Raw genomic sequence first — 57,488 nt, 5'->3', positions numbered from 1 at the left:
TGACCCCTTGTTAATTTAACCAGGCTTCTATCAGTCTCAAAAATCCAAAAAGCCTATTTACAGCCAAATTGACTCGGGCCTTTTTAGTCAGCCCCTTGCTATAAAATGCCGATTGTTTGATCGTAGATGTCCACCATCTTTAAGGTAAGTCCGATATGGCCGATTTCGATGCTACCTTCGATCTCGTAGGCTTCGGAGGAAACGAACCAAACGCCATCACTGCCTTTGCGATGCACTCGCGCGCCTACTTCCTGAGAGTCTATCAGGATATACTCGACCAGCGACTGCATACTGCGGTAAAAGTGAAATTTCTTTCCCTGATCATAGCTCGCGGTACTTGGTGACAACACTTCGATAATGACCGAGGGATTGAGCAACGTATCCATATGCTCGTCCAACAAAATTGGCTTCCCGCAAACTATCAACAGATCCGGATAAGTATACAAAGTGTTTTCGGGAATATGCACGCGCATGTCACTTGACAAGCTGCTACATGATTTCCCTCTCAAAAAAAGGCCTACCGCAATGGAAAGATTCTCTTTAACCCGATTGTGATTAAGCCTCGCTCCCGACATCGCAAATATCTCCCCCCGATAGTACTCGCTCTTGTACTCAGCTGCCCGTTCCAGTTCAAGATACTCTTCCTGTGTGTACATTTTGATCGCTACTGCTGTCATGGTTTCTAATCAAAAATAGTTAATAATGTTCAAATCACCTTTTCCAAACTATATGTACCTTACCGTAAAAAGTATCGTTACTCATTTAAAAATCCCGAGATGCGTTTAGTATTGCTGATAGCTCTTTTTCTCTTTTGCACACACGCGTATGCGCAGCCACAAGGGCTTCGCCTGGAAGATTTTATTTATCAGGACAAAATCAAAACTGTGCTGCTGTACCCGGCTCTGGACGATCCTGAGAACCCTACCCGCCTGCTCACACCACCCATTACACCACTGGGTAATCCGGCCCCGCTGGTGCTCGAATTCGATGATATGACCGGCCAGCCAGAGGGTTACCGGGCCAAAATCATTCATTGCAATGCCGATTGGACTAAATCAAACCTGAACGACATCGAATTCACCTACGAGTTCAACGAATATCCACTGAATACCTACGATCAATCGTTCAGCACGAAGGTACCCTACACGCATTATCGTTTTGAATTACCCAAATTGAAACTTCCTGGTAATTATGTAATCTATGTTTTTTCCGACCGTGACAGAAAACTAATGTTCAGCCGGCGGTTTATGCATTATCAACCGCGCGTGAATGTTACCGCGAAGGCGCGTTTCTCCCAGGGAATTGAGCAGCAGTTCTCGGATCAGCAGATCGACTTTTCGGTGGATTACAAAGGCTACCAGCTCAATGCCCCGCAAACAGACCTGAAAGTGGTGATCCGGAAGAACTTCCGGTGGGACCAGGCGAAGACTGACTACAAACCGACCAACGTGCGCCCATTTGACCAACTATTGGAATACACCTTTTTTGACCTTGAAAACACTTTCCAGGGCGGAAATGAATTCAGGTATTTCGACAGCCGATCATTAACTGGTCGTGGTTATGGGGTAAATGAAATCGAGCGGACGGATGAGTTTACCAAGCTGTTCCTCTTTCCCGACAAACCACGGGCACATGTTCCTTACATTCAGATGGACGATTTCAATGGCCAGTACATTGTAGATCAGCGAGAATCGGGACGGGGAAGTGTGGAAGCCGATTATACACCGGTGGTATTCACATTAAAGACCGAGGAAGATCCTGGCGCGACATTTTATGTAAATGGTGCTTTCAACCTCTGGCAGCTTACCGACCACAATAAAATGACGTACGATGCTACCGCGCAGGCATACCAGGTTGAAATGATGGTCAAACAAGGCGTGATCAACTATAACTATACAATGGTGAAAGGCAACCAAAAGCCCGACGAAGCATATATTGAAGGAAATTTCGCAGCAACTGAGAACGATTACGACATATTGATCTATCACCGTCCGCCTGCCAGCCGCGCCGACCTGCTCGTTGGCTACCGCACCGTAGAATGGAACCGGCGGCGTTAACTACTTAACGTTATGAAATCATCAGCAAACAGCGTGTACCTCACATCCAATCTCTCGATCACCAACGACGAGAACTACATTGTCGATTGCCTGGTGGATCATGACGAAATGCCGGCCAATTTCGAGGCGAACCATGTGATCAGTTTTTACGTGCAGACCGACCTATATCTGGTCCTCTATTTCCCGCAGGTGGACGACCGCGGCTTTCAAATGTACATTGTAGAGGATTTTTCGCAGAATATCGACGACCTGGTTTTTCTGCGCGAGATGTTTATGCAGCTGATCAACGAAGGACATAACCCCGAGCTTTTAAAGAAAGCACATTATAAAGTCGATACCATTCTGCACATGGCCAAAACGCTTCGCGCGGTGATCCATAAAGACGCGCCCGACTATTACGAGGATTGATATACAAAGCAAAAGAGCGGCAATGTGCCGCTCTTTTCATATCTGAATCATATTGCAGACGCTATACATTGAATCGGAAGTGCATAATATCGCCGTCTGCGACAACGTACTCTTTGCCTTCCACAGCCATTTTACCGGCTTCTTTCACTGCAGGTTCTGTTTTATATTGTTCATAATCTGCGATTTTGATCACTTCTGCACGAATGAAGCCCTTTTCGAAATCGCTGTGGATTACCCCGGCGGCTTGCGGCGCTTTCCAGCCTTTCACGATCGTCCATGCACGAACTTCCTTCACGCCGGCAGTGAAATAGGTAATGAGGTTCAAAAGCGCGTAAGATGCTTTGATGAGCTTACTCAACCCCGATTCCGCCAATCCGTATTCGCTCAGGAACATTTCGTGCTCTTCCGGGTCTTCTATTTCGGAAATTTGAGATTCAATAGCCGCACAAAGTACGATCACATCCGCACCTTCGTGTTTCACAGCCTCTCTCAGCTTCTCAGAATATTCATTACCGGTCAGCATGGAGCCTTCGTCCACGTTCGCAACGTAAAGTACCGGTTTCGCTGTCAGCAATTGCAGGTCGCCGATCACCGATTCTCTCGTTTCCGGATCGATCTCAACAGCTCTGGCATTCTTGCCTTCTTCCAGCGTTGACTTGTATTTTTTCAGCCATTCGAGTTCAGCTTTCGCTTTGGCATCGCCAGCGCGTGCGCCTTTCTCGGTACGCTGAATTTTCTTTTCGATCGATTCCAAATCTTTAAGCTGTAACTCGGCGTCGATGATCTCTTTATCGAATACCGGGTCAACACGGCCTTCCACGTGCACGACGTTGTCATCGGAGAAGCAGCGTACCACGTGTACGATCGCATCTACCTCACGGATGTTGGCCAAAAACTTGTTACCCAATCCCGCTCCCTGGCTCGCGCCTTTCACAAGACCCGCGATGTCCACGAATTCGATAATGGTAGGGATTACTTTTTGAGGACCAACCAGCTTTGTCAGTACATCCAGACGTTCGTCGGGAACGGTTACAACGCCCACATTGGGCTCTATGGTACAAAAAGGATAATTGGCAGCTTCGGCTTTGCCGGTAGAGATGGCATTAAAAAGGGTGGATTTCCCAACGTTCGGCAATCCGACAATCCCACATTGAAGACTCATATATGAATGGTAAGCAGTGAATGGCGGCCGCATGCCCGATCAGTAATGCAAAGCATGCCCGCCTGCTGAATAATAATTTTCGCAAAATTACTATTTAGCAGGTACAAAAACCAAAAGCCTTCGTAATCAATTGCGAAGGCTTCTACTTAATATCTGAATTTCTTAATCCCACTTAAGGTCCGACTCCCCTACTACGTCTACCTCGTCTCCCTTGGATTCAAATTGCGAGAAGTCAACCTCTGGCATCAGTTCTGTCTTCACATGATCCACCGCTTCCTTCAATGCCTCCACAAACTTGTCGAAGTCCTCCTTGTACAAAAACATCTTGTGTTTTTCGTACGTAAACCCGTCTCCCTGAGGGTGGCGACGGCTTTCTGTGATGGTAAGATAGTAATCGTTAGATCGCGTTGAGCGAACATCGAAGAAGTAAGTCCTTTTTCCCGCCCTGACCCTTTTGGAGTAGATTTGCTCTCTGTCTTCCACTATGTTTAGTTTTAAATAGGTTTCCAAACGCTAAAATATAAAGTTTATTGCTGCTTCCAAAAAAACCGGAACATATTAGCAATTTGTTAGTTGGGGGTTACAAGCTGGCCCGGTAACCGCATTCAAATTAACTGCAACTTTTGCTGGTTTGTTTAGATCTTTTTACTAGTTTTGAAATTCGTGGGTTTTAAAATTGACCTGAAACACCAAAGAAAGATATGAAATAAGGGACTTTTACCTTATTATGTTTCACTTAAATCCAGAAAAATGACTTATCGTCGGATTCTGATTCTCACCATGTTAGCGTTTGTCGCGCTATTACCGGAAGCTATCGCTCAGGTAAAACTCGGCAAAACGGAAACCGGAGCCGCCTCCTATTACTCGGCGCGCTTCCACGGCAGAAAAACCTCTTTCGGAGAGGTACATAAAAGCAGTGAGCTGCTCGCCGCCCATCGGAGCTACCCGCTCAATACCATGCTTGAAGTGACGAATCTGGATAATGATGAGAAAGTGATCGTGAGAGTCAACGACCGTGGCCCGTTTTCAAGGCACCGTGTGATCGACCTCAGTAAGGAAGCAGCCCGCCTGCTGGGCATTCTCGCCAAAGGCGTTGCCAATGTCTCAGTACGAGTTGTAGGAATGGAAGGAATGGTGCTCTTGTCACCCAACGAAGAAATCGACCCGAAATCGGGCAAAGTCATTTCGATGAGAAGTAAGTAAGCCTTGATGCTAACATGAGTGTCCGCCAACTGGATCTGGCCAAAGTCAGAGAATTCGGGAATCTGGAATTTCTTGCAAAACAGTTGGTAGAAGGTTTTATCACCGGTCTTCACAAATCTCCTTTTCACGGCTTCTCAGTCGAGTTTGCCGAACACCAGCTTTACAACACCGGCGAATCCACACGGAATATCGACTGGAAGGTTTTTGCCAAAACCGACCGGCTATATGTCAAGCGCTACGAGGAAGAAACCAACCTCAGGTGCCACATTCTGCTCGATACGTCGTCTTCGATGTATTACCCGGAAGAGAATTTTGGTAAAATGACGTTCAGCGTCATGGCCGCGGCCAGCCTTACCTATTTGCTTCAAAGGCAAAAAGATGCCGTGAGCCTATGCACATTCTCGGAACAAATTGAGGTACAAACCGCTGTAAAATCCACGCCATCGCATGTTCACAAGATCATGCTTGAACTGGAACAGCAGCTGCAAGCCAATCGGCCGCTGCGGAAAACTTCGGTAGCCGACGTGCTGCATCAAATCGCCGAAAAGATCCATAAGCGCTCACTCGTGGTCATTTTCAGTGATATGTTCGATAATATCGAGGAAGCAGATAAGATTTTTTCCGCATTGCAGCATTTACGGCATAACCTGCACGAAGTACTGCTTTTCCACGTCACCGATCGAAAGACTGAGGAGAATTTTGCATTCGAAAACAGGCCTTACGAGTTTGTCGACCTCGAAACGGGTGAAAAAATCAAAGTCCAGCCCGAGCAAGTGCGCGAGTCCTACCAGCAGTTTGTCGGCGATTTCTATCAAAAATTGAAGCTAAAATGCGGGCAATACAAGATTGACTTCATTGAAGCGGATATTGCCAAGGGCTTCGACCCCGTATTGCTCGCCTATTTGGTGAAGCATTCCAAAATGCGGTAATGCATTTGAAATCAACTTATTGATTCAGAAAGAGCGACATAAAGAGCTCGTCCAAATGCGCCACAGGAATCACCTCGATCTTCCCACGCTTCAAATCCAGCCCTTTGCTGTTGTATTTTGAAATATAAATCTTCTTAAAGCCCAGCTTTTCGGATTCCGAAATGCGGCTATCAATCCTATTCACCGCGCGGACCTCGCCTCCCAGTCCTACTTCCGCCGCAAAGCATACCGATGGTGGAATGAATTTATCCTCATAAGAAGAAACCAGCGACGCAATCACCGCAAGGTCAATCGCGGGATCCTCTACTTTCAAGCCACCGGCCACATTCAAAAATACGTCCTGCACACCCAGCCTGAAACCTCCCCGCTTTTCCAGCACTGCCAGCAACATTTGCAAACGTTTTGCATCGAAACCCGTACTGCTCCGCTGCGGTGTGCCATAAGTAGCCACGCTCACAAGCGACTGGATTTCCACCAGCAATGGCCGGTTCCCCTCCATCATCGATCCGATCGCAATGCCGCTCACAGGTTCGTCTCGCTGAGAAATCAGGATTTCCGAGGGATTGCTCACCTGCCGGAGGCCAGTTCCCTGCATTTCATAGATACCCAGCTCGGAAGTACTTCCGAAACGGTTCTTCATCGTCCGCAGAATCCGGTAGGTATTATGGCGGTCGCCTTCGAATTGCAGAACGGTATCCACCATATGTTCCAGCACTTTCGGACCCGCAAGCGAACCATCTTTGGTAATATGACCGATCAGGAACACCGGAACGCCCATTTCCTTAGCATACTTCATGAATTCCGCCGTACATTCACGTACCTGCGACACGCTGCCCGCCCCCGACTCGATATAGGTCGATTGCATGGTTTGAATAGAATCAACGATCAGGATTTCCGGCTGAAAATCTTCTATTTGCCTGAAAATATTCTGGGTTTGCGTATCTGTGAGGATGAAGCAATTATCACTTTTGGCCGCCATCCGCTCCGCCCGCATCTTGATTTGCGCTTCGGATTCTTCGCCAGAAACGTACAATACCTTTTTATTGGAAAGCGTCAATGCGATTTGTAGCATTAATGTCGACTTCCCTATTCCCGGCTCGCCACCGATCAACACCAGAGAACCTGGCACGATCCCTCCGCCAAGTACGCGGTTGAGTTCCTCGTCGAATGTGCGGATACGCGGCTCATTTTCGTAGACAATTTCAGCAATCGCCCGCGGACGGCTGGCCAGATTCACCGATTTCCAGGAAACCGCTGTTTTTTTGTCCTCCTTTTCAATAACTTCCTGAACGAAAGTATTCCATTCTCCGCACGACGGACATCTGCCGACCCATTTTGGCGAATTATACCCACATTCCTGACAAAAATATGCCGTCTTGGCTTTGGCCATAATAGAATAGTCTAATTTATATCCTCTTGGTGACTAACGTAATTCAGACGATATTAATCCAATTTTTGCATGTTTTGGCCATAAAATCAAAAAAAATGTAGGATAGGTATAGTTTTTTGCAAATTGGCGTTATTAACCTGTTTTACTTAAAAAATCATATTATCCATGAACATCCTGACAAAAGTGGCCTGTGCCTGTTTGCTCTGCATTTTCGCATTCTCAAATGTGCAGGCCCAGAAAAAAGGTTTTGCGTTTGGTATCAAGGGAGGGGTAAACTTGTCGCGGCTTACCATGGGCGACGTTTTCACGACACGTTACGATGATCAGGGAAATCCGTACCTCGGATATGACGGTAAAGAAGTTCGCGATAACCTGAAAGAAAGCTTCAACACAAGAACCGGCGCCGTAGGCGGTATCTGGATGCGCTTCGGCAAAACGATATTCATCCAACCCGAAGTACTCGTTTCTACAAAGGGAGGTTCGTTCAAAATAATCCAGAATGACCAGGAAACACCAGTCGAAAAAACGATCAATGTCAAATACAGCAATATCGACGTGCCACTGCTGATTGGGTTGAAAGGCGGCCCGTTCCGCATTCTCGCGGGACCGGTTACTTCATTCCGTATCGGTGACAACCAGCGGCTACGCGATGCATTCAAATACTACACATCCGATTTGAACAACGCCATGTCCGAAGCAACGTTCGGCTACCAGCTTGGAGCCGGGCTCGATTTGGGGAATTTTAGTCTGGATGTAAGAAAAGAAGGTTCATTCACCAACCTTGCGTCATTTCAGGTAAGCGGCCAACCCGTTAACGGCGGCGCCTCGTTGAAACAGAAGGTAAGTTCCTGGCAGGTGACGTTGGGGCTGAAGTTGTTTTGATCGACCGCCGACGGCTGACGACCGACGGCCGCTTTATTATATTTCATAGCAGCGTCGATACGTAAACCAAATCGGCCGTCGGCGGTCCATCGTCGGCGGTCGGGCGGCAACGCCACCCATAAACAAAACGAGCAGCCTTCGATCGAGCGATGGCTGCTGTTTTTATGAATAACCCACTAATTTAATTCACCAAAATTTCTTTATGCGCTGATACGGATGAGGTTGGTGTGATCCAGAAGACCAGATACCTCTTTGATTTTCCGGCGCGATACGACTACCTCTTTACCGCATGAGAGTTTCAGCATGCGATCGTCTTCCAGACGCTCTACCACGTAGTCGGCATTTACAAGATATGATTTGTGAACGCGAAGGAACTTTGCGCTCAACTGCTCTGCAAGAGATTTCAAAGTCTTCGAAACGAGGTATTTCTTACCGTTGTTCGTATATATAAATGTGTAGTTTCCTTCACCTTCGAGGAAGGTGATTACATCGGGTGTCAAAAAGATCGTTCTACCCATCGATTGTACCGAAATATAAGAGCGGCTGTCGTTGTAAGATCTGTCTGACAGGTTGGGGCGAGTAAAGCTGGGGAAATTTTTCATGGTAACTACGCTAATATTGTTGTGATTTCTTGTTTCAAAATTAGCACATCGCGTAGTGTTCAGAAAATACGTAAAAGTACGTATCAGCACACAAACAGCTAATAATCAATCATTTAACAATTAGGTAATATGTAAAATGACGTAAGCGAACTTAGTAAAATGCGTAATTTTACGTAGTCTCAAAAACATGGACTTTTCCAATAAACCAACCCAATAAACGCAAGTAAGCCATTTCACTTCCGCCTGCGAGCTAACTTTCGTTATCTTTGCAGGAATTTCGGGGCACTCGAAAAGGGCCTCCTGCCGCAACGAACGCGGCGTAAGTCACCAATAACAACAAGCTTTTATGATTACCGAGCGGGTAAAGGAGTTAGTTTCTGAAATCGAACAGGCAACAGTCAGCACCAAGGAGCAACTGGAAGCTTTCAGGTTGAAATATATCAGTAAAAAAGGCGCAGTAACCGAGCTTTTTGATAATCTCAAAAATATTCCTCAGGAAGACCGCCGGGCCGTTGGCCAGGAATTGAATACACTCAAAAACCTGGCACAAACACGTTTTCAGGATTTTCAGACAGCACTGGAAAATTCGGCGGACAGCAATCCTGAAATGCTGATCGACCTGACCTTGCCTGTTACGCCCAACTTGCAGGGAAGCCTCCACCCGCTAACGATCGTTCGTCGGAGGATCATCGAGATTTTCGAACGCATGGGCTTCAACGTGTCATACGGGCCGGAAATCGAGAAGGACTGGTACAACTTCAGTGCATTGAACTTCGCCGACAACCACCCGGCGCGTGAAATGCAGGACACATTCTTCATTTCCAAAAGTGAAGGCGATGTGAAGGACGACGTCCTCCTGCGTACGCACACTTCCAACGTGCAGGTGCGCCTGATGGAACGCCAGAAGCCGCCGATCCGCTCCATTATGCCGGGCCGCGTGTTCCGGAACGAAGCTATCTCGGCCCGCGCACATTGCGTTTTCCACCAGGTAGAAGGCCTTTATGTGGATAAGAATGTGAGCTTCAAAGATCTGAAAGATACATTATACCACTTCGCGAAGGAGATGTTCGGCAAGGATTCTACGATCCGCCTCCGTCCATCCTACTTCCCGTTTACCGAGCCAAGCGCGGAAATCGACGTCTCCTGCTTCATATGTAAAGGAAAAGGCTGCAATGTGTGTAAGCACACCGGCTGGGTTGAAATCGCAGGATCAGGGATGGTAGATCCGAACGTTCTTGAAAACTGCGGAATCGACAGTGAAGAATACACCGGTTTCGCATTCGGAATGGGTATCGAGCGGATCACGATGCTCCGTTACGGCATCAACGACCTCCGCTTGTTTACAGAAAACGACGTAAGGTTCCTGCGACAGTTCGAAGGAGCCTGATGGACTATATCTAAAAAGCGAAAGCCCTGGAATGTGATCATTTCAGGGCTTTCGCTTTTTTGCGGTATCAGAATCTCGTTTCGAGGTAATAAGGCAGCATTTTTTTCCAGGCCCACCATTCATGAGGAATATCACTCCCCCAGATATCCAGCTCGTGAGGCACATTCTTTGAAGTCAGGATGGACGATATATGCCTCGAATAATCCGGCACTTCGTACGCGCCCGAGCCTGTGACGAAATGAATGTGCCTGCTATCGCGATACATTTGCAGGTGCCACTCTGCTTTCAGGTTCTGCAGGTAATGTATCGGCGAGTTGAAATACACATTGTCATCGTAATAGCCGTCGGTATACACACTCAGGTCATAACAGCCGCTCATTGCAATCACCCCGTGAATGTAATCGGGGTGCTTGAAAAACAGGTTGGCAGCGTGCAACGCACCGAAGGAAGCACCCGCAGCGATAATCTCATTCGTAGGGCTGGAATCTTCTTTGATAAACGGCACCACCTCCTTGATCACATAATCGTTGAATGCCTGGTGACGCACGGCTTTGTCGTAGCCATGCATGTAGGGATTTAGCCAGCTTTCTCCATTGATGCTTTTGATACAATAAACTTTGACCTTTCCGGAATAGATGTACGGCTCAATAGCGTCGATCAACCCATTTCGTTCGTATTCCAGGTAATCGGATGCCGCGGTAGGGATCATCAGAAGCGCAACTCCGTAATGTCCATAAACGGCAATTTCCATGTCTTTGTTAAGCGCCGGACTGAACCATCCGGTTATTTGGCGTTGCATTGTTGAATCATTTAAGTTACTGATTGTTGATGTTCAGGCAGTTCAAACAAGGTTTATCAAAAAAATACGTAAACCGTTATCATGAACAGACTGCCAGTAACTGTTAATGATAACTTAATACAATACCCAGGTGTCTTTCCCCCCACCACCTTGCGACGAGTTCACCACAAGCGATCCTTTTCGCAATGCTACGCGGGTAAGGCCGCCGGGGATTACGTTGATATCGTCGCCATATAATATGTAAGGCCGGAGATCAACATGCCGCCCTTCGGCGTGTCCGTCAACCATACAAGGCACCCTTGATAGAGAAATCGTCGGTTGGGCAATATAATTCCGCGGATTGTCCTTTATTTTCTGACGGAAAAGTTCATGTTCTTCTTCCGTAGCCTTAGGCCCGATGAGCATTCCGTAACCACCTGCCTCATTGGCTTCTTTTACAACCAATTGTGAGATATTCTCAAGAACATAGTTCATATCATCCTCTTCCCCGCAGATGTAGGTCTTCACGTTCGGAATAATCGCTTCCTCACCCAGGTAATACTTGATAATGCGCGGCACATAGGCATACACTACCTTGTCATCGGCCACACCCGTCCCCGGCGCATTGGCCAATGCCACGCGGCCCTTTTTGTATACTTCAAAAATGCCCGGAATGCCGATCAGCGAATCCTCCCGGAATGATTCCGGGTCCATGAACGTGTCGTCGATCCGGCGGTAGATCACATCAACGATCTGCAAACCATTGGTTGTCCGCATTTTGACATAACCATCCGAAACTACGAGGTCGCGCGCATCCACGAGCTCCACGCCCATTTGCTGTGCCAGATACGAGTGCTCGAAATAGGCCGAGTTATAAATACCGGGGGTAAGCACGGCCACAGTCGGGTTAGGACGGTCGGCGAGGTGTTGCAGCATTTGCAGCAGGCGCGTCGGGTAGTCGGATACAGGTCGCACGCCGGTACGCGCGAGCACGTCCGGGAATATCTGTTTCGACAACTCCCTGTTTTCCAACATATAAGACACTCCAGACGGGCAACGCAGGTTATCCTCCAGCACCATAAATGTGCCGTCATCACCCTTAATGAGGTCGGTACCGGTAATGTGGCACCAGATTCCCTTTGGTGGTTTCAGGCCGATACAAGGTTTAAGGAAGCATTTGCTCGACTCAATCAGCTCACGCGGAACCACGCCGTCGTTCAATATATTCTGCTCGTTGTAAACATCGTCGATAAACATATTTAATGCCTTGATCCGCTGTTTCAGCCCTTTTTCAAGCCATTCCCACTCTGCGTTGGAAAGCACCCGCGGAATAATGTCGATCGGCATGATGCGTTCGGTACCCTCGCCCTCGGAATACACATTAAATGTAATGCCCATCGATAGCAGTGCACGTTCAGTAGCAAGCTGGCGGTTGGTAAGATCCTCGTGCGTCAGGTTTTCAAATTTATTCTTCAAATGTTCATAGCCCTGACGTATTTCGCCATCAGGAGTAAACATCTCATCGAAGAAATTTTCTATTTGATAATTAGAAAATGAAAAATTCATACAATTCAAAATTTGAATAAGTCAATACCGATAGTTCACAGAACAATATATGGTCAATGTATGAATTAACAAAACAAATACCAACACGCACCCTCACCCGGCTTCATCTTTGATTTCCCGGAAAAAGCCAAATGCGATCTAAACCACTGACGGTGACAAGTTACCAAAGAGCAACCGTTTGCGGATTTCCTTCGTATTAAAATCATGCCGCCCAACGTTATGGAATATTCTTTACCCATTCAGTAAACATTGTTGCAAGTCAGTGCCGTTAGCGTTTTCTTTGTAACCAGATTAAATGTCGGCTACCCCACCGAATCACGTTCCCTATGCAAAGAAGTTGGTTATCCATATTAGGACTGGTCTGCGGATTAACCATCAACGCCCAAGCCCAGCATTTGCCTGGCACAGCCATGAGCAATTTTGCTGGAACGAATGCATTGTATCATAATCCGGCATTCGTGGCCGACAGCCGTTACAGCGCATATGTAAACCTGGTCGGCACACAATTTTACACCGCCAACAACCACGTCAAATACGAGGCTCCCTATTCGTTCCTGAGCCTGCTCACCGGAACCGTGCCCGCCAAATACTATAATGAAAGAGGCATGCTGCTGTTTCCGCGCTCCTACCTGGGCGAAAAACTGAACGGCAATAAAAAATACCTGAACGCGGGCGGCGATACACGCTTGCCGTCGATCATGTTCAATATGTTCAAAGGCAGGGTCGGTGTTGGAATATCATCGCGTGCGCGCTACATCCTCAACACCACCCAGGTAACCGAGCCATTGGCGCGATTGATCAGCAAGACCACGCAGTTCAAAGATTTGCAGGAGCAGGTGTATGAGCACCAGTCAGGTCAGTTGCATTTGAACGGCCTTGGCGAGATTGCATTTACCCTGGGTGGCACTGTTTTTGATGATGAAACGGATTATCTCAAAGTAGGCTTCACGGTCAAAAGACTGATCGGCCTTTACAATGCCCACGCCATTATCGAGAATTCGTCATACGATATTCAGCCTGACGCTGCCTGGGAAAACAAACGGCAGTATATCAATGTCAATGAAATCAACGTACGCTACGCGCTCACGCGCGACGAAGGTTTTCAAAACGTCAAGCCATCACCGGCCTGGCTATTCGGCGGCGCGCCTCCGGGAAGTGGCTGGGGTTTCGACCTCGGGGCTGTTTACGAATACCGGCCCGACGTTCATAAAGCCACTTATCGCGAAAGAGGTGTACGCAAACGCGACGCATCGAAAAACAAATACCTGTATCGCATAGCCGTCTCGCTGACGGATATCGGTCGTGTCCATTTCAAGAACCCGGCTTACATTCTGCAACAGGAAACCCATACGACCAACAAGGAATTCAGGTACGACACATTCCAGAAACTCAAAGGCTCCGAAGGTATTTTTAATGCGATCAACTCTTCGCTGGATGGCGGGCAGCCTATTGCTCCCAACTTCAAATCGGTACTACCGATGGCATTCCAGGCGAGCGTGGATTATAATTTAAAGCCGAATGTGTATGTCAATGGCCTCTGGGTGCAGAACCTCATTCCACAGGGCGCATTTGGCATGAAGGCGGAATCTTATATAGGTGTTACGCCCCGATACGAACACAAATGGTATGAAATATCGGTGCCACTGTCGCTCATGAACCGCTATCGCTCGCCGGCGATCGGGCTTGCAGGACGCATTGGCCCGCTGTGGATCGGCACCGACCACCTTACCGGGCTGCTGAACATCGGCAACCCGAGGTCGTTCAACCTATATTTCGGCATTTCCGGCGGCCTTTTCCGCAGACCTCCCGAATCCCAAAACCAGTGCTGGCCGCCACAGGATTCGTGGATTCGCCGCATTTTTTCTAAACGATAAATTCCGCTTCAACGTTACCTAAGGATATGGTACGATTTTTCTGACCATTCCTAAAAAACAAATCCATGAGAGAAGTACAAAAGACCAGGGAAGAATGGCAGCAGGAGCTTACGGGCCAGCAATGCTTCGTTCTGTTCGACAAAGGTACCGAGCGGCCATTTTCGCATCCTTATAACGACAATAAAGAAGAAGGCACCTACGTGTGCGCGGCGTGCGGGACGCCCCTTTTCAGTTCCGAAACAAAATACGATTCAGGTTCGGGATGGCCGAGCTTTTTTATGCCGGTAACCAAAGAAAGTGTGGAAGAAATTGTGGATAAAAGCCATGGCATGATCCGCACGGAAGTGGTTTGCAGAACCTGCGGCGGACACCTCGGACATGTCTTCAACGACGGCCCCAAACCAACCGGACTTCGTTACTGCATGAACGGAGCCGCATTGAAATTTCACAAAGCTGAATAGAATAAATCTTAGAAAAAGCCGGATTGAATCATATCTATCCGGCTTTTCTTATCTTTGACACATTACGAACCAAAACGTTTGATGGAAGTTATCCGATCGTTTTTTAACACAATCAGAACGCTTTTCCGGACACTCCGGTCGCGTCTCGCCACACTCATCAACAGGATTGCTTATAAAATCACTTCGCTTGTAACCGGCAAACCCAAAGCCGACGAGCTCTTTCATTCCTACCGGCAGAATAAGAAGTCGGTGCGCAGCTGGTGGGAGGATAATGTGGACGTCAATTCGAAGTATTACCGTCCCATTGTAACAGTCTGGAAAACCATCGTTTATGGGGTCGTTGCATTTGCATTGTACATTTTTTGCGTTGAAACGAACTTCCTCTGGCTAATGGGCAGCATGCCGAGCGTGGAAGACCTGCAAAACCCGAAAGTGGCGCAATCATCCGAAATCTATACCGCCGACGGCATCATGATCGGCAAATTTTATACCGAAAACCGCACCCCCGTTCCCTATAAACAGATTTCTCCAAACCTTGTAAAAGCATTGATCGCCACCGAGGACGCACGTTTCTACCGGCACTCGGGTATCGATTACAAAGCCATGGCGAGCGTAGCCTGGGGCATTGTTACCGGCGCCACCGATCGCGGGGGCGGCAGTACCATCACCCAACAGCTCGCGAAAAAGCTCTTCAAAACACGTAAATCAGGTGCTCGCGGATTGCTGGGTTATGTTCCGGGCTTAGGTACATTGATTTACAAAACCAAAGAATGGCTCACGGCTATTAAACTGGAAAGGAATTTTACCAAAGAAGAAATCCTGACCATGTATTTCAACACGGTCGATTACGGGAATAATACTTATGGTATCAATACGGCGGCCAAATCGTATTTCAGCAAATCGCCCGATAGCCTGAACGTACAGGAATCGGCGGTACTGGTAGGTCTGCAAAAAGCGACGACCACCTACAATCCGATCCGCAACATGAAACGCTCGCTCGAACGCCGCAATGTGGTGATCGACCAGATGCGCAAATACGGGTATTTGAGTGCCAAACAGGCCGATTCGATCAGCGCGCTGCCGATTGAACTGAAAACCAAATTCGAAACGCCTTATGATGGTAATGCCAACTATTTCAAAAATGCGGTAGTTGATTTTGTCAAAAAATGGGGCGATGAGAATGGTTATGACCTGTATACCGATGGCTTGAAAATCTACACTACCATCGACTCCCGCATGCAGGAAGACGCCGAAGAAGCCATGACTCAGAAAATGAAGCAGCTCCAACGCGTTTTCGAAGATCACTGGCGTAACCAGAACCCATGGCGCGATGAGGACGGTAACGAAATCACCGATTTCCTTCCGACTGTTGTGAAGCGCACCAGCAAATACCGTGCATTGGCCGCCAAATTCCCGAATAATCCCGACAGCGTGGCCTATTACCTCAACAAAAAGGACACGATGACGGTCTATGACTGGAAAAACAGCGGGGAAATGAAGAAGTATTGGAGTTCCATGGACTCGCTCGATTACTACAAGCGCATCCTTCGCGCCGGTATGATGGCTATGAACCCGCAAACCGGCCAGATTAAGGCCTGGGTGGGTGGTCTGGACTACAACTATTTCAAATATGATGCAGTGAAGCAGGGAAAAAGACAACCCGGCTCCACCTTCAAGCCGTTTGTTTACACGACTGCCATCGACGATTCGTCATTCAATATGAACCCGTGCGACGAAATCATGGACAAACCTTTTGAAAAAACTTACGAGGAAGACGGTGAAGAGAAAATCTGGAAACCGAGAAATGCGACCGGAACTTACACTTACGCCCCTATGACGCTCCGCCGCGCACTGGCACAGTCGATCAACTCGGTCACCGCGGAGCTTACCGATCAGGTAGGTGCCGCAAATGTGGTCCGTTATGCGAAAAAGATGGGTATTACCACACCGTTAAAGGCGGTTCCGTCGATCGGCCTGGGGCCATTCGACGTGTCGCTTTATGACATGGTGGCGGCTTATGGCGTTTTTGCGAACAATGGTACTTACACGCAGCCTATTCTTGTGACAAAGATCGAGGATAGCAATGGCAAGGTGATCGAAGAGTTCCAACCCGAGCACCGCCAGGCAATCAGCGAGGAGTCGGCATTTCTGATGCTGCAAATGCTGCGTGCAGGTGTGGAAGAAGGTGGCGGTACCTCCGGAAGTATTCGCTGGCGGTTCAATGTAACGTTGAATGGTAATGAGCTCGGCGGAAAAACCGGAACGACCTCCAACAACTCCGACGGCTGGTTCATGTGCGTCACGCGCGACCTCGTAGTGGGCGCCTGGGTGGGCGGAGACGACCGCAGTATCCACTTCCGGACTACCAACCTCGGTGAAGGTGCCAAAACCGCATTGCCGCTTGTGGGCGCATTCCTGGAAAAGGTCTATAAAGATAAGTCCATAGAGCCCGGGCCGTTCCCCAAACCGAGCTTCAAAATATCCAAAACATATAACTGCCCTACACGATGGGCGCCAGCCGAAAGCGACTCTCTGGGCGTCGAGGGCGACAGCACGCCGGTAAAACGGAACGAAGAAGACGAGTTCCTGATCGGCCCGCCGCCGATTCCTTTGGATACCAGCAAGAAGAACTAGAAAAAGCCCTGACATTCTGCAATGTCAGGGCTTTTGATTAATTGTATTCTGAAATTCCTATAACGTTCCGATTTTATGCACCTCTTTATACTGAATACGATAAAGATTCGCATAAGCGCCGTCTTTTTCCAGCAATTGTTCGTGATTCCCTTCCTCCACGATGCGCCCTTTGTCGACGACAATGATCTTATCGGCCTCCTGAATCGTCGATAACCGGTGCGCGATCACGATCGCCGTGCGGCCGTGCATTAAGTTCTCTATGGCATGCTGAATAAGCTCTTCCGTTTCGCTATCCACGGACGAGGTAGCCTCATCGAGCACGATAATCTTAGGCTCGTGCACCATCGCGCGCACGAAGGAAATGAGCTGCCGCTGCCCTACCGAGAGCGTCGCACCGCGTTCCATTACATTATAAGTATAGCCGCCGGGCAACCGTTCGATGAAATCGTGTACCCCCACAAGTTTCGCCGCCTCGACGATTTTTTCATGCGTAATGCTTTCGTCACCGAGCCTGATGTTGTTTTCGATAGTGTCCGAGAAAAGGAAAACATCCTGCAATACCACGCCGATATGTTTACGCAATGCATTCAGTTCATAATCATGCACCTCAATGCCGTCCACGTAGATATTCCCTTTATTAATATCGTAAAAACGGGTGAGCAGGTTGATGATCGAGGATTTCCCGGCCCCAGTGGCGCCCACAAAGGCAATCGTCTCCCCTTCTTTTACTTTAAAATTAATATCCCTTAAAACGTACTCCTCATCATTATAGGCAAACCAAACATCCTTGAATTCGACATTACCTTTGATCGACTCCGGCGCAAATGTGCCCTCATTGGCTGTGTATTCGTCGCTATCAAGCAGTTTTAAAATACGGTCGGTGCTGACGATCCCCATTTGCAGCGTATTGAAACGGTCGGCCAGCTGGCGGATCGGGCGGAAGAACAGGTTAATAAACATCACGAATGCCGTAACCGTACCAAATGTGATCTCGGCCCCGAGAATCTGCTTAGAACCATACCATACCACCAGGCCGGTACCCGCTGCGGCAATCACATCCGCCACCGGATAATACACGGAATAATAAAGGATCGACCGGATGTTCGCATTGCGGTGCACCTTATTGATCTCCCTGAATTTCTTGTATTCAATATCCTCGCTGCTGAAAATCTGCACGATACCCATTCCCGTAATGTGCTCCTGGACGAATGCATTGAGATTGGAAACGGCCGCACGTACTTCGTTGAATGAGTCCTTGATCTTTTCCTTAAAAACATAAGTACAGAAAAGCATCAGGGGGATCATCGAAAGGCTGATGATCGAGAGTTTCCAGTCGGTGTAGAACATCACGGCAATAATCAGCACCAGTTGCAGAATATCTCCGGCAATGGCCGCCATACCGTCGCTGAATACGTTGGAAAGGGTTTCCACATCGGAAATAGTGCGGGTCACAAGGCGACCGATAGGTGTATTATCAAAGAATTTCAGCCGTAAACCGATGATTTTCTGGTACAACTGCACGCGAATATCGCGGATAATATACTGCCCCAGCCAGCCCGACATATAGGTGTTCCAGAATTGCGCCAATCCCTGAAAAACGGTTACGACCAGCATCACAACGAGCATGACAGTGAGCTGCGAATAATCCCCATTTGCAATCGGCGTATCGATAGTATACCGGATCAGCAGGGGCGTCAGCGGCGCAAGTACCGCATTGAGCAATATAATGGCAATAAGCAGGTAAAACTGCTTCTGGTAAGGTCGAACGAATGTGTATAGACGCCTTAGGGTAGGAAGATCGAATATCTGGCCGCTTTTGGTTTCCTGGTTCACCGGGTAGCTATTAGGTAATACAGTGGTTGTCTTGGATCAACAATGCAAAGGTAGAAAATGTCACAGAGGGCATAAAAAATCTACCAATCGGCGCATATCTTTTTCAAATACACTACATTAACGTTTTTAAGCCTCGATATCGTCAAAATGGAGCTGTTTCTAAGTTTATGCCTGGGAATTGGACTCAGTGCGAGCTGCGGTTTCAGGATATTCCTGCCCATGCTGGTCGCGAATATCGCCGCTATGAACGGCTGGATTACGCCAGGAGAACAGTTTGGGTGGCTGAGCACCTGGACGGCCTTCTTCGCGTTGGGTACGGCTACAATGCTTGAAATAGCCGGGTACTACATTCCATTTGTAGATAACCTGCTCGACACCGTCGCTACGCCGGCTGCCGTAGTCGCCGGTACGTTACTCACAACATCTTTCATCGAAATCGACAATCCGATGCTTCATTGGGGTCTCGGGCTTATCCTTGGTGGCGGCACGGCCGGATTGGTGCAGGCAGGTACGGGTATTTTACGGCTTCTTTCGTCCAAAACAACGGCTGGCCTGGGCAATCCGGTGGTTTCGACGGCCGAGAATGTCGCGTCGTTCGGCTTGTCGGGCCTGGCGGTATTTCTGCCGGTCATCGCGCTGGTGCTGGTAGTTTTGCTGGCTGCGTGGCTTTTGAAACGGTTAATGAATTTGAAAAAGTCTTGATGCATGGTTTTCGTGTCTGATGCAATCCCGGTCCATTCGCTACCCAAAACACCCAGCCAGGTACCTGCATTAAAGATTTTCAGGTTCAAAAACAGTACTGATATTCAGCACGATGGACCTGTTTCTCTACCCATTACCCCGCTCCCGACCGATGCTCCGCACCGGCATACCTATTACGAGATCCTGTTCATCGAAGAAGGACAAGGCTTTCACGAAATCGACTTCCATTCATATAATATACAAGGTGCCGGGCTGCATTTCCTGACGCCCGGACAAGTGCATTTACTTACTTTTTCGAGTTCTTTCCAGGGTTACATCGTTGCTTTTTCGGAGGATTTTTACACATTTTATAATCCGATGAACCCTTCGCTTTCACAGCTGCCGTTCTTCCAGCCCGCACGCAGGCAGCCGATCATCACGCTGTCCGGAAGCGACAAGCATTACTTCCACAATATCCTCGAAAACATGGTCGCCGACCATTTGAGCACTGAAACCGACCAGGCACTTATCGGACGCTACCTGGGGTTGTTACTACAAAAATGCGCTTTCCTAACCCAGCACAATGCGCAAACCGTGGAGTCCTCTGCGCTTTCCGTACCCGAGCTCGCAGGGCGTTTTCAGGAATTGGTTGAAAAGAACTTCAGGCAAATGCATGAAGTGCAACAATATGCCAGCCGGCTAGCTGTAACGCCCGATTATCTGAGTAAAATCATCAAAAAATCCCTCGGCATTTCCTGCCAGGAATACATCCTCGACAAGCTGCTCCTCGAAGCCAAACGGCTCCTGGTTTTCTCCAACCTGAGCAGCAAGGAAATCGCCTATCACATCCACATGGACGACCCGTCCTATTTCAGCCGCATCTTCAAAAAGAAAACAGGTCTCACCCCGAACGAGTACCGCGAACATGTTCGGAAAAGTACCATTTAATAGCAGATTTGTACCTTGCTATCGCTTTTTACTGTAAATATCTTTGTATTATCCAAAATTAAAATGGCTAAATAATACTATTGAACCAAGTTATGCAGATAAAAAACGAACTGACGGCCGCTTCGCTCCAATCCAAAATCGACCGCTTCTGGGAAGTCTCCGGTGAAAAAATCAAGCTCATCAATAAAGAGTACGACAATTCAAAAGGCACCCCGGTTTTCACTGTGAATGGGAAGTACACCCTTCGCGGATGGACCGAGTGGACGCAGGGTTTCCAGTATGGGGCCGAAGTGTTGCAATTCGACGCTACCCGTGATGAAAGCTACCTTGCAAGTGCCCGTAAGAACACGGTTGATTTCATGGCCTCGCATGTAGGACATTTCGGGGTGCACGATCATGGTTTCAACAATGTGAGCACGTACGGTAACCTGCTCCGTCTGATGAACGAGGGGGTGATTGCGGAAAACGAATGGGAGCGCAACTTTTACGAGATCGCGTTGAAAGTGTCGGGGGCTGTGCAGGCACGCCGCTGGACAAACATCAAAAATGGCCAGGGTTTTATTCACTCATTCAACGGGCCGCACTCGTTGTTTGTGGATACGATCCGTTCAGTACGCGCTTTGATGGTTTCGCATTTGCTCGGCCATAGCTACATGGGCGAAAATGACCTGAAAACCAGCCTGCTCGAACGCGGAACACTGCATTCCATTGCCACTGCGAATTATTCGGTTTACTACGGCGAAGGCCGCGACAGCTACGATCTTTGGGGACGCACCGCGCATGAAAGTGTGTTCAATACCAACGACGGCAACTACCGCTGCCCCAACTCCCAGCAGGGCTTCTCTGGCTTCACCACCTGGACGCGCGGACTCGCGTGGGCGATGGTAGGTTTCGCCGAACAGCTCGAATCGCTGTCGAGCTTCTCCGACGAAGAACTGGCACCACTGGGCGGCCGTGCCGAAATCGAGCGCATTTACCTCAAAGCTGCGCAGGCTACCTGCGATTTCTACATTGAAAACACTGCATCGGACGGTGTTCCTTACTGGGATACGGGCGCTCCGCAAATCCATAAACTGGGTGATTACACTTCCCGGGTTTCCGATCCTTACAACGCGTTCGAACCAATCGACAGCTCAGCGGCGGCCATTGGTGCGCAAGGGCTGCTCCGCTTGGGCAAATACCTGAACGACAAAGGGCAAACCGAAGCTGGAAACCGTTACTGGCAAGCAGGGCTTACCGCAGTGGATTCACTTTTTGCCGAGCCTTACCTGTCTACGGACCCTACGCACCAGGGATTGATTCTCCACTCGATTTACCACCGCCCGAACGGTTGGGACAATGTACCTGCCGGACAAAAAATTCCAAATGGCGAGTCAAGTATGTGGGGCGATTACCATGCAAGAGAAGTAGCGCTTTACCTCCACCGGATCAATAAGGGGCTGCCTTATTACTCGTATTTGGGCGCTGTGAGATAACTGCTTGTCACCCTGAGCGCAGTCGAAGGGGAATTGCGACTCCGCCTTGACCCTTCGACTTCGCTCAGGGCGACAATAGCCGTTTTGCATTAATTAAGTTATCATCCTAATAACCATTTCTCCGAATTGGAAAACATAACACTCGACCGGTGCTGTATCCACACCATTACTACCAAGCCCTGGGGCCTTTCGGAAGCGGTGGAAAACTATGCCGCTGCCGGTGTAAAAGGCATTAGTGTCTGGCAGAATGCCACGGAAGGGATCGGGCCGCACCGTGCGGGCGAAATCATCCGGGCGGCCGGGCTGGAAATTGTCTCTTACGTCCGCGGCGGATTTTTTCCGCACACAAGCAGCGCGGGGCGCGCACAGGCAATCGATCATAACCGCAAGCTCCTCGAAGAAGCCGCAGCTTTGGGGGCGCCCATGATTGTGCTGGTATGCGGCGCTTCACCGGATCAGCCCCTGGAAACCTCCCGTAACCAGATCCGCGAGGGCATTGCCGCCATTCTGCCGCTGGCTGAAAAACTGGGCGTAAAACTCGCGATCGAGCCGCTGCATCCAATGTACGCCGCCGACCGATCCGCCATTAACACCATGGCTCAGGCCAATGATATGGCTGAATATTTCAAATCACCTTTCGTAGGTGTAGCGGTGGATGTGTACCATTTGTGGTGGGATGGCGACCTCGAAAAAGAGATCGCGCGCTGCGGAGCGAATGGTAATCTGCTGGCGTATCACGTCTGCGACTGGAAGGTGAACACCATCGACCTTCTGAATGACCGCGGCTTAATGGGTGAAGGGTGTATTGACCTGAAAAAGATCAGGGGCTGGGTGGAAGCTACGGGCTTCAATGGCTTCTGCGAGGTGGAAATCTTCTCGAACATCCATTGGGCGAAGGATCAGCATTTGTTTTTAAATGAAATTACTGAGGCTTTTCTTAAAACTGTATAAACCAAAATGACAACACATACCATTGGCATTATCATGAACGGCGTAACCGGCCGTATGGGTACCAACCAGCATTTGCTGCGTTCGATCAAAGCTATTATCGAGCAGGGCGGCGTGAAGATTTCTTCCGATGAGGTGATCATGCCCGACCCGATCCTGGTAGGCCGTAACGAGGCGAAGCTGCAAGCGCTTTGCAAGCAATCGGGTGTGCAGAAATATACTACTGATCTGGATTCGGTCATGTCCGATCCGCATTACCAGATCTATTTCGATGCGCAGGTAACCGGTCGCCGTGCAGCGGCTGTAAAGAAGGCCATTAAAGCCGGAAAGCATATTTATTGTGAAAAACCAACCGGCACTACCACCGAGGAGGCATTGGAACTATATGAACTGGCTACCAAAGCCGGTTTAAAAAACGGTGTGGTGCAGGACAAACTCTGGCTGCCGGGTATGGTCAAGTTGAAAAGACTCATGGAAGCCGGCTTCTTCGGCAAGATTCTTTCGGTAAGAGGCGAGTTTGGTTACTGGGTTTTTGAAGGCACGAGCATTCCTGCTCAGCGTCCTTCCTGGAACTACCGCAAGGAAGACGACGGCGGCATCATTGTAGATATGCTCTGCCACTGGCGTTACGTACTCGATAACCTGTTCGGAAACGTAAAGGCAGTTTCGTGCCTGGGCGCGACGCACATTCCCGAGCGCGTGGACGAGAATGGCAACACCTATAAATGTACCGCCGACGACGCTTGTTACGCGACATTTGAACTGGAAGGCGATGTAATCGCGCATTTCAACTCTTCGTGGACGGTACGCGTACGCCGCGACGACCTGCTCACGCTGCAAGTGGACGGTACGCATGGCTCGGCCGTTGCCGGCTTGCGCGACTGCTACGTACAGCATTACGGCAACACGCCAAAGCCGGTTTGGAACCCCGATATCGCACAGCCAATCCCGTTCTTCGATGGATGGTCCAAAGTGCCTGAGCAGGAAATTTACGACAATGCATTCAAGGCGCAGTGGGAGCTTTTCCTGAAACATATTGTAAAAGACGAGCCATTTCCATGGGATTTGAAAGCCGGTGCACGTGGCGTGCAGCTCGCTGAAAAAGGCCTCGAAAGCTGGGAGAAACGCCAATGGGTTGACGTGCAGGAACTATGAAAAAGACCGCGTTAATCACCGGCGGAAGTCGCGGCATCGGCTTTGGCATTGCCAAAGCCCTTGCCAAAGAAGGGTATAACCTGGCCATCAACGGCGTCCGCGATGAAGCGGGCGCTGCCGATGCCCTCAACGAATTGCGCGAACTGGGTGCAGAAGTAGCCTATTGCCAGGGAAGCATCGCCAGCGCGGCCGATCGCGAGGCTATTATCGAAAAGGCCTATTCTGTTTTCGGGCAGATCAACCTGCTCGTCAACAATGCCGGGATAGCACCGCGCGTGCGGCTCGATATTCTCGAAACGACCGTTGAGAATTACCAGGAAGTGATGACGACGAACCTCGAAGGCCCGTTCTTTTTCACCCAGGCCATCGGCAAGCGCATGGCGGCTGCGAAGCAGGATAACCATGCATTTGAAGCGGCGATCATTTTCGTGACGTCCATTTCGGCCACAGTCGCATCCATTAACCGTGGCGAGTATTGTATTTCAAAAGCCGGACTTGCCATGACCAACCTGCTTTTCGCGGTGAGAATGGCCGAATACAACATTCCGGTTTACGAAATCCGTCCGGGTATCATTTCCACCGACATGACTTCCAAAGTACAGGAGAAATACGACAACCTCTTCCAGAGCGGCATTGCATTGCAGCCCCGCTGGGGCACGCCCGAGGACGTGGGCAAGGCGGTTGCGTCATTAACGAGAGGCGATTTCCCCTACTCCACCGGCCAGGTAATCGGTGTGGACGGCGGCATGCTGATCGACAGATTGTAATGTAGTCAGGAATTGTCATGGATTGTCAAGTGTAGTCAGTTATTGTGGTTTATAGTCAATGTTAGTAGTCTTCACGTACGAAATGACAATCCCTGACTACACCTGACAACCTAGTGACTACCCTTGACTACGCCTGACCATTTCTGACTCGAAAACTCAGCGGCAAAAAGATTTGATTGACATTTACACCACACAGGCCGAGGGCGGAAAGCCGACAGCCGAAGTAACACCTTAACCCTATGTCAACAACAACCAATAATCCTCAACCTTCGCTGCTTTCGCAGTTATTGCAAGTACCTGTAATAGTGGCTGCATTGGGCTACCTGGTCGATATGTACGACCTGTTTTTGTTCAGTGTGGTGCGGGTGCCTAGTCTGAAAGCGTTGAACGTCGCCGACGATCAGCTGCTGAATGAGGGCATCAGTTTGTTAAATTACCAAATGGCCGGAATGCTGATCGGCGGTGTGTTGTGGGGGGTGATTGCGGATAAAAGGGGCCGGCTTTCCGTTCTTTTCGGGTCTATTATCATGTATTCGCTGGCCAATATCGGCAATGGTTTCGTGACATCGCTTGATCAGTATGCGATTCTCCGCTTTATTGCGGGCGTCGGGCTGGCTGGTGAGCTTGGAGCCGGGATTACGCTGGTTACAGAGGTTTTACCCAAAGAAATTCGGGGTTATGGCACCACACTGGTAGCCACCCTCGGGGTTTTAGGAGCAATTTTAGCTTACTTCGTAGCCGATTTATTTGCATGGCGCATCTCCTATTTTGTAGGAGGTGGAATGGGTTTGCTGCTTTTGGTATTACGTTTCAATGTTTTTGAATCGGGTATGTTCAAGCATGCCAAGGAGCGTTCGGTGGATCGCGGCAATATTTTCATGATCCTGACCAACGGGAAACGCCTCGGCAAATATCTGATGGCGATCCTTGTAGGCTTGCCGATCTGGTTTGTCGTCGGAATTCTCATTACCTTTTCACCCGAATTCGGTGCTGCGAAGGGCATTGTGGGAATCAACGCGGGAAAAGCGGTAATGCTGGCTTTTTCGGGGCAGGTCGGCGGAGATATCGTCAGTGGATTACTTAGCCAGTACATGCGTAGCAGGAAAAAAGTGATCAGGCTGTTTATCATGCTTTCGCTTGCCATGGTGATAGGCTATTTGCTTATTCCGATGCAAGATTTGTTCTCCTTCTACTTGCTTTGTACCTTGCTCGGGTTCTGCAATGGTTACTGGACTTTATTTATTACCATTGCGGCGGAATTGTTCGGGACGAACCTTCGCGCAACGGTTGCAACAACGGTACCTAATTTTGTGCGCGGCGCGACTATTCCGCTGGCTGCATTGTTTGTGAGTTTCAGACCCGACCTCGGCGTCGTCCAGAGTGGGTTGGTAATAGGTATAGCGACGGCCGTAGTGGCTTTGCTGGCCTTATATTTCCTGGAAGAGACATTTACAAAGGATATGGACTTTGTAGAAAAAGAATAGTTTCGGTTTTAGTTTTAGTTAAAAGCGGCCCCCACAGATGGAGGGCCGTTTTTTTTAACAGTTATTAACACTTTTCCAAGCAACACTCCTCCCCGACCTTACGTCTCTTGGTTACATTTTTGAAAAATAGCCATGAGATACCGTTCAATTGCTTATGCTGGGAATCAACCACTTGTCCCACCCGAAATTCCGCTCGTGTACTTTGATTCAGATCGTACACAAGCATGCTCTTACCTTTGTCGTGTTCTTGAAATAGAACAAAATTTATAGCCATAAAAATAAAATAGCCATGAAAACATCAGTTAAAACCTTCATTTGCGCATTTGCGCTTGCAGCCGCTTCTTTCACCGCCCAGGCAGGAGATAAAGAAGCCAAAAAAGCTTCCACTTTCGGAACCGGCATTTACGCCACCAAAACCGGTAAAATCAACGTTCTCGTAGACAAGGGCAGCACCGACTCCAAAACAACCCTGCTGCTGAAAGACGCGGAAGGGGTAGTGGTATACCGCGAAACGATTTCAAGAGATCACAAGAAATTCGGACGTACCCTGAACCTCGACGCGATGGAGCCCGGTAAATACAAACTGGACATCATCAGCGGCAACGAAATTCAAACCAAAACTTTCGAGCTGGCCGACCAAAAAGTCGAACGTATTCTGACAGTTAAATAAGGTTCAAATACATAGTATCCGGGCGGCACCTCTCCATTGCGGGAGGTGCCGCTTTTTTTATTCCCCAGAATAATTTTCCTGTTACCTTTTTCCGAACCGGCGTATCAATAGAAAGTCCAACTCAGAAAGTTCACTTTTTAGTAGAACTTTTTATAAATTGTACTGCCGACTGATGGTTATTCATGATAAAAAGAAGCTCATAGAGCTTAAAAGGAAAAATCTGGGAAATAAACGTTTGATACAGGCTGTTAACCAGCTCATCAAAGACCTTGAAGATGGCTCGATAACGACTATCGACGAACTGATCAAAATCAGAAGAGATGCAAACCGGGTCCACAGCCGAGGATTTTATTTTTTCGACCTGCACGTTCACAGAGCCCTGATTCTCATACAATTAACAACAGACAAAGCAACCATTATGTGGACCGGGACGCATCAAGAATATGCAAAGACCTTCAAGAACAATACAAACACAATTGAAAAATGGCTCAGAACAAAAAGGTTGCTGAATTAGGCGAACCCAACATTAAGAAAATATTGGATGCCGGAAGAATCGAAACCGAGCTTGACCACGAGCGGGTTCTGCTCGCCGACCGGCATTTAATGCTCCAAGAAGAAGTCCAACCGGATCTCGGTCCAACCCGAAAATCGATAAGTGACCTAATCGTAGAATTTGAGGCAAGATGCTGGTCCGATGAAAACCTGGTCACAGATGCACAAATGGAAGAGAGCGAAGCCGCAGAAATTCAGGCTGAAAAAGAGTATGCATTCCTATGGAAACGGCAAAAGCTGATTCTCGATAAGTTGCAAGAGCTTTCATTAAAACAAAAGGATCTCGCGCTTCTTTTGAACCACAGCAAATCCTACACCTCCGAATTGCTGAATGGCATCAGGCCATTTTCGACCAATGATCTGAAATTGATTCATTTACTATTCCAAATCCCACTTACAGATCTCATTATCACCATTCCTTCACAAGAAACATTAAACCGGTTGGAAACCGCAATAGGCAAAATTTCGTCCTCGAATCCAAAGGCCAGATTGCTGCACACAACGCTGGCGAATCGTCCGGTGACAAACGGCCTGTTGACAGAAAACTGGGATGAGGACGAAATTGAACCGGAAGAGAACATTGATGAGCTAACACTTTCAAATAAATGAGTTACAAAATTCCAAGGAGATCAACGACATAGCCCACTTTTTGCCTTTTGAATATTCAACTGAAAATCACTCATCTATATGGATACCCGTCGAGATTTCCTGCAAAAACTATCATTAGGCATCGGCGCAACGGCATTGAGCGACCTCCCCGCATCGGCGCGTGAGCTGTATTCAGGCCCAAAGGCAGATAAGCAACTACGCGTGGCGCTAATGGGATTGGGCAGCTATGCAACCCGTGTGGCAGAGGCCATGAAAGACTGCAAAATGGCAACGCTCGTAGGCGCGGTTTCGGGTACGCCTTCTAAGCTGGAAACCTGGAAACAGAAGTATAATATCCCCGAGAAAAATACCTACAATTACGAAACGGTCAGTAAAATCAAGGATAATCCGGATATCGACATTGTTTACGTTACCACACCGAACTCCCTGCACCATAAGCACGTCCTGCAAATTGCCGCGGCCGGAAAGCATGTGATCTGTGAAAAACCCGTTGCCGACAATGCGAAGCAAACACGGGAGATGATCGCTGCTTGCAAAAAGGCTGGTGTGAAGTTCTATATCGGCTACCGGATGCATTTCGAGCCGCATACGCGCGAGCTGATACGTATGCGCGAGGCGGGGGAGTTGGGCAAGATCATGCATGTGAACAACTATATGGGTTTCAAATCCGGCGACCCGAACCAATGGCGCCTGAAAAAAGCCCTCGCGGGCGGAGGTGCAATGATGGACGTGGGCATTTACGCGCTCAACGGCGCCCGTTACGCCACGGGCGAAGAGCCGATTTGGGTAACCGCACAAGAAACAAAAACAGACCCTGTCAAATTCAAGGAAGTCGATGAGACGATAATGTTCCAACTGGGCTTCCCCAGCGGCATTGTGGCCAGCTGTGGTACTACTTACGCATTCAATAATTATGAGCGGCTCTATGTAGTCGGAGAAAAGGGATTTGTGGAATTGAGCCCCGCATTCGGCTATGGTCCTATCAAAGGCCGCACGCACCTTGGCCCGATGAATCAGCCAGTAATTACGCACCAGACACTCCAAATGGACGGCATTGCCGATATTATCCTCAACAACAACCCGGATCCGAATGTACGCGGTGAGGAAGGTTTAAAGGATATGATTGTCGTAGATGCCGTCTATGAATCCATTCGTAAAGGTGGAGCTAAGATTATGCTGGCGGGGAAATAGCACTTCCCGATAGAGGCTATTCCGATTGGACTTCCAACAAAAGGCAACTGGTAAGAACCGGTTGCCTTTTGTTCCATTTTAAGTTAACTTTACATATCACACTATACACAATGGAGAAAGTCAGAGAATTAATTTTCTACAAACACTATTTCAATGATTTCTTTAAAAGTTTATCGCCACTTGCGAAGAGCAAAGTTGACTACGTTCTATTCCTATTAACTCATATCGACCGGATTCCGGAAAAATTCCTGAAACATATCGAAGGACGGAAAGGCCTTTATGAATTGCGGATCGAAACTGGGAACAACATTTTCAGAATATTTTGCTGTTTTGATAAGGAAAAAATCGTAGTGCTGTTTAACGCATTTCAAAAGAAAACTCAAAAAGCGCCTTCCAAAGAAACTGCACTTGCGGAAAAGTTGATGAACGAATACTTCAAGACCAGTAAATATGACTGATAATAAAGACATTACAACAATCGAGGATCATTTCACAGAACGCTACGGCGAGCCTGGTAGTCCCACCCGAGTTGATTTCGAAATAAAGGCAAAAGCATTTTTGATCGGTGAAATTATCCGCGAGGAACGCAGACTTGCCAAAATGACACAGGAGCAACTGGCAGACCGAATTGGCGCGAAAAAGAGTTTTATTTCTAGAATAGAAAATGGCCAATCCGATATTCAACTATCTACCCTGTATAGGCTTCTTGAAATCGGGTTGGGAAAGAAACTGGAACTCATTGTGAGCTAAAAACCCTTGTAAGTACAAAGCCAGAGAACCTTACGCTAGCCGAGATCTCTCCATCAGTAAAGCCACCCCCTATCCCGACTTTAATACACTAACCCCGTTCGAATCAATATCGGGTCCGATTTTATTATGCAAAAATCCAAGCTCATCATTCCAATGCTGGCCGGCCTTGCCGCGCTGCTTACTCCCGTATTACTTTCCGCACAAATTATGGATTCCAAATCAATCGTCGCGCCCGGAGCACAGGTCGAAAAACTGGGCGATGGATATAAATTCACCGAAGGGCCCGTTCCCGACAAGGACGGTAATGTATTTTTTACCGATCAGCCTAATAACAAAATTATCCGCTGGGATGCCGAAACGGGTGCATTCAGCACGTTTTCCGACAAAGCAGGACGTGCGAACGGCATGTATTTTGATAAAAAAGGAAACCTGATCGCGTGCTCCGACGAAGAGAACCAGGTTTGGTCGTTCGATAAGAAAAGCAACCCGACGGTGCTGGTGAAAGATTACGAAGGTAAGCTCCTCAATGGACCCAATGATCTCTGGATCGACCCGAAAGGCGGCATTTACCTCACCGATCCGCTCTACAAACGCGACTACTGGAAACGCGACCCCGCCATGCAGCAGGATGGTCAGCACGTCTATTACCTCAGCCCCGATCGCAAGAAGTTTATCCGGGTGGATGAAAAGTTGAAAAAGCCCAACGGCATTATCGGCACCGCCGACGGTAAGAAACTCTACGTAGCCGACATTGGTGACAGTAAAACCTATGTTTATGATATTCAGAAAGACGGTACGTTAGCCAACCGGCAGCTGTTCGCGCCCAAAGGCTCCGACGGCATGATCCTCGACGAGGATGGTAACCTTTATATTACCGGCGACGGCGTGACCGTTTTTGACAAAACCGGCACACAAATCGCCCATTTTCCGGTGCACAAAGGATGGACGGCGAATGTATGCTTTGGCGGTAAAAATCGTGATATGCTGTTTATCACAGCCGAAACAGCAGTGTACGGGTTAAAAATGAAGGTTAAGGGCGTAAAATAGCCGATCCGGCTTCTGTAATGGCGGAGTTTCCCGTTTAGCGGGGAGTTCCGCCATTCTTTTTGTACCGGGTGCAACGGTTTTGATCTCTATATCGTCATGGTCAAATACAACTGCTCCATACTAGATCACCAACCGACTCGTTACTCAAACTAACCGCAATTCCGTCTATGCGTCTGATTTTTACGGTCTTTCTTTTTCTTTTCCACATTATTGCTGTTGCTCAAAACCGCGTTACGATCAGCGGTTTTGTACGGGAAAAAGGCAGCCAGGAACAGCTTCCGGGTGTAAACGTGTACATCGACAACACCCCCTACGGCGCAGTAACGAACACCTATGGCTTCTACTCACTCACATTACCCGCATCCGATTCTGCGACGGTTTCTTTCTCGTTTGTCGGTTATGAAAAGCAGCAAAAACGAGTGGCGCTCCGGACAGACACCGAACTGAACATTTTTCTTCCTACGATCACACAACTTGAAGAAGTAGTCGTGTCCGCGCGCAAGCAGGAGGATTACGTCAGCCGGACGGTGCAAATGAGTAAAGTCGAAATCCCGATCCAACAGTTGAAAAAAATACCGGCATTCTTTGGTGAAAAGGATGTTTTGCGCGTGCTGCAACTCATGCCGGGCGTTCAAAAAGGGACCGAGGGACAAACGGGCTTATATGTTCGCGGCGGCGGGCCCGATCAAAACCTCATTATCCTCGACGACGCGGTGGTTTACAATGCCAACCACCTTTTCGGCTTTTTCTCGATCTTCAATTCCGATGCACTCCGGAGCGTAGAGCTGACTAAGGGCGGTTTTCCGGCGCGTTATGGCGGCAGGCTGTCGTCGGTATTGGAAATGAATATGAAGGAAGGAAGCAAGGAGAAACTCCATGGCGAAGGCGGAATAGGCCTTATTTCCTCGCGGCTAACCCTGGAAGGACCTATTTCGAAGGGCAAATCCTCCTTCCTGATCTCCGGCCGCCGGACCTACATCGACTTTCTGGCCGCGCCGCTAATCGCGCGGGAGCAGCGGGGGGAAGACAGCCAGGTGAAGCCCGGTTATTATTTTTATGATTTGAATGCCAAGATGAACTACGATCTCGGCAGTAAGGACAAACTGTATATCAGCGGTTATTTCGGTCGTGACAAGTTCCATGCGAATGAGAAGAGCAGCACTTCCGAAACCAGGGCCGGTCTCGATTGGGGCAATGCTACGGCGACCATGCGCTGGAACCACGTTTTGAACCAGAAACTGTTTGTCAATACATCCTTCATTTTCAGCAATTTTAAATTTGGGGTTTCCAGTTATTCCAAAGAATTGAATAGTGATGGCTCTCTCGACGACGAGTTCAGTCTTGAATACGATTCGCGCATCCGCGACCTCGGTGTAAAAACGGATTTTGATTTTTACCCTTCTTCGAAGCACGCGGTGAAGTTCGGAGGCCAGGCCACTTTTCACAAGTTCATTCCCTCGGCGCTCGCGATTGCGGGCACATTTACCGATAACCCTATCGAGCGATCGGTCAAACCGGTCTATTCCCTCGAAGCAGGACTTTACATTGAAGATACCTGGCAGGCATTGGACGCGCTGAAAGTGAATGCCGGGCTGCGGCTTAGCACGTTTCAGACCGAGGTTAAAACCTACGTTCGTCCCGAACCACGCATTTCGGCGGCATTGCGCCTCGCCGAGAACCTTTCTTTCAAAGCCTCGTATGCGCGCATGAACCAATATGTGCATTTGCTTTCCAACACGGGCCTTGGCCTCCCAACAGACCTTTGGGTACCTACCACCGCCCGTGTTGCGCCCCAGCAGTCCGAACAAATAGCCGCGGGCCTCGCCAAAGACTTCGAACGCCCCGCGCTCACGGTTACGCTCGAAGGATACTACAAAAAAATGAACAACATCCTCAACTACAAGGAAGGCTCATCGTTTCTGAGCATCAATGGCGAGAATGCCAACGAGCTGAGTTGGGAGGATAATGTTACCTCGGGCAAGGGCTGGTCGTACGGCGGAGAGTTTCTTGTTCAAAAGAAAACCGGCAGATTCTCCGGCTGGATCGGTTACACGTTGTCGTGGACCTATTGGAAATTCCCTGAACTGAATTTTGGTAAAACATTTTTCCCTCGCTACGACCGCCGCCACGATCTTTCGGTGGTAGGAATATATGAATTGAGCAAAAGAATCACGCTGTCGGCCACCTGGGTGTACGGAACTGGCAATGCATTGACGCTCCCCGTGTCGAGCTACCGGGCAGCGACGGACAACTTTGTGACGCGCATTACTTCCGAAGGCAAGCCTGCGATCAACTGGTTTGGCCCGACCGTCAGCGAATACGGGCAGAAAAACAGCTACCGTGCAGAGCCGTTCCACCGCATGGACATTGCCATTCAATTCCACAAAAAGAAAAAGCGGCACGAGCGCACGTGGGAGTTTGGCGTTTACAATGCTTACAACCGAAGGAACCCGTTCTTCTATAATATCGACGAGGAAATGGTAATTCTTCCCAATGTGATGCCGGCTACACCGGTGCCGAAATACACGCTGAAACGCTATTCATTGTTTCCGATACTGCCCTATTTCAGCTACAACTTTAAATTCTAACAGCAGCCATGTTTCCCAGATATATCATTTTCATCTTCCTTACATTGTTCCTTGTGGGATGCGAGTCCCTGGTGACAGACGTTGATAAGGGTGATCTTCCACAGGTGGAATCGAAGCTGGTCGTGCAATGCTTCATTTCGCCGCAATCTGCGCGCATTAATGTGGTGGTAACGGAGTCGATACCGCTCTTTGCAGAGCCCGATCTGAAAGGCGGTGTTATTCCAAATGCGGTCGTGAAACTATCCGACGGCACCCGGGAGGCTGTGATCCCGTTCGACACTGCCAACCAGCTCTACTCCGCCGACAAATCGGTTCTCGCCATTCTACCCGGAAAAACCTATTTCCTCTCGGTCGTCAACGGTATACGCTCAGTAAAGGCAACCTGTACCGTGCCGGCGACTGCCGTCGTACCGACTACCTATAAGATTGACACCTCCTTTTCCGGCAGCATATCGGCAAGGGATACTTTGTTGACAGTAAAATACAACTGGAACGATATCTCCGGGCAAACCAATTACTACCGGGTGCGTGCGGCGCTCGATCTCGAATACAGTGTTCCCGAGGAAGTCTCGGCCGGTGGCGAGTTCAAAGAGAGGCGTGTAAGAAACCGCTTCAATTTCAACTGGGACGATACCATCGGCCGGAACGATTTCCGCAGCGATGTGAATCTGGACGGCACCGAATTCAGTTCGCCGATCGGCCGCGTAAACTTGCCCGACCCGCTCAGTTACAGCTCGAATGGCGCCGTGTATACCTCTTATCCCAAAAGCAAGATCATATCCATCACCATGGAGGTGTACAATACCGACGAGCATTATTTCAAATACCATCGCTCCGTGCAAACGCGCGGCGACTCGGACAATCCATTTGTGGAGCCATCGCTGATTTACACCAATATCGAAGGGGGCCTGGGATGTTTTGCAGCGTACAATTCGGGACAATTGGTGTATCGTCCCAAATAATCCGGTTTATATACCATTCACGTTCTACAAAATCTGGCAAACTGAGGTCAAAGTACCTCAATATGTACATCGCCTCAATGGCATTTTCTCGCCGGAAAACGGCTGTTCAGCAAGGCATACTTTTTTCCCGGATGATGTTCAAAATCGCTATCAGTTGTTGATTCAAGCAGATCATCCATCTTAAAAAATAAACACTATGGACTTGCAAGGAACAGACCAGGATAAGGTTAAGAAACCGCATCCTTCCAACAAAAACATGAGCGAGCCCGATACGCTCATCGAAACGCTTGAAGATTTGCAGGAGCAAGGCTATACCTATGATTTTAACCTCACGGCCCACGCTCTGGAAGTACATAAGGACGATGGCATCTGCCTGACGCTGTCTCCCGAAGATTTCGATATTGTGCAGGTTTATCGATTCGAAGGCATGACCAACCCTTCCGATATGTCGATTTTGTACGCCATCGAATCAAAAGACGGACTGAAAGGGACCTTGGTGAGCAGCTACGGCGTGTATGCCGACGCGATGTCCAACGAAATGATCAAGAAACTGGATACGCGCAGCTCGCTGATCGTCCACCCCGAAGACGACGACATGGCCCATTAAAGTAAACTGATATGGAAATTATTGAATTGACCGAAGAACTTATTGAATCAGCCGAGCAACGGTCTGCCGGCCAGCCCTACCCGCTATTTGTCAAAAACCTGAAAGCCATCGGAGTCGACAATTATGAAGTGAAGGTTAAAAATCACAAACGTACCTATACGTCCGTTAACGGCGATAGGCTGATCATAGCGGGTGATTTGCCGGAATTTGAATGCGCCGAAACATTCGAACTGGAAGAAGTGAAGGCGGCTATCAAACGTACCCAAGACGGTCTTACCGACTACCCGACTTTCCTGCGCGAGATCGGGGCCGCAGGCATACATACCTACGTAGCCGATCTCACGGGCATGAAAGTGATTTACCAGGGGCCCAATTCAGAATATGAATATGAAGAAATGATCCCCGAGGCTTAGAATGTCAGGAGCCTGGCCCGCATGGTTTCCAGCAAGTCGTCGGTGAAATCGAGGTGCGTTACAAACCGGACGAGCCCCTTCCCGAACGTCACGGCCAGGATTCCGGCGTCAGCCAGGCGATTTACATATTCCTTTTCAGAAATATGGTCGTTGAGACGAATGATAACAATATTTGTATCGACAGGAAACACCTCGGCTACCTCAGCCCGGGCCGCAAACAGCTCCCCTATGGTTCTGGCCCGGCTGTGGTCTTCTTTCAACCGGCTGACGTGGTGATCGAGCGCATAAATACCCGCCGCTGCCAGGAAACCCGCCTGGCGCCAGCCGCCGCCCATTACTTTTCGGAAACGGCGCGCTTCGCGTATCATTTCGCGAGTTCCGAGCAACAACGATCCTACCGGGCAGCCAAGCCCTTTGGAAAGGCAAATACTGATGCTGTCGAAGACCTTACCGTACTGTGCGGGCGTTTCGCCGGTTTCGACTAATGCATTGAAAAGCCGCGCACCATCGAGGTGCAAGGGAATGTTCCGTTCGCGGCACACGCCGCGGATCGCTTCGATCTCTTTAAAATCATAGTAGCAGCCGCCACCCTTGTTCATGGTATTTTCGAGTGAAACGAGCCTGGTTACGGTCGAATGCACATCATTCTCGGGGCTGATCGCTTCGCTTACCTGCTGAGCCGACAGCCTTCCACGATCGCCATCAAGTAGTTTTACCGACGAAAACGAGTTGAGCATAATGCCCCCACCTTCATACAGATAAATGTGCGAATGCTTGTCGCAGATTACGTCGCTGCCCGGGCGCGTATGCACGCGGATCGCCAACTGGTTGGTCATCGTGCCGGAAGGGCAAAAGAGCGCATCCTCCATCCCGAACAGCCGGGCCGCTTTTTCCTGCAATGCATTCACCGTCGGGTCGTCCCCGAAGACATCGTCACCCACTTCGGCGCTCCACATGGCCTCCTGCATTTCGCGGGTGGGCTTGGTAATGGTGTCGCTGCGGAGGTCTATTCTCATTTCAAAAACATTCATGGGGTATTCGTTGCAATTTCGCGCCAAATTAATGCTTAAAGCTGATTTCCGGGCAGGTATTGCTTAGTTTAAACGGGTATATTGCAAGCAAATTCAAGCAACATGGAATTCGAAGAATATCTGAAATCAAAAAAAATAGACGCAGGAGCATTCAAAAAAGGCGATGTATTACGCTACCAGGAATGGAGCGGCCTTTTTGAAACCATGCATCCGGAGAGCTTCACAGCCCATAAAAAGTTTCTGATCAACGAGATCCGCCGGCGTTATCTGCTCAAAGAGGATTAACCCCGCATTTCTTCCATCAGCTTCATCAATATCCCAACGGTTTTCTCAGTCTGCTCTTTGCTCGGCGTCGTGTCCCAGTTGCCTACAATGCCATTACTGCCAATGTAAATACCGTCCTTACGTGCAATGAAGTTGGCACCCTGCGTGTACAACTTATAGTTAATATCTCCCTGCGGAATAAGGCACGAAAGCTGGCCGGATACCGGCGTGAGCTCCTGGTCGTTGAAAACCGGTTTCGCGCCCAGGCCCATACAGTTCACTACCACCTTCTCGGGCAATGCGTCGATGTCTTCCAGCTTTTTGATCTCATGGATTTTTACCTTCCCTCCGAACATCGTAAAGTCCTGCAACTGATGCCGCAGATACGTGGGGATATTGAACATAATATTGGTCCGGCGCGTGACATAATCTGCCTTAAAAGGATGCTCCTTCCTATCCAGGCGGACGCGCTCAGGCAGCAGACCCTCAATTTCAAAATCTTCCCCTCCTGCGCCTGGCGAGTACACTGGTACTTGCTTGAAAACGCTGTATTCCTCTGCCCAGGTGGCGATATCGTTCATTCCTAATAAAAACTGAAACCTGCGGAACGAGAACCGCGTCGCCTCTTCCCATATGGCCTGAAACTCGGGCCTGGCAATCTTTTTATCACACACTCTTGACGCCGGAGACCAGGTTCCGGTTGCCAGGTTACTCGTCACATTAGGCGGCACATCCTTGGTGTAAATGGTTACCTCGCAGCCGCTTTCCTGCAACAGGCGTGAGGTCGCTATACCTACCGTTCCGCAGCCCAGTACCGCTATTTTCTTCTCACCGGTTGCCAGCACGTTTTTCCGGGCAATGTTTCCCGTGCCCCACGATAGCGACCACCCACTGCCGCCGTGGCCATAGTTATGGACGATCGTCTTGTTGCCCAGTTGCTCCACGTCCAACCGCGGGCCGGAGGCACGGAAAGGCCGCAAACCGACCGTTTCCTTCACAATGCGGTCCATTGAAAGACGTAATTTGGGAATCTGGTGGTAACCCCGGCTGATGTGGAAATGCTTGTCGGGATACCTCAACTCGGTTCTCGGCGCACAGGACGACGCCACAGCGCCTAACGCGAAGCTTGCCGGAATGGCTTTTTCAAAGAAATTTCTGCGGTTCATTGGGTTGGGAGTGAATAGTAATGGGAATTGTGGAATTTAGCCACCAACCGCTATGAATGCAAATTTTATATGGTAGTCTTGAAAAATACCAAAACATTCTTTCTTGAAATACAATTTTCACAATCCCGTAACCACTCCTGATTCGATCAATTTTTAGTCAGTGAAAACGGCATATCAGCCGCCTGCCCACCCCATTCCTTGTTCGGCTTATCCCCCATTTGCAGCACCAGGGAGCCGCCTTTCAGAAGCTCGCCATGGGTGATGTACGTCCGGGTGAAAGGCTTGCCGTTCAGCGTCGCCGACTGAATATAGCGGGCATTGTCGGAAACCCCTTTCGCCTTCACGGTAAACTTGCGGTTTTTGCCGGTCTCGATGGAAATTTCTTCAAAAACGGGGCTCCCGAGCACATATTGATCCGTTCCCGGTGCTACCGGGTAAAAGCCCATCATACTGAACGCCAGCCAGGCCGACATTTGCCCGCCGTCCTCATTACCGCTCAGGCCACCTACGCTGGTATCGTATTCGCTTCGGATAATGGTCCGCGTCCATTGCTGCGTCTTCCACGGCTGCCCGGCGAATGCGTAGAGGTAAGCAATCTGGTGATTCGGCTCGTTACCATGCCAGTAATGGCCCTGATCGAACAACGTGTCTAGTTTCGCAATGAAACGGTTCTTTCCGCCCATGATCTTTTGTAACCCCGCGATATCCTGCGGTACAAACCACGTGTATTGCGCCGGCGAACCTTCGGTAATGAAGCTGGCCCGTTTCGCAAAAGGATCAAAATGGGCAATCCAGCGCCCGTCGGCGTATCGTCCGCGTGCATAACCTGTCGACGGGTCTATCACATGCCGGTAATTGAGCGCACGGCTGCGAAGCTGGTCGGCATCTTCCTTTTTACCTAAACCAGTTGCCAGTGTGGATAAACAAAAATCGTCGTACGCATATTCGAGCGTGCGCGATACCTGCTCGCGCTTGTGGAACGCCTGCCAGACGCTATCTTCCAGCGGCACATAGCCATATTGCAAATAGGATTTCAATGCCCGACGTCCCTGCCCGGCCTCGTAGCTTTTGGCATTAGCGTTCACCTCGAATGCGTTTTTATGCAAAAACTGATAGGCGCTGTTCACATCGAAATTCCGCACATTCTTGGCATAGGCATCCGCAATTACGGATAATGCGTGGTCGCCCACCATAGCTGCGGTGTAATGGTTCCAGCAGGGAAAAATCGGCATCCAACCGCCCTGTTCCGCTTTTTTCACCAGCGACTGTACCATATCCCCCGCCCGTTTGGGTTCGAGCATGATTTCCAAAGGCATTGCCGCGCGAAATGTATCCCACATGCTGAAATCGCAATAGTAATCGAAACCCTCCGCTTTTTGCAGCGGCGTGCCGCCTCCAAACGAAGGATAGCTGCCGTCTACATCGGAGAAGAGCCTTGGTGAAAGTTTGGTCCTGTACAAGGCACTATAAAAAAGCACCTTATCATGATCGCTTCCCGTTACCTTCACCTTACCCAATGCTTCATTCCACGCTTCACGCGCCGATTTCCGGACTGCTTCCAATGGTTTGGTCCCCAATTCTTTTTCGAGATTTGCCCTGGCTCCCTCAATGCTCGTGAAAGAAGTGCCAATGCGCACGGTAATCACCTGTTTTTCATCTCCAAAACCTACGTAGGCACCGAGTTTTTCCCGGTTCCCCTTCCCGGTGAGTATCCTGCCCATGGGCGTAATGGTGTCACCCAACCAGACGCCCGACTGCATGAATTTCTTATCAAACTTGATCACAAAATATCCGCTGATGCCCGCCGGCTGCCCTGATCCCTGATAAATGCGGTGAACTGGATTGTAGCCCACAATTTCCCCCCGCTCGCGCAATACCTCCACGAAGCCTTCCCCTTCGTCGCTGTTGGGTTCGATGATGATAAAAGATTCCTCACCGCTCTCAAACTTAAACCGCATCAGGGCTGTACGCGCCAACGCGGTGACCTCGGCATTAATCTGGTGATCCTGCAACCATACACTGTAATAGTCCGGCGTGCTTTGCTCCTTTTCGTGGCTGAACAGGCTGGCCCGCTTTTCCGGATTGGTTGTGAGCTCACCCGAGAGCGGCATGACCGTCACCGAACCATAGTCCTGCACACACGAGCCATTCAGCCAATGCGTACCGCGGAAACCCTGAAATTTGTTATCGTTATAGTAAAACGGCGCAATGCACTTGGTTTCGGTGGAGCGCGTCTGCGGCGTCCATTGCGTCATCCCATTCGGAACGCCCACCGCGGGTATAGTCTGCCCTTTCAATTCGCTGCCCGCCTCGCTATGCGCTTTCGCGCTCTCCGTGGCCGATGGCGCAGTACCGATCATTGTTGCCACGTAGTCGACAGGCATTTTTTGTGCATAGGATTGATTATCAACAAAAAAAGTCGACAATAACAGGAAACTGACTGAGAGGAACGGTACGCGCATGGTTAGGCTTGTTATTAATTCAGGTCGGAAGATCGAAAAAATTATGGTATGTTAGGTCGATAGAATGTTGATATTCCACTGAAAAGGACGATTTAAATCCAAGAAACCCTATGAAAATCCATATCATCGACACCGGTTTTTTCAAGCTCGATGGCGGGGCCATGTTCGGCGTGGTTCCGAAAGTACTTTGGAACAAACAAAACCCGGCCGATGAAAAGAACCTCTGCTCCTGGGCTATGCGATGCTTGCTCATCGAGGATGGTGCGAAACTGATATTGGTCGATACCGGCATGGGCAACAAGCAAGACGATAAGTTTTTCGGGCATTATGATCTCCACGGCGAGGCCACTTTGCATTCATCCCTCGGCGAAAAAGGTTTCAGCCCCGCCGACGTTACCGATGTGCTCCTTACCCACCTCCATTTCGACCACGTGGGTGGTGCTGTGCAGTTCAGCCGCGACGGCTCCCGCCTCGAACCGACCTTCCCTAATGCCACATACTGGTCGAACGAAGCCCATTGGCAATGGGCCATCCACCCCAATCCGCGTGAGAAGGCCTCTTTTTTGAAAGAAAATATACTTCCGTTGCAGGAATCGGGGCAATTGCGGTTTATCGAAAATGGCCAGTCGCCTTTTAATGGTATCGGCCTCATGAACGTCGACGGCCATACCGAGCAAATGATGCTGCCCGTAATCCAGCATAAGAACCAGAAGATTATCTACTGCGCCGATCTTTTTCCATCGTCCTATCACATCCCCATTCCCTGGCTCATGAGCTATGACATGCGCCCGCTCCAAACCATGGAAGAAAAACAAAGCGTCCTTCAACAAGCCGTCACCGGGCAATGGATATTGCTTTTCGAGCATGACCCTGTGTATGAGGCTGCATTGGTGGAGCAAACCGAGAAGGGTGTAAGGGTTCGCGAACGCGGGACGTTGCGTGAATTCCTGGTTGAGTAAATGCGGCTATTTCGCTATATTTGGATATGCAAGCGCAGGAAAATATATCATTCGATCGGTTGGTCAGCCTTGTCAGAGGTCTGTCGAACACTCAGCGAGCCCAGTTAAGAGCTGAGATTGACCGCTTGGAAAAAGAAACTGCCGACGACTCATTAGAAGAATTCCTGCTGTCAGCCCCAACGTTCTCTAAAAATCAAATTAAAAAGATTGAAGAAACCAGAAAGGCAATTGACCAATGGCAAAAGAACTAGTGCTTGTTGATACCTCTATTCTCATCGATTTTTTCCGCAAGTCCGACAAAGCAGAGTCCCGGCTAATCAAGCTCGTACGAGGAAACTTCACGTATTGTATTTCTGCTATTACGGAATTCGAAATTTACACCGGTACCACGCCAAATCAGACAGCTTATTGGGAGGATTTTTTGTTCAGAACGCAGGTCCTGGCATTCGACGTCGATGAGTTAATACTTATCCCCTACTTATGAAAACGGCACTAATTCTCTCAGGCGGGGGTGCGCGGGGGATTGCGCATGTGGGCGTGGCGCAGGCGCTATGGGAGCGTGGAATGCGGCCGGACGTGCTCAGCGCAACGAGCTCGGGGGCGTTTGTGGGGGCTTTACTAGGCTATGGTTATGAGCCGGGAGCTATTCTGAAAATTATCCGTGATACGAGTTTTTATCCTTATCTGAGATTTGGGATCGGCGCGAACGGACTGCTGCATATGCGAAAGATGGAGGACATCTTCCGAAAATTCATTCCCGAAAATACATTTGAATCGCTCAAAACACCGCTTATAGTCACGGCTACCGACATTGTTTCGGGCGAAGAAGTGCGTTTCCGCAGCGGAGAACTGGCATTACCTGTCCTCGCCTCATGCTGCATTCCCGGGCTTTTCAGTCCGATGCATTACAATGGTCGTGACCTCGTCGATGGTGGCGTTTTGAACAACCTGCCCGTCGAGCCGGTACTCGACGACGCAGATTATATTATCGGGAGCCATTGCAATCCTTTTAATCTTGACAAACCGCTGAAGCGGACGACCGAGATCGTCTACCGGAGCCTCATTCTGGCGATGCACACGAAAACAAGGGCCCGTTGCGCTCAATGCGACCTGCTCATCGAGCCGCCTGCATTGAGCCGTTTCAGCATTTTCGATTTCCGGAAGGCAGATCAGCTTTTTGAAACCGGATATTCATTCGCTAAAATGCTTTTGAACGAACGCAAGGTCTCATTTCCCTGATGCCGCCACGGCTTTGTTATCCAGCGTGTTGATCACCCATTCCCCCACTTGCCTTCCTTGCTTCTGACCATTCTCGATGGCGTCCATGAAGTGAATGCCCCCGTAGAACCGCGAAATACCGGATTCCTCCGAGGCATGAAGAAACGACTTAAATGAGCGTGCTTTCAGGTTGAAACGCTCCTCCACGGTATCGGTATAGGCAAAATTGTCGCCGAAATAGTGGGTAAGGATAAAAGCCGCCGCCGTCGATATCACCGAATGCCCGCTCAGGTACTCCGGAAATGGCGGTGTTTGGAGAAATGGCTTCCAGGCTGGATCGATGTATTTGCGGATAGCCGTTTCGGGGCGGATGCGGTTGCTGCGGTATTTCTCATCCCAGCAAGCCATGAAGCCATCCATGAGTCCTATCGCTACCGAAGTATTGATGAGCATCGTTTTAGAGAAATCCGTTTTTGCTTTCCGGCAGGCGATATCGGTAATGCCCATCCAGTGCGCACCCGGGGAGATCTTCTTCATTCCCACCAGTAAATGCCCCTTGTTTTCCAATGCAAACGGGTTACAATCCCAAAACGCGGCGATAACCCGGTGCTCCTGCTCTTTGGTATCGTCGTAATTAAGCTTCATCAGTTTAAAAAACTCCGAATCCTTCGCTTCCGAGAATGCGACAGGCGGCGCAGGCTTGAACTGCGATGCCGAATCCAGTGTAAAGGGCCGTACAGTTTTAAAATAAGGCTCTACCGGCGGGAAATAGCCCGGAGGCGTCGGGTACCAGGTCCCCGGGCCGCCATGCGGCTCATAGCGCGGGAAGTTGCTGATCTTATTGTAACGGTCGGCTTTGGCATATTTGAGGATCTGCTTGCTGATAGCCAGCGCATATTCCTGCGAACCAGCCAGCACCTCATCGGTAAACCCGACTTTCTTGCAGGAGTCGACCAGGCTTTGCTGGTATTTTTTCAGCAGCAAACCGCCCGAGGGCTGCATTTTCTTCGCCGTTTCGAGCATTGCGAGCGCAGCGGCAAGCTGGTAGGAGTACTCCGCTACTTTCGGCTTCTCGATTTCCGGAAAGTCATTCAACACCCCATGCATCGAGGGATAAGCCTTATCGTTCGCAGCCACCACCTCGTAGCCTGCCAGACAGGCGTAGGAGTAGAACCTCGCACCGAGCGGCGGGTTGGTGACGTCGTGCACCATTACGTCCGTCATCTGCTGCGTCACCTGACCGATTACCGTCGGATCGATCTCCTTTTTTGATTCATTCTTTTTGCAGGCTGTCCACGTTACAGCCAGCAGCACTCCCAGAAGAAGGTTACTGAACTTTACCAATTTGATATGCTTTTATTTCCTGTTGATTAATCCCGAATAGCAGTTTATTACCGAGCGGCAGCACGCTGCGCACATCGCCTTTCAAGCCAAAACCCGATTTATCCTGATTGACGTATTCGAATTGCCCTTTGCCATTGCCCTGCAAAAGGATCCCGTAGTTGGCGTCGTACTTTCCGAAACGGAGCCGCGCCTTGCTGATATTGCCGCAAAGCAGCAGGTCCTTCTTGCCGTCGCCATTGTAATCGAGCGTAGTAATGGTGTAAACAGGCGATACCTGCGTTTGTAAGGGCAATGCTTTTTCAACGAATTTGCCATCCGCAGCCCGTTCGAACAAAGCGGTTTTCAGATAAGTGGCTTTCAATTCCTTCGCTCCTTCCAGTTCTTCTTTGGTAAAAATCTCCTTCACAGTCAAATCCGCGTAGCTTTTGTAATCCTGGTAACGAGTACGCATAATGCTCATCTGATCAAGCATTTCGTCGCGGGTTACATAGGGGTAGCTCTTACCCTGAATGTAAAAACTCATAATGGGGTCGACGGAGCCATTGTCGTCAAAATCCTTGTACACCATCTCCACCGGCTCGCTATCGCTGGCTTTGCACTGGGTGTTGGTACCCATATTGCCGATCACGAGGTCGTCCTTGCCATCTCCGTTCAGGTCTTCCACGAGGATTTTGTTCCACCAGCCATTGTAGGGTTTGTCAAAGTATTCAGCGGTTTTGTTTTCGAGCTTGCCATTGTTGTTGATCAAAACAGTAACCGGCATCCACTCTCCTACCACGATCAGGTCGGCCTTTTTATCGCCGTTCAGGTCCGCCCAGGCCGCATCCGTAACCAGACCGATGTGCTCCAACTCCTTGGCAACAGCGGCTGTCTGATCGGTGAATTTGCCTTTACCATCATTAATCAGGATATAGCTGCGGGGTGTTTCAGGGTACCTACCAGGAATGACGCGCCCACCTACAAAAAGATCAGGTTTCCCGTCCCCGTTGATATCCGCCGTACGTACGCAGCTCGTACTCGTAAGCATGGCAGGCAATGCGCCCGACGCTTTGGTAAAATTGCCTTTACCATCATTGATATACAACCGGCTTTGCAGCAATGGATCCTCGGGCATAAAGCTCGCATACCCCCCGCTGGCTACGAATATATCCTGTGCGCCATCGCCGTTCGCATCGAAAAACAGAGCATCGGTATCTTCGCTTCGCTTGTCGGCTTCAAACGCTGCAACAGGCTTCGCAGTAAATGCACCGCCCTTTTGCTGAATATACAACTTAGCCGCCTCACCCGAGGTACCTCCAATAAACACATCATCCAGGCCGTCACCATTCACGTCGCCTTTCCGCATACATGGATTAGTGAAAGAAATCGGGTTGATCAGCAACGGCTGACGTTTGAAGTCGTTCATTTTCACAGCCGGGCTCTTGAATGCGATCGGCGAAGCAACCGGCACAAACATAGGCGCAGCCACTTTTACAGCCTTCACTTTTTCTTTGGCATTCACCTCCGACAGCGCCAGCGTGGTATTTGTTTTAGGATTAATCACCCTTTCCTGCTTGCCATTCAGCCAGGTTACCACCAGCGAATCAACCGCCCCTTCCTTGCCCAATCCGAAATGCAGCGTCGGTGAAACGCTCGATTGGTACCCGCGGGTCGGCATTTGTTCGAGGTATTGCTGCTGGCCTTTCTGGTAAATCGTCACTTTCGCCCCCAGCCCCAGCGTGTTCTGCCCGGCTCCGGTCAGTTTTACTTTGAGGTAGTTGTTTTTTAAGTGCTTATCCCCGTCATTCTGATAAATGAATGCAGGCTTGTTGATATTGTTCACAACCAGGTCGAGGTCACCGTCGTTATCGAGGTCGGCATAGGCTGCGCCGCCGGAGTTGGATATTTCCCCCAGGCCCCAGTTATCGGCTACGTTGGTAAATGTCAGATCTTTCCGGTTTTGGAAGAGATAGTTCTTCATATTCGAAGACGGCATCTGGTACACCAGTTGCAGTACGTCCTCCCGCTTCACCTGGCCTTCAATACGCTTCAAATGATCGCCCATGAACTTCACAAAATCCATATTGGTGAAGTCGCGCAGGTTGCCGTTCGTAATGAAAAGGTCTTTCCAGCCGTCGTTGTCGTAATCCGCGAAGAGCGATGCCCAGCTCCAGTCGGTATTGGAAACGCCTGAAAGCTGGCCAATTTCCGAAAAAACAGGATGCTTAGTACCCTTGCCAAGGCCCTCATTCAGTTGCAGCATATTGCGCATATACTGATGATGGAAGCCCATTTTGACATTGAAATCAAACAACTCGTAGTTATCGAGACCCGTCAACAGCTTCTGCCGGCGGTTATCCTCGGGAAGCATATCGAGCGTAAAAATGTCGGGCAAGCCGTCGTTATTGAAGTCGGCAATGTCGTTACCCATCGACGAGTGCGACGTGTGACCGATACTGGCGTCGAGCGCATCGGTGAAAGTGCCGTTACCATTATTGATGTATAAAAAATCCGGAACGGAGTAGTCGTTAGAAATGTACATATCCTGCCAGCCGTCCTGGTTAATGTCGGCAATGCCGATGCCCAGGCCGTAGGTCAGTTGCGAGCTATGGATACCCGCCTTTTTAGTAATGTCTGTAAAATGTGGTGTGCCGTTTTGCGGATCGTTCCGGAACAACCTTACGCCGGTTACCGGGTCTTCCTTTCTGAGGATATCAGCCGTGCTCGCCTCGTCGAGGATCGGCAGGGCTTTCGGATTATGGTTGAGCAGGAACATATCGAGGTCCCCGTCTTTATCGAAATCAAAAAATGCAGCTTGCGTACTGTTGCTCATTACACCGAGGCCATATTGCTCCGCCATTTCTTCAAACTGCGGAATGCCTTGTGCATTGTTGCCTTTGTTGATGAACAGCTGGTCTTTCAAGCTCTCGGGCGAAACGGCGCCTGAATAGCATACGTAAATATCCAGTTTACTATCCCCATTTACATCGGCCATCGTGACGCCCGTCTTCCACGGACGCTCGCGGCCTCCTACCTGTGCAATAGCCGTGATGTCCTCGAATACCATCTTGCCCTTGTTCAGATACAACTTATTGGGCACCATGTTACCGGTGAAGTAAATGTCGTCGAGCCCGTCGCCATTGAGGTCGCCCACAGCCACTCCGCCCCCGTTATAGAAGTATTCATACATCAGCACATTGGTATTCAACCCCTCGGTGAGTGTATTGGAGAAATCCACTTTTGTCTGTTCGGGACTGAGGAGCGTGAAGAGCCTGGGACCGTCGGGGCCTTTCTTTTCTTCTTTGGAATCGGAGGATTTGTCACATCCGGAAAGAACCAGTCCAGCGATCAGAACAATGCTGCCTGCTTTCCAGGGCCATATTTGCTTCATGACAGGAATGAAGAGTTTTGAAGGAGTAAAAAAAGAAACTATGCCTTGTAAGCCAAGGCATAGTTTCAGTAAAATTAGTCAATAAAATATAACTATTTATCGTAACCTGGGTTTTGTACCAGTTTTGCATTACGGTTGATTTCGTCGCGGCTGAACGGACGGAAGTACATTTTATCTACCCACGTACGGTTTTCGTGCGATTTCTCTTCTACCGGAGTATAAGTGTAATCGTAAACCGTTGGATCGTAGTGATATGGCTCCTTCATCGACTTACCAGCCTTGAACTTACCGATTACGTTGATATACTGCAAAGAGCGTCCCAAAGTAGTCGGAGCAACCATCCAGCGGCGTGCATCGTGGTAACGCTGCTCTTCGTAGGCCATCTCAATACGTTTCTCATGACGGTAAGCTTCTTTCAAAGCAGCACCCGACACTTTCAATGCAGGCATACCAGCGCGGAAACGGATCTTGTTCAGCCATTCCAATGCAACGGCTTCTTCACCTAATTCAATGCTTGCCTCGATGTAGTTGAACACGTTTTCAGTTGCACGGAAGAAAGGCCATGGAATGTTCTGACGATCCGTGTTGTCATACAATGTAGGGTTTGGATCGATGAACTTACGCATGTAATAGCCGGTGCGGCTTCCGTTCCAGTCTTCGATTGAGCTGCTGCGGGTATCCAATCCTTTACGGTTGATCAACGCTCCTTTGTCGTCCAGAAGGTCATATGCACCTGTCTGGATCTGGTTAGCAGGGTCTTTCGCATCGGAAGGGCGTGGTTTCCAGTTGGCACCGTCATACATCACAGTTGCATAGAAACGTGGGTCACGGTTCACGTACGGGCTCGCCTTGTGCGTAGGGTTAGTCCATGAGAATGGGGTACCATCCATCATTTCATAGTCATCCACCAGCGTTCCGATCGGCGTATTACCAGCCCAGTTGTGGTAGCCGTTAGGACCGTTGTTCAAACCCGTCTGGCGCGCACCTTCGTTTTGGCTTGGTGTGAAATAGCGTCCGAAAATGATATCGTTCGCAGAAGCATCCAGGGATTTGTCGGCACTGGCGCCGGCCATGGCCAACGAGATGTAGTTAAGACGACCTTGTTCCGCAGTTACAGGCGCAGTCAGGTTCAGCTTATAACCGCTTCCGCTTGCGTCCAAAGCAGCTTTCGCAGCAGCTTGTGCTGCTGCCCAGCGAGCTTTACGGTCACCCGAAGTGTATCCGAGGAATTCGGGATTCGGGAAATCGGCGATCACCGAAGATTTTGCCTTGGCAGTCGGAATGTCGTGTAAGTCGCTGGCAGCGTACAACAATACACGGGCCTTCAATGCGAGCGCAGCAGTTTTAGTAGCGCGGCCCTTCGCAGGGTTTTTGCCGTCCAGCAACAAAGCCGCACTGTCGGCATCGCTTACAATCTGCTTCACACACTCGTCGAAAGTGCCGCGCGCTACGGAATAATCTTCGTTCAGGGCATACACTTTCTTGATCACAGGCACACTACCGTAGTAGCGTACCAACTGCTGATAGTAGTAAGCGCGCATGAAATAAGCTTCTCCCTTGAGGCGTGCCTTCAATGTTTCATCCGTAAATGTCGCAGTAGCCAGTTTAGAAATGGCGAGGTTTGAAGCACGAATGTATTGGTACATCTGGCTCCAACCGTAGGTAGCATCCACCCAACCGAGGTTGGAGGGGCTCAAACTACCTTCGTTTACAGTGTTAATGTTACGGCCCGTGTGGGTAAATACTGCTTCGTCGGTCAGGGAAGCAAGCATTTGCTCGCTGAAACCACCCTGCTGCAAACCGGCGTAGATACCTGTCACAAAACCTTCTGACAATGCACCGTCGCCCCACACGGCATCACCCGGGATCTCGGTTGGCGGCGTTACATCCAGGAAATCAGTGTCGCATGATGACAAGCCTCCCGTCATCAGTGCAGCAACCAATAAAAACTTATATGTCAATTTCATATTTCTGATTCGTTAAAATGCTAGACGTACACCTGCGCTGACAACTCTTGATTGCGGATAGTACTGACCACTGTTGGTAGTCGCTTCCGGATCCCAGACTTTGATTTTGTCGAAAGTCAGCAGGTTCAATCCGTTTACATAGACTCTCAGGTTGCTCAAACCGATTTTCGAACCGATTTCTGATGGCAGGTTATACCCGATTTCGATGTTTTTCAAACGCAGGTAGTTGTTGCTTTTCAGGAAGTAGTTGTTGATACCTGCCTGACCTGTGTTGGTGTAGTAACGGTTGTTACGGTTGGTCAAACGTGGGTATTTGTCGGTTGGGTTATCGATTGTCCAACGGTGGTCGAAGTCATATTTCAGGTAGTTACCGATATCACCCGATTCTGTCAGACCTACGATCTGAAGACCTCCCAGTGCTCCCTGGAACAACATCGCCAAATCGAATTGTTTGTAACCGAGGTTGATCGAAGCACCGCCTGTGAACCATGGACGAGATACTTTCTCGGTACGGATACGGTCGTCAGCACTGATTTTGCCGTCGCCGTTCACATCTTTGAACTTCATGTCGCCTGGGCGCAGGTTACCTGTGATAGGGCCGTAATCGAGCGTTTTAGCGTCGATTTCCTCTTGGCTCTTGAACACACCATCGAATTGGTATACCAGGAATGATCCGTAAGGCATGCCGGTTGAGCGCTGATAAGAAGGAGCTCCCGGAACTTCATCCCAGTACTTGATTTTGTTTTTGGCATAACCACCATTCACACTCACAGAGTAAGTGAAGTCGCCTGCATTGCCGTCGTAGCTCAGCTTGAACTCCCATCCTTTGTTTTGCAGTTTACCCAGGTTTTGGGGAGGAAGCTTGCCGTCGATACCCGCCGATGATGGTGTAGAACCTGTTTTTGGAATCAGGATCTTCGAACGATTGTTCACGAAGTAATCGAATTCAAATGCTAGCTTGTCGTTAAACAATGTACCCTCGATACCAATGTTCGAGTTATTTGCAACTTCCCATGTGAAGGTCGGGTTAGCAACACGGCTTTCAAGCAATGTTTTGGAAACCTGGTCACCGATAATATAGCTACCAAAGCCCATGGTAGAAAGATATTGATATTCTGCCAAAGTCTCAGTTCCAAGGAAGTAAGGTTCAGCACCCATTTGTCCCCATGAACCGCGCAGTTTCACGTTGTTCACGTAGCGCGAAATGTTGTTTTTCCAGAAGCCTTCTTCCGAAATACGCCATCCGGCAGATACCCCAGGGAAGAATCCGGAGCGGCCTTCCGGAGGGAATACCCATGAGTAATCCTTACGCCACAGAAATTCTGCGAGGTATTTCTCCTTGTAGTTGTAACCGGCACGGCCATAGTAACTGAAACGGGCTCTTTTGAAAAGGTCGAAGTTGCTAATGTCCTGCTCGGCAGTCCCACCAGCGAACAACTGATCAACAACAGGCGAAATAAAGTAGCGACGGAACGCATAGAAACCATCTCCGTCTACTTTCTCACGCTGCATACCTGCCATTACGTTGAAGTTATGGCCGTCAATTGATTTTTCGTAAGATACCTGGCCAGTCAGCTGAATGGATAATTCTTGTGAGGAGCTTTCTCTCAAACGCGGGTCTTTGAACGTCGAACGCACAGTTCCAGTCAGGAATGGCGTTTTGCCATCTGCTTCGTAAGTCTTTTTGTCCCAGAAATATAGCGTCCAGGGAGTTTCAAAGTTTTTCTGACGACGCATTTGCTTATCGATCGCAGCCATCGCGTTGACTTTCAATCCCGGAACGCCCGGAATCAGGATTTCCAGACCACCGTTGGTTTGGATATAATCTCTCTTGTCGTTGTTATAACCTGTTGTGTTGGTGGTGATAACCGCCGGGTTCTGACCGTTTTCGATATCGGGACCTGGACGTCCGTCCGGCCAGATTGCGATTTCGGTAGGCTTACCACGCATCAACATCCGGAAAATAGCACCAGCGCTGTTACCACCGCTTGGGAAGTGGCGGAACTCTTCGCGAAGCGTAAGGCCCAAGTTTGCGGTAACATACTTATTGATTTTCGTATCGAGGTTGATACGCATATCATATTGCTTGTAACCGGTCGCTGAATTCACGTAGTAACCATCCTGATTGATGTGGCCGATCGAAGCAAGGTATTTCACATTCTCGCTACCACCTGTCAATTGCAGGTTATGGCGCTGCTGTGGAGCCCATTTACGAATTACCGAACCATACCAGTCTGTATTCGGGTGCAGGAAAGGATCAGAACCGTCACGGAATTTCTTCATATCGTCCGGTGTAAACACAGCATTGACCACGTTTCCGTTGTCAGTTCTGGTATAAGATCCGTTGGTGTTGAAACCTTGCAATGCACCTTGCCACTGTCCTACGGGCAGGTTATCATAGATCTGCAATTCGTTACGGATTGTTGCGTATTCAGCTGCATTCGACATTTCAGGCGTACGCGTAGGCTGCGACACACCCAGGTTCATGTCATAAGAAAGTTGTGGCTTACCCGATTTACCGCGTTTGGTGGTAATCAGGATAACCCCGTTACCTGCACGCGAACCATAAATAGCCGCAGCCGCATCTTTCAGTACTGAAATACTTTCGATGTCGGCAGGGTTGATACGGTCGAGACCACCGGAACGGTTAGGAACACCGTCCACAACGATCAGTGCGTTGCTGTTACCCAATGAGTTGGTACCACGGATACGGATCGCGGAGCCGTCATAACCAGGCTCACCGCTGGATTGTACCGCGGAAATACCGGGCAAACGACCGCCCAGCGTGTTGGATAAGTTGGCAGCAGGTGCTTTCTGAAGTTCTGCACCTTTTACAGCAGTAACCGAGCCGGTAAGGGTCGCCTTTTTGGCGGTACCATAACCTACCACGACTACTTCTTCCAGTGCTTTTGTATCAGCCAGCAGGATCACATCGAGAATGCTTTTGCCGCCTACGGGGATCTCCTGCGTGAGGTAACCGATGAATGAGAACACGAGCGTGCCGTTTTTCTCGGCATTCACGGTGTAAAGCCCTTCATTGTCGGTCACTGTACCCGCGGTGGTTCCCTTCACGACAACGCTCACACCAGGCAGCGGCTGTCCCTGTTCATCTTTGATCTTACCCTTGATGGTATTCTGGGCGAATGCACCCATGACCGTCACCAGGGCCAGACAAAGAGAAAAAACACTTCGTGATACAGCACGAGGCGTCCATCCAGTAGAAAATCTCATAGATTAATAGTTAGATTAAAAAATGTTGTAGTAAGAATGTTTGCTTAACCGTATAAGCACGGAACGTAGCGTCAGACGGTGATTTCCATTCCGAAAATCTGCCGTAGCGAGTCAGAAAAAGTGTAGACAGGAAAATTTTTTACATACAGCAATTTTAGTGATAAGGGTGAGTACTTTCATCGAACAGAGTTCAGGATATCAAACAGTGTATATCATACACAATCTTATATGGATACTCCTGTTGTTTGTAGAAGAAGTACCATCAGATTTTATATACTCGTTTGATTGTACAAAAAGATATCAATTTTTTAACAAAAAAAAGGTTTCCCGATTAATGAATATGCATTCTTAAAAAATAACAATAAATATTAGCATCAATCGAACAATTTTTATGAATTAGTGATATATAAGTTACAATAAATCACTCTTTTGTACATTATTATCGCCAAATTCTCATTTCTTGCTATATTCGTAGACGTTTCCAGTTACAAATTTCCCATCAAAATCGAATGAAGTTTCCTTTACTCTCCCTCCTGCTTGTTTGCTTCTTATATGGGTGTAAAAAAGAGTCTTCGCCCAACGAGTACAATGCGAAAGCAGCCGATCCCCAGCTTTTCCATGAGACCGCGACGCATCTTACGGACGTGATCATTCACGACATATTTAAGCCGCCAGTCGCCAGCCGCATATATGGCTATTCGTTTCTTGCAGCCTACGAGGCACTTTCGCCCGGCAACAAGGAATACCAATCACTTGGTAACCAGCTAGTTAAATTCAAAACACCGCCAAGGCCGGATACCACGCTCGCCTATTGCTTTCCCCTTGCGAGCATCAAGGCGTTTACGGTCGTCGGCAGGACACTCACCTTCTCGGGCAATATGTGGGATGACTATGAAAAGGGGCTTTTCAAGAAATTCCAGGAAATGGGCATTCCCGAAGACGTATATGAACGCTCCATCGCATACGGTGATACGGTAGCGAAAGCGGTACTGGCATATTCGGCCAAAGACCATTATAAAGAGATACGCGGATATCGCTATACGGTAACCAATAAACCCGGCACGTGGGTACCTACGCCGCCTGCATATGCCGACGCTTGCGAGCCCATGTGGAACACCGTCAGAACGTTCGCGCTCGACTCAGTGACCCAGTTCCGCTGTCCGCCGCCGGCAGCTTACGACCTTGCCAAAAACAGCAAGTTCATGCAGCTCGCGATGGAAGTTTACAACACCGGCAACAACCTCACCGAAGAGCAGAAAGCGACGGCCTATTTCTGGGATGATAACGCATTTGTGACCAACGTGGTGGGACACGCCATGTTTGCCAATAAAAAAATGACGCCAGCCGGCCACTGGATGGCGATCGTGCGAACCGTTGCTACGGACAAAAAGCTGGACCTGATGCAATCGGTAGAAGCATATACGCTGGGAGCGCTCTCTATTTACGACGCATTCATTGCCTGCTGGGATGAGAAATACCGCACGGTTCGTATCCGTCCCGAAACGGTGATCAACGCCAACTGGGACCCTAACTGGCGGCCATTCCTTGAAACGCCCGCATTCCCCGAATACGTGAGCGGTCACAGCTCCATTTCAGCAGCCTGCGGGACAGTACTCACCCACCTCATCGGAAGTAATGTGGCATTCACGGATACCACGGAGAAAAAATACGGGCACGGCATCAAATCCTTCAAATCGTTTGAAGAAGCCTATTGGGATGCGTCCATCAGCCGGGTTTACGGCGGTATCCACTACCGCGACGGCGTGGAAGAAGGGACGCACCTGGGCCAGAAAGTAGGGGAAAACGTATGGCAAAGAGCCGTAACACGCCGTAGCCGGAATATGCTCGCACAAAGCTCTAAGCGCTAAGCATGCACATGATCGGCATTGTAATGCAGCCCGATGTTCTCGCGTCGGGCCATTGCCATTTTAATGATCAGGTACGAAACCGAGATCATATTCCGCAGCTCACATATCGCCACCGACACTTTTGATTCGCGGTACAGTTCCTCGTGTTCCTGGTGCAGAAGTTCCAGGCGATCATAGGCACGCTTCAAACGGCGGTCGGTACGTACGATACCGACGTAGTTGGACATGATACTATTCAACTCGCGGGTCATTTCAGTCACCAAAACCTGCTCTTCCGGATGCGTGGTACCAGAGTCGTCCCATTCAGGAATGTTAACAGGTGTGACTGCATTTTCGAAATGCTCGATGGTGCTTTCGAAGGCGCGATGCCCGAAAACAACGGCTTCGAGCAGGGAATTGGAAGCGAGGCGGTTGGAGCCATGTAATCCCGTGCAGGAGCACTCCCCTACCGCGTACAGAAATTCGATGTTGGTCTTGCCCCACTCATTCACGCGCACCCCCCCGCACATATAATGCTGCGCCGGCACGACGGGAATCATATCCTTCCGCACATCCACACCCTGTTGCAGACAGTATTCGGTGATGTTCGGGAAATGCTCTACAAACTTTTCATAGTCGCAATGGCGGACGTCGAGATACACGTGATCGACCCCGTTTTTCTTCATTTCGGAGTCAATAGCACGGGCTACGATGTCGCGGGGTGCAAGCGAGAGGCGGCTGTCATAGTTTTCCATGAATGTGCTGCCATCCGCTCTTTTTAATATACCTCCAAAACCGCGAACTGCCTCTGAAATCAGGAATGACGGCTTCTGGCCCGGCTGGTAAAAGCTTGTGGGATGGAATTGGATGAATTCCATATTATCGCAAATACCCTTCGCGCGGTAAGCCATCGCAATGCCGTCACCAGTTGCGATTGTCGGGTTGGTAGTGCTTTGGTAAATATTACCGATGCCGCCGGTTGCGAGCAGCGTCGTTTTAGCCAGAAACTTCTCCACTTCACCCGTCTGGCGGTTCAGCACGTATGCGCCGAAGCATTTGATATCCTCCCGGTAGCGGTACACCGTTTCGCCCAAATGGTGCTGGGTGATCAGTTCGACCGCGTAATAATGCGTAAAAATCTGAATGCTTTTATGCCGGTTCACCTCTTCAAGTAATGCCCGCTCAATTTCCGCTCCAGTAATGTCTTTGAAATGCAGAATCCGGTGATCGGAATGCCCGCCCTCTTTGGCTAAATCATATTCACCCCCCTTTTCCTTATCAAAACGGGTACCATAGTCGATCAGCTCCTGGATGCGCTCCGGCGCTTCACGCACAACGATTTCAACAATATTCCTTTTATTGACCTCATCCCCCGCATCCATCGTGTCCTGAATATGCTTTTCAAACGAATCGGACTCCGCCCAGACTACCGCAATGCCTCCCTGGGCATATTTGGTGTTGGTTTCATCGGCCTGGACCTTGGTGATCACGGCGATGGATACTTCCTGTTTCAATTCATCGAAATGGCGGGCTAATTTGGCTGCATAGCTAAGTCCGGCAATTCCCGAACCGATAATCAGAAAATCAAATTGGGGCATAATTTCAGGAATAGGGTTTTATATCGGGTGTCAGATGCCTTTGCTCAGTTCCAGCATGCGTGCTACGGAATCATAAGCTTTCAGGCGCATGTCCTCGGGTACAAAGATCTCCGGCTGCTCGTACAAGAGCGCATTATAGACCTTTTCGAGGGTATTCATTTTCATATAAGGGCATTCGGAGCAAGCACAGGTATTATTGTCGGAGCCCGGAGCCGGGATCAGCTTCTTGTCTGGCACCGACTGTTTCATTTTATGCAAAATGCCGGCCTCGGTAGCGACGATAAACTTGTCATGGCTCGATTCCTTCACAAATTTCAAAAGTCCGGTCGTCGAGCTCACGAAATCAGCTTGTTTAAGAATATCCTCTTTGCATTCCGGGTGAGCGATCAGCAATGCATCCGGGTTTTCCGCGCGAAGCTGGGCCAGTTTCTCTCTTGAAATATCGATGTGTACAATGCAGGCACCATCCCAAAGCACCATATCACGCCCGGTCTTGTGGGCCACATAGCGGCCCAGGTTCGCATCCGGTGCGAAGATAATCTTCTGATCTTTCGGCAGGCTTTCCACGATCTGCAACGCATTCGACGAAGTACAAACGATGTCGGTCAGCGCCTTGATCTCCGCCGAGCAGTTAATATAGCTGATCACGATATGATCGGGATACTGCGCTTTGAATGCAGCAAACTTATCGGCCGGAGCCGAATCCGCCAGCGAGCAGCCTGCGTTCAGGTCGGGAATCACTACCTTTTTATTTGGGCTGAGGATCTTGGCCGTTTCGCCCATGAAGTGCACGCCGCAGAAAACGATCATGTCGGCATCGGTAGCGGCTGCCTGCTGTGAAAGGCCAAGACTATCGCCGATATAGTCGGCCAGGTCCTGAATTTCCCCATCCACGTAATAATGCGCGAGAATGACCGCATTCTTTTCTTTTTTCAGGCGGTTGATCTCCGCCACCAGATCGATATCTTCCGCGATCGCCTCCGTCACATAACCGTAGCGGTTAACCTGCGCTTCAATT

50 protein-coding genes (1 of these 50 cut by a window edge) are annotated in these 57,488 nt (G+C 49.4%); 33 read left to right on the top strand and 17 right to left on the bottom strand.

The genetic code is table 11. From position 1 onward, the window contains the following. Nucleotides 1-98: 98 nt before the first annotated feature. The gene (locus tag CLV60_RS23990; RefSeq protein ID WP_106597908.1) at nt 99-677 is read right to left on the bottom strand and encodes a Uma2 family endonuclease; all 579 of its coding nucleotides are present in this window, start codon (nt 675-677) and stop codon (nt 99-101) included. Nucleotides 678-776: 99 nt separating this feature from the next. On the opposite strand from CLV60_RS23990, the gene CLV60_RS23985 reads away from it, so the two are divergent. Together CLV60_RS23985 and CLV60_RS23980 are read left to right on the top strand one after the other, a co-directional pair. Then, nucleotides 777-2,057, top strand: a complete 1,281-nt coding sequence (locus CLV60_RS23985) for a type IX secretion system plug protein (RefSeq protein WP_106597907.1) — start codon at nt 777-779, stop codon at nt 2,055-2,057. A gap of 12 nt (nt 2,058-2,069) precedes the next feature. Continuing rightward, nucleotides 2,070-2,465, top strand: a complete 396-nt coding sequence (locus CLV60_RS23980; RefSeq protein WP_106597906.1) for a hypothetical protein — start codon at nt 2,070-2,072, stop codon at nt 2,463-2,465. Between the two features lie 61 nt (nt 2,466-2,526). Here the strand turns inward: CLV60_RS23980 and ychF are convergent, their stop codons facing one another. Then, entirely contained in the window at nt 2,527-3,627 is a 1,101-nt protein-coding gene (ychF, locus tag CLV60_RS23975; RefSeq protein ID WP_106597905.1) for a redox-regulated ATPase YchF, read from the bottom strand. Nucleotides 3,628-3,789: 162 nt separating this feature from the next. Continuing rightward, complete coding sequence (locus CLV60_RS23970) at nt 3,790-4,137, bottom strand: DUF3276 family protein (RefSeq protein ID WP_019942161.1); 348 nt, start codon at nt 4,135-4,137, stop codon at nt 3,790-3,792. Nucleotides 4,138-4,377: 240 nt separating this feature from the next. On the opposite strand from CLV60_RS23970, the gene CLV60_RS23965 reads away from it, so the two are divergent. Together CLV60_RS23965 and CLV60_RS23960 are read left to right on the top strand one after the other, a co-directional pair. Next, complete coding sequence (locus CLV60_RS23965) at nt 4,378-4,830, top strand: septal ring lytic transglycosylase RlpA family protein (protein WP_106597904.1); 453 nt, start codon at nt 4,378-4,380, stop codon at nt 4,828-4,830. Nucleotides 4,831-4,844: 14 nt separating this feature from the next. Beyond that, nucleotides 4,845-5,759 carry a DUF58 domain-containing protein gene (locus CLV60_RS23960; RefSeq protein ID WP_106597903.1) on the top strand — a complete coding sequence of 305 codons (915 nt, stop codon included), beginning with the start codon at nt 4,845-4,847 and terminating at the stop codon, nt 5,757-5,759. Nucleotides 5,760-5,775: 16 nt separating this feature from the next. Here CLV60_RS23960 and radA read toward each other — a convergent pair whose 3' ends face one another. Next, entirely contained in the window at nt 5,776-7,149 is a 1,374-nt protein-coding gene (gene radA / locus CLV60_RS23955) for a DNA repair protein RadA (RefSeq protein ID WP_106597902.1), read from the bottom strand. Between the two features lie 165 nt (nt 7,150-7,314). Between radA and CLV60_RS23950 the strand changes: the two genes are divergently transcribed. Then, the gene (locus CLV60_RS23950) at nt 7,315-8,031 is read left to right on the top strand and encodes a porin family protein (protein ID WP_106597901.1); all 717 of its coding nucleotides are present in this window, start codon (nt 7,315-7,317) and stop codon (nt 8,029-8,031) included. A gap of 200 nt (nt 8,032-8,231) precedes the next feature. On the opposite strand, the gene CLV60_RS23945 is transcribed toward CLV60_RS23950, so the two are convergent. Beyond that, nucleotides 8,232-8,633, bottom strand: a complete 402-nt coding sequence (locus CLV60_RS23945; RefSeq protein WP_223402727.1) for a LytR/AlgR family response regulator transcription factor — start codon at nt 8,631-8,633, stop codon at nt 8,232-8,234. Between the two features lie 346 nt (nt 8,634-8,979). On the opposite strand from CLV60_RS23945, the gene pheS reads away from it, so the two are divergent. Continuing rightward, on the top strand, nt 8,980-10,020 hold the full coding sequence (gene pheS, locus CLV60_RS23935; RefSeq protein ID WP_106597899.1) for a phenylalanine--tRNA ligase subunit alpha: 1,041 nt from the start codon (nt 8,980-8,982) through the stop codon (nt 10,018-10,020). A 67-nt stretch (nt 10,021-10,087) separates the two neighbouring features. Here pheS and CLV60_RS23930 read toward each other — a convergent pair whose 3' ends face one another. Together CLV60_RS23930 and CLV60_RS23925 are read right to left on the bottom strand one after the other, a co-directional pair. Further along, nucleotides 10,088-10,819 carry an esterase family protein gene (locus tag CLV60_RS23930; protein WP_106597898.1) on the bottom strand — a complete coding sequence of 244 codons (732 nt, stop codon included), beginning with the start codon at nt 10,817-10,819 and terminating at the stop codon, nt 10,088-10,090. A 114-nt stretch (nt 10,820-10,933) separates the two neighbouring features. Then, nucleotides 10,934-12,364, bottom strand: a complete 1,431-nt coding sequence (locus CLV60_RS23925) for a circularly permuted type 2 ATP-grasp protein (protein ID WP_106597897.1) — start codon at nt 12,362-12,364, stop codon at nt 10,934-10,936. Nucleotides 12,365-12,690: 326 nt separating this feature from the next. Between CLV60_RS23925 and CLV60_RS23920 the strand changes: the two genes are divergently transcribed. The 3 genes from CLV60_RS23920 (at nt 12,691) to CLV60_RS23910 (ending at nt 17,333) form a co-directional block, all read left to right on the top strand. After that, complete coding sequence (locus CLV60_RS23920; RefSeq protein ID WP_106597896.1) at nt 12,691-14,238, top strand: DUF5723 family protein; 1,548 nt, start codon at nt 12,691-12,693, stop codon at nt 14,236-14,238. 65 nt (nt 14,239-14,303) lie between these two features. Further along, complete coding sequence (gene msrB / locus CLV60_RS23915; RefSeq protein ID WP_106597895.1) at nt 14,304-14,699, top strand: peptide-methionine (R)-S-oxide reductase MsrB; 396 nt, start codon at nt 14,304-14,306, stop codon at nt 14,697-14,699. 81 nt (nt 14,700-14,780) lie between these two features. Then, complete coding sequence (locus CLV60_RS23910; RefSeq protein ID WP_106597894.1) at nt 14,781-17,333, top strand: penicillin-binding protein 1A; 2,553 nt, start codon at nt 14,781-14,783, stop codon at nt 17,331-17,333. Between the two features lie 57 nt (nt 17,334-17,390). Here CLV60_RS23910 and CLV60_RS23905 read toward each other — a convergent pair whose 3' ends face one another. After that, entirely contained in the window at nt 17,391-19,166 is a 1,776-nt protein-coding gene (locus CLV60_RS23905) for an ABC transporter ATP-binding protein (protein WP_106597893.1), read from the bottom strand. 147 nt (nt 19,167-19,313) lie between these two features. Here CLV60_RS23905 and CLV60_RS23900 point away from each other — a divergent pair, with 147 nt between their 5' ends. The 18 genes from CLV60_RS23900 to CLV60_RS23810 all read left to right on the top strand — a co-directional run bounded on the left by CLV60_RS23900 (nt 19,314) and on the right by CLV60_RS23810 (nt 36,013). After that, complete coding sequence (locus CLV60_RS23900; protein WP_106597892.1) at nt 19,314-19,868, top strand: DUF4126 domain-containing protein; 555 nt, start codon at nt 19,314-19,316, stop codon at nt 19,866-19,868. A 3-nt stretch (nt 19,869-19,871) separates the two neighbouring features. After that, on the top strand, nt 19,872-20,795 hold the full coding sequence (locus CLV60_RS23895) for a helix-turn-helix domain-containing protein (protein WP_106597891.1): 924 nt from the start codon (nt 19,872-19,874) through the stop codon (nt 20,793-20,795). Nucleotides 20,796-20,887: 92 nt separating this feature from the next. After that, on the top strand, nt 20,888-22,270 hold the full coding sequence (locus CLV60_RS23890) for a glycoside hydrolase family 88 protein (protein ID WP_106597890.1): 1,383 nt from the start codon (nt 20,888-20,890) through the stop codon (nt 22,268-22,270). A gap of 126 nt (nt 22,271-22,396) precedes the next feature. Next, entirely contained in the window at nt 22,397-23,221 is an 825-nt protein-coding gene (locus CLV60_RS23885; protein WP_106597889.1) for a sugar phosphate isomerase/epimerase family protein, read from the top strand. 6 nt (nt 23,222-23,227) lie between these two features. Continuing rightward, nucleotides 23,228-24,373: a Gfo/Idh/MocA family protein gene (locus tag CLV60_RS23880; RefSeq protein ID WP_106597888.1), complete on the top strand. Its 1,146-nt coding sequence runs from the start codon at nt 23,228-23,230 to the stop codon at nt 24,371-24,373. Beyond that, the gene (locus CLV60_RS23875; protein ID WP_106597887.1) at nt 24,370-25,140 is read left to right on the top strand and encodes a 3-ketoacyl-ACP reductase; all 771 of its coding nucleotides are present in this window, start codon (nt 24,370-24,372) and stop codon (nt 25,138-25,140) included. The genes CLV60_RS23880 and CLV60_RS23875 overlap by 4 nt, the downstream gene beginning before the upstream one ends. Before the next feature lie 239 nt (nt 25,141-25,379). Then, nucleotides 25,380-26,624: an MFS transporter gene (locus tag CLV60_RS23870; RefSeq protein WP_106597886.1), complete on the top strand. Its 1,245-nt coding sequence runs from the start codon at nt 25,380-25,382 to the stop codon at nt 26,622-26,624. A gap of 289 nt (nt 26,625-26,913) precedes the next feature. Then, nucleotides 26,914-27,294, top strand: a complete 381-nt coding sequence (locus CLV60_RS23860; protein WP_106597884.1) for a DUF3244 domain-containing protein — start codon at nt 26,914-26,916, stop codon at nt 27,292-27,294. 172 nt (nt 27,295-27,466) lie between these two features. Then, a complete protein-coding gene (locus tag CLV60_RS23855) occupies nt 27,467-27,808 on the top strand; it encodes a type II toxin-antitoxin system HigB family toxin (RefSeq protein ID WP_106597883.1) in 342 nt (113 codons plus the stop codon). After that, nucleotides 27,778-28,455 carry a helix-turn-helix domain-containing protein gene (locus CLV60_RS23850; RefSeq protein WP_106597882.1) on the top strand — a complete coding sequence of 226 codons (678 nt, stop codon included), beginning with the start codon at nt 27,778-27,780 and terminating at the stop codon, nt 28,453-28,455. The genes CLV60_RS23855 and CLV60_RS23850 overlap by 31 nt, the downstream gene beginning before the upstream one ends. Before the next feature lie 78 nt (nt 28,456-28,533). Continuing rightward, complete coding sequence (locus CLV60_RS23845) at nt 28,534-29,646, top strand: Gfo/Idh/MocA family protein (RefSeq protein ID WP_106597881.1); 1,113 nt, start codon at nt 28,534-28,536, stop codon at nt 29,644-29,646. Between the two features lie 110 nt (nt 29,647-29,756). Next, the gene (locus CLV60_RS23840) at nt 29,757-30,104 is read left to right on the top strand and encodes a type II toxin-antitoxin system RelE/ParE family toxin (protein ID WP_106597880.1); all 348 of its coding nucleotides are present in this window, start codon (nt 29,757-29,759) and stop codon (nt 30,102-30,104) included. Beyond that, a complete protein-coding gene (locus tag CLV60_RS23835; RefSeq protein ID WP_106597879.1) occupies nt 30,097-30,396 on the top strand; it encodes a helix-turn-helix domain-containing protein in 300 nt (99 codons plus the stop codon). The genes CLV60_RS23840 and CLV60_RS23835 overlap by 8 nt, the downstream gene beginning before the upstream one ends. 126 nt (nt 30,397-30,522) lie before the next feature. Next, nucleotides 30,523-31,443: an SMP-30/gluconolactonase/LRE family protein gene (locus CLV60_RS23830; protein WP_106597878.1), complete on the top strand. Its 921-nt coding sequence runs from the start codon at nt 30,523-30,525 to the stop codon at nt 31,441-31,443. 167 nt (nt 31,444-31,610) lie between these two features. Then, the gene (locus CLV60_RS23825; protein ID WP_106597877.1) at nt 31,611-34,031 is read left to right on the top strand and encodes a TonB-dependent receptor; all 2,421 of its coding nucleotides are present in this window, start codon (nt 31,611-31,613) and stop codon (nt 34,029-34,031) included. A gap of 8 nt (nt 34,032-34,039) precedes the next feature. Continuing rightward, nucleotides 34,040-34,993 (top strand): DUF4249 domain-containing protein, encoded by a 954-nt coding sequence (locus CLV60_RS23820; RefSeq protein ID WP_106597876.1) that lies wholly within the window; start codon nt 34,040-34,042, stop codon nt 34,991-34,993. 196 nt (nt 34,994-35,189) lie between these two features. Beyond that, a complete protein-coding gene (locus CLV60_RS23815) occupies nt 35,190-35,600 on the top strand; it encodes a hypothetical protein (RefSeq protein WP_106597875.1) in 411 nt (136 codons plus the stop codon). A gap of 11 nt (nt 35,601-35,611) precedes the next feature. Then, on the top strand, nt 35,612-36,013 hold the full coding sequence (locus tag CLV60_RS23810) for a DUF1398 domain-containing protein (protein WP_106597874.1): 402 nt from the start codon (nt 35,612-35,614) through the stop codon (nt 36,011-36,013). Here the strand turns inward: CLV60_RS23810 and CLV60_RS23805 are convergent. Then, nucleotides 36,010-37,029, bottom strand: coding sequence for a threonine aldolase family protein (locus tag CLV60_RS23805; protein ID WP_106597932.1), 1,020 nt, complete (start codon nt 37,027-37,029; stop codon nt 36,010-36,012). The genes CLV60_RS23810 and CLV60_RS23805 overlap by 4 nt on opposite strands. 117 nt (nt 37,030-37,146) lie before the next feature. Between CLV60_RS23805 and CLV60_RS23800 the strand changes: the two genes are divergently transcribed. Beyond that, nucleotides 37,147-37,329 carry a hypothetical protein gene (locus CLV60_RS23800; protein ID WP_106597873.1) on the top strand — a complete coding sequence of 61 codons (183 nt, stop codon included), beginning with the start codon at nt 37,147-37,149 and terminating at the stop codon, nt 37,327-37,329. On the opposite strand, the gene CLV60_RS23795 is transcribed toward CLV60_RS23800, so the two are convergent. Continuing rightward, complete coding sequence (locus CLV60_RS23795; RefSeq protein ID WP_106597872.1) at nt 37,326-38,474, bottom strand: FAD-dependent oxidoreductase; 1,149 nt, start codon at nt 38,472-38,474, stop codon at nt 37,326-37,328. The two genes, CLV60_RS23800 and CLV60_RS23795, sit on opposite strands and share 4 nt — an antisense overlap. Before the next feature lie 146 nt (nt 38,475-38,620). Then, nucleotides 38,621-40,936 (bottom strand): GH92 family glycosyl hydrolase, encoded by a 2,316-nt coding sequence (locus CLV60_RS23790; RefSeq protein ID WP_106597871.1) that lies wholly within the window; start codon nt 40,934-40,936, stop codon nt 38,621-38,623. Nucleotides 40,937-41,046: 110 nt separating this feature from the next. Between CLV60_RS23790 and CLV60_RS23785 the strand changes: the two genes are divergently transcribed. Genes CLV60_RS23785 through CLV60_RS23770 form a run of 4 tightly spaced genes read left to right on the top strand, consistent with a single transcriptional unit; the run spans nt 41,047 to nt 43,134 of the window. Continuing rightward, a complete protein-coding gene (locus tag CLV60_RS23785; protein ID WP_106597870.1) occupies nt 41,047-41,895 on the top strand; it encodes an MBL fold metallo-hydrolase in 849 nt (282 codons plus the stop codon). 26 nt (nt 41,896-41,921) lie between these two features. Continuing rightward, the gene (locus CLV60_RS23780; protein ID WP_106597869.1) at nt 41,922-42,146 is read left to right on the top strand and encodes a hypothetical protein; all 225 of its coding nucleotides are present in this window, start codon (nt 41,922-41,924) and stop codon (nt 42,144-42,146) included. Beyond that, a complete protein-coding gene (locus tag CLV60_RS23775; RefSeq protein ID WP_106597868.1) occupies nt 42,131-42,379 on the top strand; it encodes a PIN domain-containing protein in 249 nt (82 codons plus the stop codon). Before CLV60_RS23780 ends, CLV60_RS23775 begins: the two co-directional genes overlap by 16 nt. After that, a complete protein-coding gene (locus CLV60_RS23770) occupies nt 42,376-43,134 on the top strand; it encodes a patatin-like phospholipase family protein (RefSeq protein ID WP_106597867.1) in 759 nt (252 codons plus the stop codon). The genes CLV60_RS23775 and CLV60_RS23770 overlap by 4 nt, the downstream gene beginning before the upstream one ends. Here the strand turns inward: CLV60_RS23770 and CLV60_RS23765 are convergent. The 4 genes from CLV60_RS23765 to CLV60_RS23750 form a co-directional block, all read right to left on the bottom strand. Continuing rightward, the gene (locus CLV60_RS23765; protein ID WP_106597931.1) at nt 43,123-44,427 is read right to left on the bottom strand and encodes a vanadium-dependent haloperoxidase; all 1,305 of its coding nucleotides are present in this window, start codon (nt 44,425-44,427) and stop codon (nt 43,123-43,125) included. The genes CLV60_RS23770 and CLV60_RS23765 overlap by 12 nt on opposite strands. Before the next feature lie 13 nt (nt 44,428-44,440). Next, nucleotides 44,441-47,827, bottom strand: coding sequence for a VCBS repeat-containing protein (locus CLV60_RS23760; RefSeq protein ID WP_106597866.1), 3,387 nt, complete (start codon nt 47,825-47,827; stop codon nt 44,441-44,443). A gap of 92 nt (nt 47,828-47,919) precedes the next feature. Then, nucleotides 47,920-49,794, bottom strand: a complete 1,875-nt coding sequence (locus CLV60_RS23755; RefSeq protein WP_106597865.1) for a RagB/SusD family nutrient uptake outer membrane protein — start codon at nt 49,792-49,794, stop codon at nt 47,920-47,922. A gap of 12 nt (nt 49,795-49,806) precedes the next feature. Further along, nucleotides 49,807-52,947 (bottom strand): SusC/RagA family TonB-linked outer membrane protein, encoded by a 3,141-nt coding sequence (locus CLV60_RS23750; RefSeq protein ID WP_106597864.1) that lies wholly within the window; start codon nt 52,945-52,947, stop codon nt 49,807-49,809. 587 nt (nt 52,948-53,534) lie between these two features. Between CLV60_RS23750 and CLV60_RS23745 the strand changes: the two genes are divergently transcribed. Then, nucleotides 53,535-54,893: a vanadium-dependent haloperoxidase gene (locus CLV60_RS23745; protein ID WP_106597863.1), complete on the top strand. Its 1,359-nt coding sequence runs from the start codon at nt 53,535-53,537 to the stop codon at nt 54,891-54,893. On the opposite strand, the gene nadB is transcribed toward CLV60_RS23745, so the two are convergent. Together nadB and nadA are read right to left on the bottom strand one after the other, a co-directional pair. After that, a complete protein-coding gene (gene nadB, locus CLV60_RS23740) occupies nt 54,890-56,470 on the bottom strand; it encodes an L-aspartate oxidase (RefSeq protein WP_106597862.1) in 1,581 nt (526 codons plus the stop codon). The genes CLV60_RS23745 and nadB overlap by 4 nt on opposite strands. Nucleotides 56,471-56,500: 30 nt before the next feature. Further along, on the bottom strand, nt 56,501-57,488 hold the 3' portion of the coding sequence (gene nadA / locus CLV60_RS23735; RefSeq protein WP_106597861.1) for a quinolinate synthase NadA. Its footprint extends 8 nt past the window's final position; the window shows 988 of its 996 coding nt (coding positions 9-996); its start codon lies off the right edge, out of view — the gene reads right to left on this strand; the stop codon is at nt 56,501-56,503.

Origin of the sequence: Dyadobacter jiangsuensis (assembly GCF_003014695.1) — a bacterium.
GTDB lineage: Bacteria > Bacteroidota > Bacteroidia > Cytophagales > Spirosomataceae > Dyadobacter > Dyadobacter jiangsuensis.
The sequence above is the reverse complement of the archived record's forward strand: the minus strand, read 5'-3'. Positions and strand labels throughout refer to the sequence as shown.

Bases quoted from the DNA above. Each gene is read 5' to 3' on its own strand.
- CLV60_RS23990 (WP_106597908.1), bottom strand. From the start codon at position 677: ATGACAGCAGTAGCGATCAAAATGTACACACAGGAAGAGTATCTTGAA.
- CLV60_RS23985 (WP_106597907.1), top strand. From the start codon at position 777: ATGCGTTTAGTATTGCTGATAGCTCTTTTTCTCTTTTGCACACACGCG.
- CLV60_RS23980 (WP_106597906.1), top strand. From the start codon at position 2,070: ATGAAATCATCAGCAAACAGCGTGTACCTCACATCCAATCTCTCGATC.
- ychF (WP_106597905.1), bottom strand. From the start codon at position 3,627: ATGAGTCTTCAATGTGGGATTGTCGGATTGCCGAACGTTGGGAAATCC.
- CLV60_RS23965 (WP_106597904.1), top strand. From the start codon at position 4,378: ATGACTTATCGTCGGATTCTGATTCTCACCATGTTAGCGTTTGTCGCG.
- CLV60_RS23960 (WP_106597903.1), top strand. From the start codon at position 4,845: ATGAGTGTCCGCCAACTGGATCTGGCCAAAGTCAGAGAATTCGGGAAT.
- radA (WP_106597902.1), bottom strand. From the start codon at position 7,149: ATGGCCAAAGCCAAGACGGCATATTTTTGTCAGGAATGTGGGTATAAT.
- CLV60_RS23950 (WP_106597901.1), top strand. From the start codon at position 7,315: ATGAACATCCTGACAAAAGTGGCCTGTGCCTGTTTGCTCTGCATTTTC.
- CLV60_RS23945 (WP_223402727.1), bottom strand. From the start codon at position 8,633: ATGAAAAATTTCCCCAGCTTTACTCGCCCCAACCTGTCAGACAGATCT.
- pheS (WP_106597899.1), top strand. From the start codon at position 8,980: ATGATTACCGAGCGGGTAAAGGAGTTAGTTTCTGAAATCGAACAGGCA.
- CLV60_RS23930 (WP_106597898.1), bottom strand. From the start codon at position 10,819: ATGCAACGCCAAATAACCGGATGGTTCAGTCCGGCGCTTAACAAAGAC.
- CLV60_RS23925 (WP_106597897.1), bottom strand. From the start codon at position 12,364: ATGAATTTTTCATTTTCTAATTATCAAATAGAAAATTTCTTCGATGAG.
- CLV60_RS23920 (WP_106597896.1), top strand. From the start codon at position 12,691: ATGCAAAGAAGTTGGTTATCCATATTAGGACTGGTCTGCGGATTAACC.
- msrB (WP_106597895.1), top strand. From the start codon at position 14,304: ATGAGAGAAGTACAAAAGACCAGGGAAGAATGGCAGCAGGAGCTTACG.
- CLV60_RS23910 (WP_106597894.1), top strand. From the start codon at position 14,781: ATGGAAGTTATCCGATCGTTTTTTAACACAATCAGAACGCTTTTCCGG.
- CLV60_RS23900 (WP_106597892.1), top strand. From the start codon at position 19,314: ATGGAGCTGTTTCTAAGTTTATGCCTGGGAATTGGACTCAGTGCGAGC.
- CLV60_RS23895 (WP_106597891.1), top strand. From the start codon at position 19,872: ATGGTTTTCGTGTCTGATGCAATCCCGGTCCATTCGCTACCCAAAACA.
- CLV60_RS23890 (WP_106597890.1), top strand. From the start codon at position 20,888: ATGCAGATAAAAAACGAACTGACGGCCGCTTCGCTCCAATCCAAAATC.
- CLV60_RS23880 (WP_106597888.1), top strand. From the start codon at position 23,228: ATGACAACACATACCATTGGCATTATCATGAACGGCGTAACCGGCCGT.
- CLV60_RS23875 (WP_106597887.1), top strand. From the start codon at position 24,370: ATGAAAAAGACCGCGTTAATCACCGGCGGAAGTCGCGGCATCGGCTTT.
- CLV60_RS23870 (WP_106597886.1), top strand. From the start codon at position 25,380: ATGTCAACAACAACCAATAATCCTCAACCTTCGCTGCTTTCGCAGTTA.
- CLV60_RS23860 (WP_106597884.1), top strand. From the start codon at position 26,914: ATGAAAACATCAGTTAAAACCTTCATTTGCGCATTTGCGCTTGCAGCC.
- CLV60_RS23855 (WP_106597883.1), top strand. From the start codon at position 27,467: ATGGTTATTCATGATAAAAAGAAGCTCATAGAGCTTAAAAGGAAAAAT.
- CLV60_RS23850 (WP_106597882.1), top strand. From the start codon at position 27,778: ATGGCTCAGAACAAAAAGGTTGCTGAATTAGGCGAACCCAACATTAAG.
- CLV60_RS23845 (WP_106597881.1), top strand. From the start codon at position 28,534: ATGGATACCCGTCGAGATTTCCTGCAAAAACTATCATTAGGCATCGGC.
- CLV60_RS23840 (WP_106597880.1), top strand. From the start codon at position 29,757: ATGGAGAAAGTCAGAGAATTAATTTTCTACAAACACTATTTCAATGAT.
- CLV60_RS23835 (WP_106597879.1), top strand. From the start codon at position 30,097: ATGACTGATAATAAAGACATTACAACAATCGAGGATCATTTCACAGAA.
- CLV60_RS23830 (WP_106597878.1), top strand. From the start codon at position 30,523: ATGCAAAAATCCAAGCTCATCATTCCAATGCTGGCCGGCCTTGCCGCG.
- CLV60_RS23825 (WP_106597877.1), top strand. From the start codon at position 31,611: ATGCGTCTGATTTTTACGGTCTTTCTTTTTCTTTTCCACATTATTGCT.
- CLV60_RS23820 (WP_106597876.1), top strand. From the start codon at position 34,040: ATGTTTCCCAGATATATCATTTTCATCTTCCTTACATTGTTCCTTGTG.
- CLV60_RS23815 (WP_106597875.1), top strand. From the start codon at position 35,190: ATGGACTTGCAAGGAACAGACCAGGATAAGGTTAAGAAACCGCATCCT.
- CLV60_RS23810 (WP_106597874.1), top strand. From the start codon at position 35,612: ATGGAAATTATTGAATTGACCGAAGAACTTATTGAATCAGCCGAGCAA.
- CLV60_RS23805 (WP_106597932.1), bottom strand. From the start codon at position 37,029: ATGAGAATAGACCTCCGCAGCGACACCATTACCAAGCCCACCCGCGAA.
- CLV60_RS23800 (WP_106597873.1), top strand. From the start codon at position 37,147: ATGGAATTCGAAGAATATCTGAAATCAAAAAAAATAGACGCAGGAGCA.
- CLV60_RS23795 (WP_106597872.1), bottom strand. From the start codon at position 38,474: ATGAACCGCAGAAATTTCTTTGAAAAAGCCATTCCGGCAAGCTTCGCG.
- CLV60_RS23790 (WP_106597871.1), bottom strand. From the start codon at position 40,936: ATGCGCGTACCGTTCCTCTCAGTCAGTTTCCTGTTATTGTCGACTTTT.
- CLV60_RS23785 (WP_106597870.1), top strand. From the start codon at position 41,047: ATGAAAATCCATATCATCGACACCGGTTTTTTCAAGCTCGATGGCGGG.
- CLV60_RS23780 (WP_106597869.1), top strand. From the start codon at position 41,922: ATGCAAGCGCAGGAAAATATATCATTCGATCGGTTGGTCAGCCTTGTC.
- CLV60_RS23775 (WP_106597868.1), top strand. From the start codon at position 42,131: ATGGCAAAAGAACTAGTGCTTGTTGATACCTCTATTCTCATCGATTTT.
- CLV60_RS23770 (WP_106597867.1), top strand. From the start codon at position 42,376: ATGAAAACGGCACTAATTCTCTCAGGCGGGGGTGCGCGGGGGATTGCG.
- CLV60_RS23760 (WP_106597866.1), bottom strand. From the start codon at position 47,827: ATGAAGCAAATATGGCCCTGGAAAGCAGGCAGCATTGTTCTGATCGCT.
- CLV60_RS23755 (WP_106597865.1), bottom strand. From the start codon at position 49,794: ATGAAATTGACATATAAGTTTTTATTGGTTGCTGCACTGATGACGGGA.
- CLV60_RS23750 (WP_106597864.1), bottom strand. From the start codon at position 52,947: ATGGGTGCATTCGCCCAGAATACCATCAAGGGTAAGATCAAAGATGAA.
- CLV60_RS23745 (WP_106597863.1), top strand. From the start codon at position 53,535: ATGAAGTTTCCTTTACTCTCCCTCCTGCTTGTTTGCTTCTTATATGGG.
- nadB (WP_106597862.1), bottom strand. From the start codon at position 56,470: ATGCCCCAATTTGATTTTCTGATTATCGGTTCGGGAATTGCCGGACTT.